Raw genomic sequence first — 56,396 nt, forward strand, 5'->3', positions numbered from 1 at the left:
GGGGCCGGCGTGCCCGCGGGGACAAAGAAACCGTACCAGCTCTCCACCGAGTAGCCCGGCACCGTGGCGGCCACGGTGGGGACCCCCTTGAACGCGGGCGACGGCTCGGGTGTCGTGACCGCCAGGGCCCGGAGCTTGCCCTGTTCCACCATGCTGGACACCGCGGCGGCGGTGCCGAAGAACAGGTCCACCTGACCCCCGAGCAGGTCGTTCATGGCCGGGCCCGCACCGCGGTAGGGGATGTGCAGCAGATCGGCCTTGGTGAGGTTGACGAACATTTCACCGGCCAGGTGGGCCGAGGTGCCGTTGCCCTGGGAGGCGTAGGTCAGCTTCTTGCCCGACTTCACGGCGTCCAGAACGTCCTTCACCGACTTGTACGGGCTTTCGGTGCGCACCACCAGCACGTTTGGCCCCCGGCCGACCAGGCTGACTGGCGCGAATGCGGTGTCGTTGTTATAGGGCAGCTTGGAGAGCAGGCTGGGGTTCACCGCGTGCGCCATCGTGGCGATCACCAGGGTGTAGCCGTCCGGCGCGCTCTTGGCCACCATATCGGTGCCGATCACCGTGCCGGCACCGGGCTTGTTCTCCACGATCACCGTCTGCCCCAGCGCCTGGGACATGCCCAGGCCCAGGGTGCGCGCGATCAGGTCGGTGCCACCGCCGGGGGCAAACGGCACGACGATGCGCACAGGCTTGTCGGGGTACTCGGCATGGGCCGCACCCGCGAACGCCGCCAGGCTCAGGCACAGGCCGCTGGCGATGCCCCGCAGGGAAATGGGAAAGAACTTCATGGGATGTCTCCTGGGTGGAAGGGGTCGAGGCCGCCTCTGGTTTGGCGCCGCATCGACCTGTTGGGTGAGTCCTGAGCTTATGGGCGCAAGGCCTGTTTGAGACCCACTCAATTCCACTCAATGGAATTTAGAATGCGCCAAGGCAACGCTGAAACCCGCACCGGAAACCGGTACAGACCTGCGAAGGACCCGCCATGAATCCACTCGAAGAACACCCTGGCCGATCGGCCGCAAACCGCTCCCTGCTGCGCGGCGCCGACATCCTGCGCGCCTTCCGGCCCGGGTCGGATCTGCTGGGCAACGGCGAGATCGCCGAGCGGACCGGCCTGTCCAACTCCACGGTGAGCCGCCTCACCCAGACCCTGGTGGCCGCCGGCCTGCTGCAGCAAGACCGCGCCCGCCGCGCCTACCGGCTCGCGCCGCTGGTGCTCAGCCTGGGGCATGCGATGCGGTCGGGCTCGCAGGTGCTGGCCATCGCCGCACCGCGCATGCGCGCCCTGGCCGAGCGCGAACGCATCAACGTCGGCCTGGCCTACCCCGACCGGGACGAGATGGTCTACCTGGAGTCGATCCGCTACAACCGCCGCGTTGCATTGCGCAATGTCGTGTCTGGTCAGCGCGTCCCGATGGAACTCACTTCGCTGGGCCAGGCGTATCTGGCCACGGTGCCGGTGGAACGCTACCGGGTGCTGGAGCCCATCTTCAAACGACGCAACGGCCGGCACTGGCCAGAGGTCAAACAGGCCATCGAGACGTCGATGGAAAACATGAAATCAAAGGGCTACTGCTGGGCCAGCTGGCAGCCCGAGGTGATTGCGCTTTCGACGGCCTTCCCGTCCGCAGAGGGAACTTGTGTCATCAACGTCAGCGTGTCCACGCAGGAGCATGCTGCCCACTGGATTGAGACCCTCGCACCCCACCTGCTGCGCCTCAAAAAGGACATCTGTCTGGAGCTGTCGAAGCTTCCCGAGCCTTAGGACCTATTTCAAGTCATTCACGTTGGCCGCGGTCATGCGTGCAAGCATGTCATTGGTTGGCCTTGCGCTTCAGGTAACGCATCAGTGTGCTCAACCCCGGCAGTTTTTCGTACAACTCTTCGGCCGCGTCCCAGTAGTCGCGGTGTTCGCGGATGCGGCCGTCGTTGTCCAGCGTCAGGTGGGAGCCGCCACGGATCCGTTGCACGGTGGTGGTGTCGAAGCGCTGGAAACGGAAGTGGAATTCCCAGACCAGAAACGCCTGCGCGCCGTCCACGAGCTGTTGCGTCACGGTGAAGCGCGGCTCGTGCAGGGCCTGGAACATGTGTTCGAAGATGCGGCCGATCGCGGGGACGCCCTGCACCTCGTTGAACGGGTCCTTGAAACGCGCCTGCGGCGCGTAGAAGCGGTCGATCTGCGCCACGCTCTGGGGCGTGAGGGTTTCGAAGTAGGCGGCGAGGCGGGCGACCGCGGCGCGGGAGTCGTCGGTGGGCAGCGTCATGGGAGGTTTATAGCCCGGTGAAGCGCCGCACGGCGGGGAAGTAGGCGCGGTAGGGCAACAGGCGCAACAGCTTCATCCAGCGCGTGAAACGTTTGGGGTAGTGGATGTCGAAGGCGCCTTGCGCCCAGCCGTCGAGCATGGCCTGCGCGGCGCGCTCGGGCGTGATCAGGGCCGGCATGCTGAAGTCGTTCTGCGCGGTCAGCGGCGTCTGCACGAAACCGGGGTGGACCACGCTCACGCCCAGACCCAGCGGCTCCAGATCGAGGTACAGGGTTTCGGCCAGGTGGGTGAGCGCGGCCTTGGTCGGGCCGTAGGCCAGGCCCTTGGGCAGGCCGCGAAACCCGGCCACGCTGCTGACCAGGCTGAGGTGGCCGGCGCCGCGCGCGATCAGCGCGGGCAGCACGGCGTCGAGCACGTTGAGCGCGCCGACGTAGTTGATGGCCAGGTGCTGCCGCAGTTCGGCCAGATCGAGCGCGGTGGCGCGCATCTCGCGGTAGTGGCCGGCGCAGTACAGCACCAGATCGAGCGGGCCCTGGGCCAGGATGGCGCGCGCGGTCCGCGCCACCGCCGGGGCGTCGGTCACGTCCAGCGGCCAGGCCTGAACCGGCGTGGCGCCGGGCAGTGTCGGATGCCGGGCCACCAGCCGCTCCAGCGCGGCCGCGTCGCGCGCCGAGACCTGCACCCGCGCGCCGCGCGCCACCAGCGCCTCGGCGGTGGCCAGGCCGATGCCGCTGGAGGCGCCGATCACCCAGACCCGCAGGCCGCGCCACCCGGTGATGGGTGGGTTGAAGGGCCGCAGCAGGCGCCAGCCGCGCCGCCGGGCGGGGCTTTCCGCACGCAGGGGGGTGTTGGGTTCGACGAAGTGGCTGGGGGCGGTCATGGCGAAAAGGGGTGTGTGGGGGAGCGGGCCGCTCACGCGGGGCGTTTGACGAAGCTCAGCGTGACCTCGCCCAGGCGGACGCCGAACTTGCTCATCGTGGCCTTGTTGAGCATCACGCGCGCGTCCATCAGGTACATCCAGTCGTCGAACGCGACGTGCCAGATCTGTCCGTCCACCGGCAGGGCCAGCGTGTAGTCCCAGCGGAACGCGTTGCCGCGGGTCTGGCCCAGCGCCGTGCCCACCACGTCGTCGGCGCTGCCGCTGTAGCGGCCTTCGCCCAGGTGCTTGAGGCGCCAGATGCGCTTTTGCGTGCTGCCGTCCGCGTACACAAAGTCTTCGTCGAGCACGCCGTCCTCGCCCGTCCAGCGGCAGCGCATCAGCACGGTGAAGCGTTTGACCACCTTGCCGGCACGGTCGGTGAAGACGCCGTAGGCGTCGAGCGTGCCGTTGAAATAGTCGCGCAGGTCCAGCGCGGGTTTCTCGCTCGCGTGGTCGCTGAGCCTCGGTCCGGCGCAGCCCGCCAGGCCGAGCATGGCGGCGATGCCGGTGGTGAGCACGAGGCGTCGTTTCATGGGTGGGCTTTCAGTGGTGGGAGGGCCGTGGGTCTGGTCAGGCGCTCGGGCCGGATCACCAGGGTGTGCAGCGCGGCGCCCGCGAGCAGCTTGAGCGTGCAGGGCAGCAGGCAGTAGGCGAGCGTGAGCACCTGCAGCGCGGCGGGGTCGCGCGTGCCGGGGCTGTAGCCGAACAGGGCGAGCAGCGGCAGGCTCAGGCCTGCGGCCAGCGCCAGGTTGAGCTTGGCCGCGAAGTTCCACCAGCCGAGGTAGGCGCCTTCGCGGCGGCCGCGTTCGCCCAGTTCGTCCATCAGGCCGGTGAGCAGGGCGCCGGGCAGGGCCAGATCGGTGCCCAGAGCCATGCCCGAGAGGGCGCACACCAACAGGAACGGCCAGACATCGCCCTCGCCCAGCGTGGCCGCCCAGACGAAGGCCGCCACGGCCAGCGCCATGCCGGCCAGCCAGCTGCGCGCCAGGCCCAGGCGCCCCACCAGCCGCACCCACAGCGGCAGCGACAGCGCGGCGAACAGGAAGTAGGTGGCGAGGAAGGCGGGCTCGATGGCGCGCGGCGCCTGCAGCCGGTCCTGCACGAAGAACAGCACCAGGGTGGCGGGCACCGCGCTGGCCGTGCCGTTGAGCACGAACACCGCCAGCAGTTTCAAGAAGCGCGGCTGGCGCAGCGGTGAGCGCCGCACCCCTGCCCCGGCCTGCGCGGGCGGAAGCGGGCCGCCCCGCAGCGGCACCACCGCCGCGCTCCAGGCCCACCAGCCCAGTGCCAGCAGCACGGCAAACGCGGTGACGGTGACGCCCAGTCCCAGCGTGCCGGGCAAGACCGCGGCGAGCAACACCCCCAGCAGCGCCAGGCCCTCGCGCCAGGCGACGATGCGGCTGCGCTGGGCCTCGTTGCCCGCCAGGCGCGCGCCCCAGGTCTGGTGCGCCACGCTGGCCACGCTGTAGGCGGTGCAGGTGAGGGCCATCAGGCCACCGGCCCAGGCCAGCAGCGCGGCCGGGTCGGTGCGCACCGCCTCGGGCGGGAACAGCAGCGCCCACAGGCCCAGGGCCAGTGCCACGGCCGCGCCGGCACCCGCGGCCAGCACGGCGCGGTGCGAGCGCGTGAACAGGCGGTCGCACCAGCGGCCGATCAGCGGGTCGAGCAGCGCGTCGAACAAGCGCGCCAGCAGCAGCACCAGGCCCAGCGCGGCCAGCGGCGCGCCGAAGCTGCGCGCGTAGTGGTTGGGCAGGATCACGTACAGCGGCAGCGCCACGAAGGCCAGCGGCAGGCCGAGCAGGCCATAGCGCAGGCCGTGGCGCCAGGCGCCGGTGCCCACGAAGTGTTCGGCCGGCGTGGGGATGCGGGTGGGGCGGGCCGGGCTCATCGCCGCACCTGCGCGATCAGCGCTTCGCGCAGGCGCGGTTGCGAGGTGGCGGGCGAGAGCCAGATGCCGAAGAAGCGGGCCGAAAACCCCTCGTCGGCGATCTCGCCGAGCAGCCGGCCGTTGAGGTAGAACCGCGCGCCGCTGCCGGGCACGTGCAGGCCCAGGATGCGGTCGCCCGGCGCCACGTCGGGGAACAGCGCGCCCATGGCCTGTTGCCAGCGCGTGGCCTGTTCGGGGGTGAGTGCGCCGATGCCGCGCATCTCGTCGATCGAGCGCTGCGCGATGTCGCGCCCGGCGAAGGCGCGCCGGTAGTGCAGCTCCAGCCCGAAGCGCTGCGCGGCGAAACGCTGCGCATCAAAGCCCGGCGCGGCCCAGAGGCTGGCGCCGTAGACCTCGAAGCCCCACACCCGCAGCAGGCCCTGGCCCACCGCCTGTTGGCCTTGCAGCGCGGCGCTGGCCGTGGGTTCGATGGGGCTGGTGGCCTGGGCGGGGGCGCACAGGGCCGCGCCCAGCGCGATCAGCGCCAGCGTGTGTCGCGGCAGGCGGTGGGTGTATGGCATGGCTCAGTCCGGGCGGCGCAAGCTGAACTGCACGACGCTGGTGTTGCCTTCGAGGAACGCGGCCTCGCAATAGGCCAGGTAGAACTCCCAGAGGCGCAGGAAACGCGGGTCGAAACCGAGCCGCTGCACCCGCTCGTGCTCGCGCAGGAACTGCTCGCGCCACAGCCGCAGCGTGCGCGCGTAGTCCTGGCCGAAGTCGAACTGGTCCACCACCTCCAGACCGGCGCGCTGCGCGGCGGCGCGGAATTCGCGCGGGCTGGGCAGGCAGCCGCCGGGGAAGATGTACTGCTGGATGAAGTCGGTGCCGGCGATGTAGCGCTCGAACAGGTCGTCGCGGATCACGATGCTCTGCACGCAGGCCCGCGCGCCCGGCTTGAGCAGGCGGTGCAGCGCGCCGAAGTAGCCCGGCCAGTATTCGCGGCCCACGGCCTCGACCATTTCGATGGAGCAGATCGCGTCGTAGGGGCCGTCGTCGATGTCGCGGTAGTCCTGCAGGCGCAGATCGGCAGAAGGGGCTCCCCCCACGCTCCGCCGCTGGCGCGGGTCGCTGCCCCCCGCGGGGGCTCGCCCGCCTTGGGGCGGCCCGGCGGCGGGCGTGTCGGTCATCAGCGGCACACCCAGCTTCTCCATGCGCCGTTGCGCGAACGCCAGCTGCTCGGTGGACAGCGTCACGCCGGTGAGCGAGGCGCCGAATTCGGTGGTGGCCATGTCGGCCAGTGCGCCCCAGCCGCAGCCGATCTCCAGCACGCGGTCGCCGGCCTGCACCCCGGCCATGCGCAGCGCGCGCCGCACCTTGGCGTGCTGCGCGTCCACCAGGGATTGCTCTGGCGTTTCGAACAGGGCCGACGAGTAGTTCATGGTCGGGTCCAGCCAGAGTTCGTAGAACGGATTGCCCAGGTCGTAGTGGGCGTGGATGTTCTTGCGGCTGTTGGCCCGGGAGTTGCGGTTGAGCTTGTGCTGGACCCAGTGGGCCAGCAGGCCGAGCCACGAGCCGTAGACCATGTCCTCGATCTCGCGCCGGTTGGCGATGAACAGGCGCAGCAGCTCGGTGAGGTTCGGTGTGTGCCAGTCGCCCGCGATGTAGCTCTCGGCGAAGCCGATGTCGCCCGATCTCAGCGCCGCCGCGCAGACCTTCCAGTTGGCCAGGCGCAGGCTGGCGTGCGGCCCGGTGGCGTCGCCGAAGCGTTGCATGGAGCCATCGGGCAGCTGCAGCGTGAGGCTGCCGTGGCGCAGGCGCTGCAGCAGTTTCAGCGCGCTGCGGGCGGTGGCGGGCGCGTTGCGCGGCAGGGCGAAACCGGCGGGGTGTCGGGGGGCGGTGGTGCTGTTCATGGGGGGCAGCCAGGGCGGGGTGGGAGGGAAGGGGTCAGCGGGACGGCTTGGCGGGCCCGCCCACGGTGACGGCGGTGCCCGGCGCGGCCGGTTGGCGGAAGAAGGGCGTGCGTTTGAGCCACAGGCGCAGCGCCTGCCAGTGGATGTGGGTGATCACGCCCAAGGTCATGGCGGGGTAGGCCCAGAGTGCGCGCCGCACGCTGCGGGCATTGAGCGCCTGCAGCGCGCCGCTCACGCTGGTCTGGATCAGCGCGGGCGCGTCGGCCCCGTCGTCGTGGTAGTCGATGCGCGCCACGGTGCGGGCCGGGCCGGCGCCGGGGTGGCCGGGGCTGCGCATGAAGACGAAGCGGTACTGGCCGCGCACCGGGCAGAACGGCGAGACGTGGAACACCTTGTCCGCCGTGCAGGGCTGGCCATAGCGAGGGTTGTCCAGCAGGTAGCAGTGGCGCTCGCCAAAGGTGTTGTTCACCTCGGCCAGCACCGCGCGCAGGCGGCCATCGGGCCGGTGGCAGTACCACAGGCTCACCGGTTTGAAGCTGTGGCCCAGCACGCGCGGGGGGGTGTGCAGCCAGACCTCGCCCAGCGCGTCGTGGATGCCGTGCTGCCGCAGCAGGCCGTCGATCCAGGCCAGGCAGTCGGGCCCGCCGTCGCCGTGGTCGGCGTCGTGAAAGCTCAGCGCCGCGCGCCGGTTGCGCGCGAGCTCGCCGTCGCCGTGGGCGCGCAGGCTGCGCAGCGGCAGCATGAGGAAATGGGTGGGGTAGGCGAAGGCGTGGCGGCGCGGGCGCAGGCGCGTGTGGCGCACCTGGCCGAAACCGATCTGCGCCACCGGCGGCGGCGTGCTCACCCGAACACCCCGGGCAGGGCCGCGTGGCGCGCGGCCGCGCCGCTGGTGGTGGGCATCAGGCCGTGGGCGTCGATCAGCGCACGCGCCGCGTGCAGGCCGGCTTTCAGGCCGTCTTCGTGGAAGCCATAACCCGTCCAGGCGCCAGCGTAATAGGTGTGCTGCCGGCCCTGCAGCTCGCCCAGGCGGGCCTGGGCCCGCAGGGCGGCGAGGTCGAACACCGGGTGTTCGTAGGCGTATTCGCCAATCACCCGCGCCGGGTCGATCGCGCGCCGCGGGTTGAGCGACACCAGCACCGGCTGCGCCACCGGCAGGGGCTGCAGCCGGTTGATGAGGTAGTGCAGGCAGACCTGGGCCGACGGCGCCTGTGGGTCGGGGCTTTCGCCGGCCTGGGTGGCCAAGCCTTCGCGCTCGTAGTTCCAGGCCGCCCAGGCGGTGGGGGCCTTGGGCAGCACCGAGGCGTCGGTGTGCAGCACCGCGCGGTTGGGCTGGTAGCGGATCGCGCCGAGCACGGCGCGCTCGTCCGGGCTGGCCGCTGGGCCTAGGATCGACAGCGCCTGGTCGCTGTGGCAGGCCATGACGATGGCGTCGAAACGCTCGACCCGGCCCTCGCTCACCACGCGCACGCCCTGCGCGTCGCGCAGCACCTGGTGCACCGGCGTGTGCAGGCGCCGGTCGGGGATGGCGGCCACGATCTTGTCCACGTAGCGCCGCGCGCCGCCGGCCACCGTGTGCCACCGCGGCCGGTGGGTGACCTGGAGCAGGCCGTGGTTGTGGCAGAAGCGCACCATGGTGGCCACCGGAAAGGCCAGCATCTGGTCGGTCGGGCAACTCCAGATGCAGCCCATCATGGGCAGGAAATACCAGTCGCGGAATTCGCGGGAGAAGCCCTGCGCCTGCAGGAACTCGCCCAGCGGCTGCAGCAGCGGGCTGTGCTCGCCCAGGTCCTGGCCCTGCTGCGCCAGCCGCGTGGTGATGCGGTTGAAACGCAGGATGTCGGCCAGCATGCGCCAGAAGCGGGGGTTGAGCAGGTTGCGGCGCTGGGCAAACACGCTGGACAGGCTGGCGCCGCTCCACTCCAGCGCGCCGCCGTCGGGCCCGGCGCCCGGGGCCTGCACCGAAAACGACATGTCGGAGTCCGCCAGCGGCACCTCCAGCGCGGCCAGCAGCGCCAGCAGGTTGGGGTAGGTGCGCTCGTTGAGCACCAGGAAACCGGTGTCCACGCCGAAGCGGATCGGATAGCCCTGCGCATCGGGCAGGGTCACATCCACCGTGTGGGTGTGGCCGCCGAAGTGGGCGCCGGCTTCAAAGAGGGTGATGTCGGCCAGTCCGGCCAGGGTGTGCGCGGCGGCCAGGCCCGAGATGCCCGAGCCGACGATGGCCACACGGCGAGGTGGGCGGGTGCCGCCCATGGGCTGAAAGCGGGGGTCTGAATGCATGGTTCAGACCCCCATGGCCCGGTGGGCCGGAAGACAAAAGACTGCGAAGCGCCCCGAAACGAATGAGGGAGGGAGGGAGGAGGAGGAAAGACGTTCCGGGATTGCAGCCAGACCGCTAGGGGCAGGAAGGCTTCGCAGTGCAAAAACAGTGGGCGGCACGGGTTCCAGCGCCGCCTTGTGTGTATGGAGCGGTGCCGATGCGAAAAAGTTCCTGGGCTGAGTTGGCATGGGCGGGTCCGGTGGTGGTGAGGTGGAGATTTCGGTCTGAAAATACACTGTATGGTCTTATTGTGACTGATTGGTATCTTTTTAGTCGATGCAATCTTCTTCGTATCCCTGAACCACGCAGGGTTATCCCCTGGCCGCGGGGGGCGGCCGGCGTGGACACGGCCTGGGCAGGGGCTCCGTCCCGGGTGCGGCCGATACCCATTCAAGGCCCGCTGCTTTGTCAAACAACGGCCATGTGCGGGCCGTAAACTGGTTTTTTGCCACCGAGGACGCGCATGCTTTACCCCGAACTCTTCAAGCAGCTGGAGTCCGTCCGCTGGGACATGGGCAAAGACATTCCCTGGGAAACCTTCCAGGCCGGCGCGCTCAGCGACGAGCAGGCCCAGACCATCAAGATGAACGCCATCACGGAGTGGGCGGCGCTGCCGGCCACCGAGATGTTCCTGCGCGATAACCGCGACGACTCCGACTTCTCGGCCTTCATGTCGATCTGGTTCTTCGAAGAGCAGAAACACGCCCTGGTGCTGATGGAATACCTGCGCCGTTTCCGGCCCGAGCTCGTGCCCACCGAGCAGGAGCTGCACGACATCCGCTTCGAGTTCGACCCGGCCCCGCCGCTGGAGACGCTGATGCTGCACTTCTGCGGCGAAATCCGCCTCAACCACTGGTACCGCCGCGCCAGCGAGTGGCACACCGAGCCCGTGATCAAGAAAATCTACGCCACCCTGAGCCAGGACGAAGCGCGCCACGGCGGCGCCTACCTGCGCTACATGAAGCGCGCCATCGGCAACTTCGGCGACGAGGCGCGCGCCGCGTTCGCCAAGGTGGGCGTGCTCATGGCCAGCGCGCGGCGCACCGCGCAGGCCCTGCACCCGACCAACCTGCACGTGAACAAGGCGCTGTTCCCCAAGGACACCATCCAGAGCCGCCTGCCCAACCCCGAGTGGCTCGAACACTGGCTGGACAAGCAGATCGATTTCGACGCGGTGTGGGAAAACCGCGTGGTCGAGCGCATCCTGCACAACATGAGCCTGCTGATGGAGCAGAGCTTCAAGACGGTGCAGGAGCTCAACCGGTTTCGAAAGTCGTTGGCTTGAGGTGAACACCCCCGCCGGGCTGCGCGCGACCCCCTCAAGGGGGCAACACCTGCGGCCCGGCGAAGCCGGTTCCGCGGTGTTCTGGGTTGAGGCTGGCGCGCCGGCGCCTCAGTGCGCGGGCAGTGAAGGCGCCGGGGCGATTGCCCTGTCGCGGGGCAGCCAGCCCAGCATCAGCCCCAGCACCAGGCCCCACAGCGTGCCCGCCAGGTGGGCCGCCTGCACCACCGACATCTCGTTGCCCGGGTCCCAGACCACCGGGTTCGACCAGCCCTGCTCCAGCGCCAGCTTCACCAGCAGACCCAGCGCCAGCAGACCGCCCCAGCGCCGTGCCATGGGCACGGGGATGCGCTTCTGGATCAGCTGCATGGCCAGCACCATGGCCCCGGCGTGCAGCAGGCCCGACAGGCCCACCGCGTAACCGATCTGCGGCCACAGCAGCAGCGACCCCTGCATCAGCGGCCAGGCCAGCAGCCAGGCCCAGGTGCAGGCCAGCGAGGGCCGGATCACCCAGGCAAAGGCGGCCAGCGCGCCCAGCGCGAGCTGGTTGCCGATCAGGTGTGGGGTGTTCATGTGCACCCAGGCGCTGGTCCACAGCGTCCAGGGCTGCTGCAGCCAGTCGTGGGCGTGCCAGGTCAGGGTGTCGATGGCGCCCGGGCGGGCCCACCACAGCAGCATGCTAGCCACACCGTGCACCGCGCAGAGCACCAGCCAGCTGCGCGAGGGCTTCATGCCGTGCGCGAGCCCAGCACGTGCTGCCACAGCGCGCGCACGGCCGCGGCCTGGGGCTCCACCAGCTCGGCATCGACCTGGGTCGGCGCTTCGTCCAGCCGTGCCCGGTGCTGGATCTGGCGCAGCTCGCGGTAGGCGCGAGAGGCGGCCTCGCCCATGCCGGGCGCCAGCAGGCCGGCGCGTTCGGCGCGCAACAGCAGGTCGATGTTGCCGGCGTTGGCGCGCAGCTCGGGGTGGGTGCGCGACTGCGACAGCACCAGGTACTGCACGGCGAACTCCACGTCCACCATGCCGCCCGGGCTGTGCTTGACGTCGAACCGCGTGCCGCGCACCGGGTGGGCGGCACGCACCTTCTCGCGCATGGCCACGATCTCCGCGGCCAACGCCTGGGGGTCGCGCTCCGACGTGATCACCGCTTCGCGCACGGCATCGAAGCGCTCGCGAAGGGAGGGGACGGGGCCCGCCCCCTCGGGGGGCAGCGAACCACGCGCAGCGGGGAGCGTGGGGGCTCCGGTCTCACTGCCGGACATGACAAACCGGGCCCGCGTCATCGCCTGGTGTTCCCAGGTCCAGGCGGTGTTGCTGCCGCGCTGCTGCTGGTAGTTGGCGTAGGCGTTGAAGCTGGTCACCAGCATGCCGGAGTTGCCGTTGGGCCGCAGCGCGGTGTCGATCTCGAACAGGTCGCCCTCGCCGGTCTTCACCGTCATCCAGTTGATCATCTTGCGCACGAAGGCGCCGTAGATCTCGGGGGCGCGCTCGTCCTCGTCTTCGTAGACGAACACGATGTCGAGGTCGCTGCCATAGCCCAGTTCCTTGCCGCCGAGCTTGCCGTAGCCAATGATGGCGAAACCGGGTTCTTCGCGGTGGCGGTTCTTCAGCCGCGCCCAGCACCAGCGCGCCGTCACGCGCAGCATGGTGTCGGCCAGGGCCGAGAGGTCGTCGGCCACCTGCTCCACGGTGAGCACTTTTTCCACGTCGCGCGCGAGGGTGCGGAACACCTCGGCGTGGTGCGCGCGGCGCAGCAGGTTGAGCAGGGCCTCTTCGTCGTCTTCGCCGGTGGAGTGCAGCGCGGCGCGCCGGGCTTCGAGTTCGGCCTCGAACTGCACGGCGTCGAAACGTTCGGCCAGCAGCTGCTGGCTGGCCAGTTCGTCGATCACGCCCGGGTGCTGGAGCAGGTAGCGCGCGGGCCATTTGGCCGCCCCCATGAGGCGCAGCAGGCGCTCGTGCACCGAGGGCCGCTCCTGCAGCAGCGCGAGGTAGCTCTCGCGGCGCAGCAGGGGTTCGATCCAGTCGGCCAGGCGCAGGGCGGCCTCTTCGCTCACCCGTCCTTGTTCGAGCCAGGCGCCGGTGCGTTGCACCAGCCGCACCAGGCGCGCGCGCGCATCCTCGCGCAGTGCGAGCACCCGCGGGTGGCCGTTCCATTGCGCCACCTTGGCCGCGAAGGCCTCGGGCAGCTGCGCCAGCACCGACTGCAGGTCGTCGCTCGTGCCGCCGACGTGGCCAGCCGCGCCATTCTTCCCGTTCCTGCCGTTGCAGCCCTTGCCATTGCAGCCCCCGTTGGTGGGGCCGCCGAGCAGGGTGTCGAACTCCTGCGCCACCAGCTCGCGGTGCGCGTCCAGGGTGTGCAGGAAGTCGCAGACGTTGGCGTGGCCCATGGTGGCGGCAAGCCAGTTCAGGTCGTCGTCGCGCGTGGGCATCACGTGGGTCTGCTGGTCGTCCAGGTACTGGATGCGGTGCTCGACCCGGCGCAGAAAGGTGTAGGCCTGCGCCAGCGCGTCGGCGTTGCCCTGGGGCATGAGGCCGGCGCGGCACAGGCGCTGCAGCGCGTCCAGCGTGGGGCGGGTGCGCAGTTCGGGAAACTGGCCGCCGCGCACCACCTGCAGCAGTTGCACGGTGAATTCGATCTCGCGGATGCCGCCGCGCGAGAGCTTCACGTCGTTGGCGCGCCCGGGGTTGCCGGCGGCGCGCTTGGCCGCGTGCTCGCGGATCTGGCGGTGCAGCGTGCGCAGCGAGTCGAAGACGTTGTAGTCCAGGTACTTGCGGAACACGAAGGGCAGCACCGCGCCACGCAGCGCGCTGGCGCTCTTGTCGGCGATGCAGGCGGCCGGGGCGATCACGCGGCTCTTGAGCCAGGCGAAGCGTTCCCACTCGCGGCCCTGCACCAGGAAATACTCCTCCAGCGCGCCCAGTGAGACCGCGCTCGGCCCCGAGTTGCCGTTGGGCCGCAGCGCCAGGTCGACGCGGAACACGCTGCCGTGTTCGGTGGCCTCGCCCACGGTGTTGTAGATGTGCTTGACCGCCTTGCCGAAGTACTCGTGGTTGCTGATGCGGTTGCGGCCCTGGGCGTTGCCGGCGGTCTCGCCGTCGTGGTCGTAGACGTAGATCAGGTCGATGTCGCTCGACACGTTGAGCTCGCGCGCGCCCAGCTTGCCCATGCCGATGACCCACATCCGGGCCCGCTGGGGCTGGCCGTCGGGGCCGGGGTACTGGGGAGCACCGAACAGCTCGTCGAGCTCGCTCCAGGCCAGCGTGCAGGCCGCGTCGAGCGCGAGTTCGGCCAGCTCGGTGACCGCGCGCGTGACCACGGCCAGCGGCGCGTCCTGTTCGCAGTCGAGCACCACCAGGCGCTCCAGCACCAGCTGGCGCAGCACCCGCAGCGCCGCGGGCACGGCCAGGCCACGGGTGCGCAGCTCGGCCAGGCAGGCCCGCATGCTGGCGTGCACCGGTGCGCCGGGTGGCAGGCAGGCGAGTTCGTCGGTGTAGCGGCGGCGCACGCGCTGCACGAAACGCGAGTGTTCGGCGATCCGGTCAGCGGATGTCAAAGGGGGGTGGTGGGGGGACGGGGGTATCACATTCATTGACAAAGCGGATTCCAGGACTGCGGAACCCTTGGTGTGGCTGGCCGTCATAATTTGCAGTGGACATGAACCATCAAAGCCCGGCAGATGCCGCCGAATCTCCTGTGCGTGCACCCTTCACGCGATCCCTCAAGACACTTTCCGTGGCAACGCGGCTGCTGCTCTGGCTGGTGCTGGCCGTCTGGGGCCTGTTCGCACTCACCCTGGGCGTGCTGCATTTGTGGATTGTGCCGCGAATCGGCGAGTGGCGTCCCGACCTGGAACGCTGGGCCAGCAGCACGGTAGGGGTACCCGTGCGCGTGGGGGCGATCCGGGCCGAGGCCGGATCGGCGGGCCACGACTGGCTGCCCGATTTCGTGCCCGCCCTGGTGCCCACCTTCGAGCTGAGCGACGTGCGGCTGTTCGACGCCGCCGGGCGCGAGGCCCTGCACCTGCCGAGCGTGCGCACCGCGCTGTCGGTCCGTTCGTTGTGGCGGCTGGGCTTCGAGCAGGTGGTGATCGCCTCGCCGGTGCTGGACGTGCGCCGCACCGCGCAGGGCCACATCGAGGTGGCCGGGCTGGACCTGACGGGGCCGGACAGCGGCGACCACGCGGCCTCCGACTGGTTTTTTTCCCAGCCCGAGTTCGTGATCCAGAACGGCACCGTGCGCTGGACCGACGACCTGCGCGGCCAGCCGCCGCTGCAACTGGGCGCGCTGGATTTCGTGGCGCGCAACCAGGCGCGCCACCACCGGTTCCGGCTCGACGCCACCCCGCCCCCCGAGTGGGGCGAGCGCCTGAGCCTGCGCGCCGACCTGCGCGAACCCCTGCTCGACCTGGGCCGCCGGGCCGCGGGAACCGCGCGCTGGCAACGCTGGGACGGCGAGCTGTTCGCCGATTTCACCCGCATGGACGTGTCGCGCCTGCGGGCCTATGTGGACCTGTCCGACTGGGGCGTCGAGGTGCGCGCGGGCCAGGGCGCGGTGCGCGCCTGGGCCGATGTGAAGCGGGGGCACGTGACCGGCGTCACCGCCGACCTGGCGCTGCGGGGCGTGGAAACGCGCCTGGGCCCGGAGCTGCCCTTGCTGGCGCTGGACGAGCTCGGCGGGCGCCTGGCCTCGCAATGGAGCGACGCGGGTTTTTCCTTCACCACCGACAACCTGCGCTTTCGCACCCGCGCGGGCGAGGTCTGGCCTGGCGGACGCCTGCGGCTGGAGCACACCGCGCGCCAGGGCCAGCGCGTGGCCCACACCGAACTCAGCGCCGACGGCATCGAGCTCGCGCCGCTGTCCGCCCTGGCCAGCCGGTTGCCGCTGCCCGGCGGTGCGCCCGGCCTGCTGGCCAGCCTGAAGCCGGCCGGTCGCGTCGACGGCCTGACGGCCCGCTGGCAGGGCCTGCCGCCGCCCGCCGCCAGCGCGCGGGCCGGGTCGGCGGACGCCGCCGCGGCACCCGGCGAAGGCATCGACTGGAGCGTCGATGCCTACCAGGCCAAGGGCCGTGTGGTGGGCCTGGCGCTGGCCGGCCAGCCCAGCGGCAAGACCTCGGCCTCGGGCCGCTACCCCCTGCCCGGGCGGCCCGGCATCGCGGGCGCCACGGTGGACTTCGACCTCAACCAGACCGGCGGGCGCGCCCACCTGGCGGTGGCCAATGGGGCGCTCGAATTGCCCGACGTGTTCGAGGACCCGGTGCTGCCGCTCACGCGCTTCGAGGCCGACGCGCTCTGGCGCCTGGATGGCGAGCGCATCGAGGCCCAGCTGGACAACGTGCGCCTGGCCAACGCCGATGCCGAAGGCACGGGCCAGGCCCGCTGGAACACCAGCGACCCCCAGCACAGCGCCTCGGGCTCCCGCTTCCCCGGCGTGCTCGACGTGAACGCCACCCTGACCCGCGCCAGCGCCGACCGGGTGCACCGCTACCTGCCGCTGACGGTGTCGGCCGAGGTGCGGCGCTATGTGCGCGAGGCGGTGCGCTCGGGCCGCTCCGACAAGGTGGACTTCCGCATCAAGGGCGACATGTACGACATGCCCTTCGACACGCCCGGCACCCGCGGCGACTTCCGCATCGCGGCCCACCTGCAGGCGGTGGACTTCGCCTACGTGCCCAGCTTTCTGCAGGAACCGGGCGATGCGCCCTGGCCCATGCTCAAGGGCCTCAACGGCGCCCTGTTGCTGGACCGTGCCTCGCTGCGCCTGAGCGGGCTGGAGGCGGGGCTGGACGGCGCGCCCCATGTGCGCCTGAGCCAGGCGAAGATCGAGGTGGCCAACCTGGTGGACCACGCCACCCTGGTGGTGAGCGCCGACGCGCGCGGACCCGCGACCGAGATGCTGGGCTTCGTGCGCAGCTCGCCGCTCAACCGCATGACCGGCGAAGCCCTGGCGCGGGCCCGCATGACCGGACCGGCCAGCGCGCAGTTCCGCCTGAGCCTGCCGTTCGAGCAGCTGGACGCCACCACCGTCGGGGGCACGGTGCGCTTTGACGGCAACGACGTGCACATCAGCCCCGAGGCCCCGCTGCTGGCCAGCACCAAGGGCAGCCTGAGCTTCAGCGAAAAGGGCTTTGGCGTGACCGACGCCCAGGCGCAGCTCTACGGCGGCGAACTGCGTTTCAGCGGCGGCATGCAGCCCGACGCCCAGGGCGTGGCGCGTATCCAGTTCCGGGGCCAGGGAACGGCGCGGGCCGAGGGCCTGCGCGACGCCGATCTGGGCTTCGTCTCGCGCCTCTTTGCCAACGCCAGCGGCAGCGCCGCCTACAACGCACAACTGGGTTTCCGCGCCGGGGTGCCCGAGCTGGTGGTGACCAGCGGCCTGCAGGGGCTGGCGCTGAACCTGCCGGCGCCGCTGGGCAAAGCCGCGACCGACAGCCTGCCGCTGCGCTACGAAAACACGGTGCTCTCGACGGCGGCCGACGCCAGTGGCGAAGTGGCCCGCAGCGACCGCCTGACGGTCCTGCTCGGCCCCGAGCAGGCCCCGCTGGCCGCGCTGCGCTACGAGCGCGACATCGTTGGCGCCGAGCCGCGGGTGCTGCGCGGCAGCGTGGCCCTGGGCCTGGGGGCTGGCGAGTCGGCGCCCCTGCCGGCCGACGGGGTGCTGGCCAACATCCAGGTCGGCCAGATCAACGTGGACGACTGGGAACGCGTGTTCACCAGCACCACCGGCACGGAGGTGCGCGCCAGCGTGCCCGGCGCGGGGACCGCCACCGCGCCTGCGTCCGCCTCGCCGGCTTCGGACGCCAGCCTGTCCTACCTGCCCACCACCCTGGCGGTGCGCGCCGATCGCATCACCGTCGACGGGCGCAGCTTCAACCGGGTGGTGGTCGGGGGCTCGCGCGAGGGCACCCGGTGGCGCGCCAACGTCGACGCCGAGGAACTCAATGGCTATGTCGAATACGGCCAGCCCAGCGGCCCGGCCGCCGGCAGCATCTACGCGCGGCTGGCGCGGCTGAACCTGGCGCCCTCGGCCGCCAAGGACGTGGAGCAGATCCTGCAGCAGCCCAGCAGCGTGCCCGCGCTGGACATTGCGGTCGAAGACCTGGTGCTGTCCAACCGGCGCCTGGGCCGGGTCGAGATCAACGCCGTCAACCGCGCCGGCCCCACCCGCGTGAGCGAGTGGCGGCTGAACCGGCTGGAGCTCAACGTGCCCGAGGCGCGCCTGAGCGCCACCGGCAACTGGGCGCCCGATGGCGCCAGCCCGGGCGGACAGCGGCGCACCGCCCTGAGTTTCACGCTCGACATCAACGACTCCGGCCTGCTGCTGGCCCGCTTCGGCCGTGAGGGCGTGGTGAGCAATGGCAAGGGCCGCATCGAAGGCAGCATCGGCTGGCGGGGTTCCCCGCTGGCCATGGACTACGCCAGCCTGGCCGGTCAGCTCAAGGTCGACATCGAGCGCGGTCAGTTCCTCAAGGTCGAGCCTGGGGCGGCCAAGCTGCTGGGCGTGCTCAGCCTGCAGGCCCTGCCGCGGCGCCTGGTGCTGGATTTCCGCGACGTGTTCTCCAACGGGTTCGCGTTCGATTTCGTGCGCGGCGACGCGCGCATCGAGCACGGCGTGGTGCACACCAACAACCTGCAGATGAAGGGCGTCAACGCCGCCGTGCTGATGGAAGGCAGCGCCGACATCGCGCGCGAACAGCAGGACCTCAAGGTGGTGGTGGTGCCCGAGATCAACGCCGGCACCGCCGCCCTGATCGCCACCGCCATCAACCCCGCCGTGGGACTGGGCACCTTCCTGGCCCAGTTCCTGCTGCGCCAGCCGCTGCAGAGCGCCACCACCCAGCAGTTCCACATCACCGGCAGCTGGGCCGACCCCCAGGTCGAAAAAATCGGGGTCGCCGCCGTGGCGCCCAAAAGCGAATAGGCTGTCCCGGTTGTTGCTCTGCGTTAAGCTGTGTTTCCACCCCGGGAGCGGCCTCTGGCCCACCCCACAGGAGCTGTCATGAAAGTCGCCGCCATCCAAATGGTCTCGGGCATCAGCCTGGACGCCAACCTCAGCGAAGCCCTGCGCCTGTTGCGCCAGGCCGCGCACGACGGGGCCGAGCTGGCCGTGTTGCCCGAGTACTTCTGCTTCATGGGCCACCAGGACGCGGACAAACTCCTGATCGCCGAGACCCCGGGGCTGGGCACGGTGCAGGACTTCCTGTCCGACGCCGCGCGCGACCTGAAGATGTGGGTCGTCGGCGGCACCCTGCCCATGGCCACCGACGACCCCGCGCACGCCGCCAACGCCTCGCTGGTCTACACCCCGCGCGGCGAAAACGTCAGCCGCTACGACAAGATCCACCTGTTCCGCTACGACAACGGCCGCGAGAGCTACGACGAGGCCACCGTGCTGGTCGCGGGCGACACGCCCACCGTGTTCGAGTGCAAAGCGCGCGACGGCCAGGGCTGGCGCGTCGGGCAGAGCGTCTGCTACGACCTGCGCTTCGGCGAGCTCTACCGCATGCTCGCGGCCGACCTGCTGCTGGTGCCCGCGGCCTTTACCCACACCACCGGCCAGGCCCACTGGGAGGTGCTGTTGCGCGCCCGCGCGATCGAGAACCAGGCCTATGTGATCGCCAGCGCGCAGGGCGGGTTGCACGAAAACGGCCGCCGCACCTGGGGCCACAGCATGGTGATCGACCCTTGGGGCGAGGTCATGGCCCTGCAGGCTGAGGGCCCGGGCGTGGTGCTCGCCGAGCTGGACATGGAGCGCCTGCGCAACGTGCGCCAGCAGTTGCCCGCGCTGCAGCACCGCAGACTATGAGACTGCGCCCCCTCGCTCCGCCGCTGCGCGGGTCGCTGCCCCCCACGGGGGTGCGGTTCAAGCTTGGGGCGGCCCGGCGCGTGAACCTCCCCCCGCGCCGCGCCCAACGGCGCGTCACCCCCCACTGGGGGGCGCCACCTGCGGCCCGGCGGAGCCGGTTCCGCGGTGGCCTGGGCTGCTCGCTCCACCGTTTCTGATGTCCGTGACGGCCTCTTCTCCGCTGCCGCGCACCCGCCACCTGTTGCCCTCGCGCCGCTGGAGGCTCTGGGGGGCCTTGCTGCTGCTGGTGCTGCTGCTGTTGGGCGTGCTGGTGTTCCTGGCGGCCGAGTACGAAGAGGGGCGCGACCAGGCCGCGCTGGAGGCCGATGCCGTCGCGGTGGCCAGCGACATGCGCAGCGCCCTTGTGCGCAACGTGCAGACCCTGCAATCGCTGCACAGCGTGGCGCCCACGCCCGACTCCTGGGTTGGCCCGGCGGCCGAGCTGCTGGGCCAGCACCGCGAAATCGTGCGCCTGGAGTGGCGCGACAGCGCCTACCGGCTCATCGCCCAACGCGACACCCCCTACCTGCCGGACCTGTTCGGCTACCTCCACCGGGAGCAGGCCCTGCCCGACCTGAGGCAGGCCTGCGACAACGCGCAGCGCGTGTCGGGGCCCTCGTTTTCGCCCAGCTACTTCTGGCCCATGAGCGGTGGCCAGGGCCAGGAGCTGATGGAGATGTGCCTGCCGGTGGTGCGCACCGGCGTGCCGGCCGGGTTCCTGGTGGCCACCTACTCGTTGCCGGGCCTGCTCGCCGAGCTCACCAACAAGGACCTGCTGCGCGGGCGCGGCCTGGCCTTCACCGAGGCCGACGGCACCCGCCTGGCCCTGCACAGCAGCGCCTCGGGCAGCCGGCGCACCCTGCTGGCCAGCAGCCTGCTTGACCTGCCCGGCCACACCCTCATGCTGCGGCTGGAGAGCCCGCGCCTGGGCGGCAAGGGGCCTTTCGGCCTGTTCCCCAACGTGCTCACCGCCGTCGTGGGCGTGCTCTCGCTGGCCCTGCTCGCGGTGCTCGCGCTGCTGGGGCGCGACATCCGGCGCCGCCAGCGCGCCGAGCTCGAGCTGGCGCAGGCCCTGGCCTTTCGCAAGGCGATGGAGAACTCGCTGGTCACGGGGCTGCGCGCGCGCGACATGCACGGCCGCATCACCTACGTCAACCCGGCGTTCTGCCAGATGGTGGGGTTCAGCGCCGAACAGCTCGTCGGCTCCGGCCTGCCCGCGCCCTGGTGGCCGCCCGAGCTGGTGGACGAATACCAGCAGCGCCAGGCGGTGCGGCTGGCCGGCCAGATCCTGCCGCGCGAAGGCTACGAGTCGGTGTTCCAGCGCAGCGACGGCACCCGCTTCCCGGTGCTCATCATCGAAGCGCCGCTGATCGACGCCCAGGGCCACCAGACCGGCTTCATGAGCGCCATCCTCGACCTGAGCGAACAGCGCCGCGTCGAAGAGCTCAACCGCGCCTCGCAAGAGCGCCTGCAGGCCACGGCCCGGCTGGCCACCGTGGGCGAGATGGCCTCGCTGCTGAGCCACGAACTCAACCAGCCGCTGGCGGCCATCGCCAGCTACGCCAGCGGCACGCTCAACCTGCTCGAAGAACCCGCGAGCCCGGGGCACCCCCTGCCCCAGGGCGACCTCAAACAGGCCATGCGGCGCATCAGCGAGCAGGCCGAGCGCGCCGGGCGCGTCATCAAGAGCGTGGCCGACTTCGTGCGCCGGCGCGAGCAGGTGCGCGAGGCCGTGGCGCCGGCCAGCCTGATCGAGGCCATCCTGCCGCTGCTGGGCCTGCAGGCCAAGAAACAGGGCATCCGCGTGCAGACCCTCGTGGCCCCCGGCTGCCCGCCGGTGCTGTGCGACCGCACCATGGTCGAACAGGTGCTGCTCAACCTGGCGCGCAACGGGGTGCAGGCCATGCCCATCGGCGACCCGGCCTCGGGCTCCGGTTTGCGCGTGCTCACCCTGGCGGTGAGCCAGTCGCGCCTGCACTCGGGCCAGAGCGAGGGTGGTCTGCCGCGCAAGGGCTGGGTCGAGTTCGCCGTGACCGACCACGGGCAGGGGCTGAGCGCGGAGGTGCGCGACAAGCTCTTCACCCCTTTCTTCACCACCAAGGCCGAGGGCATGGGCCTGGGCCTCTCCCTGTGCCGCACCGTGATCGAGCAGCACGGTGGCGCGCTGACTTACGAGCCGGCCCAGCCGCGGGGCACGGTGTTCCGGTTCACGCTGCCAGCGGCCTGAACGCGCAACGTCTCCACTATCATCCGCCCATGACCCAGTACCCCGACGCCAAGGTCTTTCTCGTCGACGACGATGCGGGCGTGCGCGAAGCGCTGGCCTGGCTGTTGCGGACGCGGCGGCTGCTCAGCGAGGGCTTCGACAGTGCCGACGCCTTCCTGGCCGAGATCGGTGGCTGGAGCGACGCGCCGAGCGATCCCAGCTGCGTGCTGCTCGACGTGCGCATGCCCGGCACCAGCGGGCTCGCGCTGTTCGAGCACCTGCTGACCCTGCCGTGGCAGGCCGCGCTGCCGGTGATCTTTCTCTCGGGCCATGCCGACGTGGCCACCGCGGTCGATGCGGTCAAGCGTGGCGCCTTCGATTTCTGCGAAAAACCGTTCTCCGACAACGCCCTGGTCGACCGTGTCGAGCAGGCGCTGCACCGTTCGGCCCAGGTGCTGGCCGAGCGCCGCGCCCGGCGCGAGCTGCAGCAGCGGCTCGCCGGCCTGACCGAGCGCGAGCGCGACGTGATGCACCTGGTGGTCGCGGGCCTGCCCAACAAGCTGGTGGCCGATCAGCTCCACATCAGCGTGCGCACGGTGGAGGTGCACCGCTCGCGCGTGTTCGACAAGATGGGTGTGAAATCGGCCGTGGAACTGGCCAATGCGCTGCGCCAGGTTTGAATGGCCTCGCGCGGGGCCGGCGCTCAGGATTTGGGCGTGCCGTCGTCGTCCGGCCCGCTGCGGGTCTGGTCGGGCAGCTCACCCTTCTCGCGCCCTGAAAACATGGTCCACCACACGATGAACACCAGCAACACCAGGGCGCCCAGGGCTTCCAGCAACAACAAGGTCATGACGGCGATCGGTGGTTCGTGGAGGGATTGCGCGCCAGCGGCGCAGCGGGGGCACCGTGCCCCGGCGCTGCGGGCACTGCAGATGCTGCGTGTGGGCGCATGGGCCCTGATTGTAGGAAGCCTAGGCGCCTGCGCCATCGACCCGTACCCCTACCCCGCACCCCCGCCGAGTGCACCCGCGCCCGTCACCGACAACGACCCGCTGCCCCCGCCGCAACAGCGGGGCAAGAGCCGCTGGACCCCGGTGCGCTGGGCCGAACTGCCCGGCTGGGGCCAGGACCGCCTGCACGAGGCCTGGAACGCCTGGGTGCGCGGCTGCGAGCGGCCGGTCAGCGGCCACACCGCGCTGTGTGGCGAAGTGCGCCAGCTCTCCATCGCCACGCCGGCCGAACAGCAGGCCTGGGTGGTGCGCCGCTTCCAGCCCTACCGCGTGAGCGAGCCCGACGGCAGCCTGCCCCAGGGCCTGCTCACCGGTTATTACGAACCCATCCTGCCCGCCAGCCGCGTGCCCACCGCCACCCACCGCACGCCCCTGTACGGTCCGCCCGACGGCCTGCGCCCGGGCCAGCCCTGGTACAGCCGGCAGGACATCGACACCCTGCCCGCGGCCCGGGCCGCGTTGCAGGGCAAGGCCATCGCCTGGCTGGCCGACCCGATCGACGCGCTGATCCTGCAGATCCAGGGCTCGGGCCGGCTCAACGTCAGCGAGCCCGACGGCAGCCAGCGCCAGGTGCGCGTGGCCTTTGCCGCGCACAACGGCCATCCCTACCAGAGCGTGGGGCGCTGGCTGCTCGACCAGCGTGCGATCAGCGAGGCCTCGTGGGAGGCGATCAAGGCCTGGGCGGCGCGCAACCCGCAGCGCCAGAGCGAGATGCTCTGGAGCAACCCGCGCACCGTGTTCTTCCGCGAGGAAAAGCTCTCGGAGCTGGACGCGCGCTTTGGCCCGCGCGGCGCGCAGGGGGTGCCGCTCACCCCGGGCCGCTCGATCGCGGTCGACCCGCAGAGCATCCCATACGGCACGCCGGTGTGGCTGGCCACGCAGGGCCCCACGCTCAGCCAGCAGAAACTGGTGCTGGCGCAGGACACGGGCGGCGCCATCGTGGGCGCGGTGCGCGCCGACCTGTTCACTGGCTGGGGCGGCTGGACCGACCCGGCCTACACCGTGGCCGCCGCGCTCAAGCAGCCGCTGCAGCTGTGGGTGTTGTGGCCGCGCTGACGCGCGCGCGGCCCACCGCGTGGCGGGCTCGGCCCCTCAAGGCGTCGGGTGCCGCTTTGACAGCCATCGGCTGATCATCGAAGGCCGATCCGTTTCCGGATCCGCTGGCGTGTGGGGCAACCCAAAGCCCTGCGGTGGCAGGTCTTTCAACACCGCCGTCGGCCGCTCGACCACCAGACGGCGGGCTTCCCCGTCGCCCACCAGGCGACGCGCCACCGCCAGCCCCTCGGCCAGTCGCGGCAGGCGCCGGCCGGTGGAGTGCGCGTCGGTGGCCAGCAGGTGGGTGTGGCCTTCGCCAACGAAGCGCTCGCCCCAGTACCGGGCGCGCTGGCCGAAGACGCCCGTCAGCGCCCCGGCCGTCACCTGCATCCAGGCGCCTTGCGCGATCAGCCGCAGGAACACCGGGTGGTGCCCCTCCACCCAGCTCAGCCGCTCCGGGTGCGTGATGATGGGCGTGTAGCCCGCCGCGATCAGTTGGAACACCGACGCTTCCAGCCGTGGCGGCGGCGTGCTGTGCGAAGGCTCCAGCAAAAAGTAGCGCGAGCCGTGCAGCGTCGGCACCCGCCCGCTCCTGAGCCCATCGACCAGGCCGGGCACCAGGTGCACGTCCGCCCCCACCACCAGCTTCAGCGCAATGCCACGGCGGTCCAGCTCCGTCTGCAGGCGACGGCAGGCCTGTGCGATGCCCGGGCCGTCGTTCATGTACATGCCGGGGTAGATGTGCGGCGTGCAGGCCATGGTGTGGATGCCGTCGGCCACGGCGATGCGCGCCATCGCCAGCGAATCGTCCAGCGTCTTTGCCCCGTCGTCGATGCCCGGCAGGATGTGGCTGTGCAGATCGATCATGGCCGCGGCGCCTCCCGCTGCGGTGGCTCGGGCGCCCCCGGGGTCGACGCCGGTCCGCCTTCCAGCGGCACGGGGGCCTGCGCCGGCAACGCACGGCGCACCGCCAAAGAACCCTCATGGCCCACCGGGCCGATGAGCAGGAACGCACCCGCCGCGAGCACCGCACCCGCGCCGGCCAGCGCCAGCCGGGCGCGCGCGGACAGCCAGCCCGCGCGCGTTGCGTCGCGGGCCAGTGCGGACCTGGGGAACGTGGGCCTGGGCAGTGCGGGCCGCAGGCGCATCGGCGCGCCGGCGGCCGGTGTGTGACGCGCAGCGGCGTGGGCCGCCCGCTTCTCGGGCGACGAGAGCAGGTCGTGGGCCAGGTTGACCCGCGTGGCCGCGTCGGCGGGCCAGCCTTCGCCCGTGGTGGCGAAGTCCGGGTGCGTCAGGCGGATCATCAGCCGGTAGTGCTCGCGCAATTGCGTCGGCCCGAAGCCCGGGCCCAGGCCCAGCAGGGTGAAGGCGTCCGAGCCCGGGCGCAGCATCACCGTGCGCACGAAAAAGCGCGCCGCGCGGCGCAGCTCGGGCGTGCTCGCCGCTGCAACGGGCAGGCCCGGCACCGGGCGACCGGCGGCGAGCAGCATCACGCTGCCGATGTGCTCAAACAGCGGGCGCGGCTCGCGCAGCACCACCCGGTAGCGCCCGGGCGAGCGCTCAAAGTCCAGCAGCGCGGGCAGCAGGCGGCTGCGGCCGTGTTTCATGTCTGTTGCTCCATCGCGCTGCGCGCGACCCACGACGCATGAAACAACGCCACCCGGAGGCACCGCCGGGCCGGCTTTGCCAGACGGCCAGTGACGGGGGTGACGCGAAGCGGCGCGGGGGGTGTTTCATCCTAGGCGCCGGACGGGTCCAGTGTGGGCTCGATGCGGGTGCCGGCCGGCAGCGGAACCGGCGGTTTGTTCGGGCTTGGCGCCGGGCCCGGCCGGGCGGCGCTGGGTGGGGTGTAGCCGTCGCCGTAGCCATAGCCGTAGTAGGCCGCGTAGGCGTAGTCGCTGGTGTGCTCGTTGCGCGCGTGCGTGAGCGCCATGCCCATGGGGGCCAGGCCCGCGTTGCGCAGGCGGCGCAGGGCGTCCCGGATGCTGTCCTTGCGCGTGCCGCCCGCCTTCACGGCGAACACGATGTGCTGGATCTGGTTGCCCAGCACGATCGCATCCGCGATGCCCAGCAGCGGCGGCCCGTCGATCACGATCTGCTGGTAGCCCATGGCCTGTGCCTTCTCCAGCAGCTGGCCCAGCTTGGGGCCCATCAGGAGTTCCACCGGGTCGGGCGGCACCGGGCCCGCCGTGATCACGCTCAGGTTGGCCACCGTGGTGTCCTGCATCAGCCCGTCGCTGCTGCGGTCCCCGCTCAGCAGGTTGGACAGGCCGCGCTCGTTGGACACCTTGAGCATCTGGTGCACCCAGCCCTTGCGCATGTCGGCATCGATCAGCAACACCTTCTGGCCCAGCTGGGCGAAGTTGATGGCCAGCGCGAGCGCCGTGGTGGTCTTGCCCTCGCCCTTGCCGCAGCTCGTCACCATGAAGCGCTGGGGTGCGCCATCGGCGGTGCTGAACTGCAGCGCCGTGCGCATGGAGCGGTAGGCCTCGGCAAAGGTGCTGCGCGGATCGCGGTGGGTCAGCAGGGCCACGGGTTCGTTGCGGCCCAATTTGGGCCTGGTGAACGGAATCAGGCCCAGCAGGGGCAGGTGGAACAGGGTCTCGATCTCGTTGGCGTGCTTCACGGAATCGTCCATCTGCTCGCGCAGCAGCGCCGCCAGCATGCCCAGGAACAGGCCCAGCATCACGCCCAGGCCGATGTTGACCTTCAGGTTGGGCTTGGCCGGGAACAGCGGCACCGAGGCCTCGTCCACGATGCTCACGTTGTTGGTGGTGATGCCCGCGGTCACGCTCACCTCTTTCAGGCGCTGCAGCAGGCTGTCATACACCTGCCGGTTGGTGTCCAGCTCGCGGCTCAGCAGGTTCATGTCCACGCTGCGGTCCTGCACCGTGAGCACCTCGCTGCGGCTGCTGGCCACCTTGGCCTTGAGCTGTTCTTCGGCCCTGCTGGCGGCGATGTACTGGCCCTGGATGCTGGCCAGGATGTTGTTCACCTCGGTCTTGATGCGCCCTTCCAGTTCGGCGATCTGGGCCCGCGCCTGCACCATGGCGGGGTAGTCGGGTTTGTAGACGGCCAGGTCCCTGGCGTATTCCGCTTCCAGCCGGGCGCGCTGCTCCTTGTAGGCGCGGATGGCCTCGTTGGTCACCGCCTGGGGCGCGCTTTCGGGGTTGAGCTTCACCTGGTTGTACAGCGTCTCGGCCTTGATGCGGTCTTGCTCGGCCTTGGCCAGCGCGGCGGAAAAGTCCACGAAGGTCTGGGTGGCCGCGCTGCCTTTCTCGCCCAGGTTCAGGATCTCGTTTTTCTTCGCGTAGGTGTTGATGACGCGCTCGCTCTCTTCCAGCTTGGCCTTGGTCTGGCGGATCTGATCCTCCAGAAACTGCCGCGCGTAGATCGACGAGTCCATCCGGCGCTCGATGTTGCTGGCGATGAAGGCCTTGGCCATGGTGTTGGCGATGCGCGCGGCCAGCTCCGGGTCGGGGTTGAGCACCCGGAGTTCGACCAAGCGCGAATTGCGGATGGGCTCCACGGAGATCGCGTTTTCGAACTGCGCCACGGTGCCCGTCCGGCTGAGCGCGCGCTGGTCCGCCTGCGATGGGGTGAAGAGCGTGCGCAGGTTGCGCAGCAGTTTGGCGGCCAGACTCCGGGCCTGGTCGATCGGTTCGCTGCCGGTCGGCGCCGCGGCACCGTCCGCGTCGGCCTCGCTGGGCGGGGGGGAGGGTGCGTCGGGCTTGTACAGCCCCATTTCGTCGATCACCCGCTCGGCCAGGCTGCGGCTCTTGAGCAACTCGATCTGGGTGCGCAGCTGCAGCTGATCGGATGCGGGGCCTTCGTCCACCTCGACGTCGGTGTTGAAGCCCACCACCTTTTGCGCCGCGCGGTCGATCTGCAGCAGGGCCACGCTCTGGTACTGCGGCGTGATGCGCAGCGTGTACATCATGGCCCCCAAGGTGCACAGGGCGGTGATGCTCCCAATGGCCCATTTGTGTTTGAACAGCGTGCGCCAGATGGTCTTGAGGTCAATGCGGTCTTCGGCCAGGGCCCCGGGTTCGCCCCGGGCCATCGTCTGTGCGGACAGGGCGCTCTCGCGGCGCAGGGCCAGCGAGCCCGAGGGGCCGGGAACGGCGGGCAATGGGTGTTGGTCGGTGGATGCCATGGGTATTGAAGCCGCGTCAGCGGAAAGGGTTGAGCGTGTCCAGGATGTCGCGGAAGAGCGAATCTCTCAGGGCGGCGCGGCTGGCGTTGCGCTGGACCACGATCACGTCGTCCGAGCGGATGTCCGGGTCCTTCTCCTGACCGGCGCGCACCTTGTCGAGGTCGTAGGTGAATTGCTCGCGCGCCCCGCCTGTGCCGCTGCGGTAGACCACGATCTGGTTGATGTTGGCGTAGGGCGCGAAGCCGCCCGACAGGGCCAGGGCGCGCAGCAGCGTGAGCTGCCCCGACACCGGGTAGATGCCCGGCTTGGTCACCGCACCTTCGATGGCGACACGCTGGGTGGTGAACTCCTTGATGAAGAGCGAGACCTGCGGGTCGCGCAGGTATTTCTCCCGGTACTTGGTGGCGATCAGTTGTTCCGCGTCCTGCGAGGTGAGCCCCGCCACCTGCACCGGGCCAATGAGCGGCAGCGACACCTGGCCCGAGGCGTTCACGCGCACGTCGCGCTTCATGTCGGGCACGCCGAACACGTTGAACTCCATCAGGTCGTTGGGCGAGATGCGGTAGTCCGCGCCCACCGCGCTCAGCGAGTTCAGGGGGGCCACAGTGCCCCCCGCGCCCTCTGAGCCCATCGAAGCGCTGGCCGGCACGAGCTGGTTGGCCGTGGCGTTCACCGGGGCCTGCGTTGGCGCCGACCGCACGGCTTCCATCTGCATCGCCGCGCCCGCGGGCTGGCCCGCCGTGCCGGGGGTGGCCATCTGCGCATGCAGCGGCCAGGCCGCGACCGCCGCCACCACCCCGATGCCCCAAGGGGCCCATGGCCTGCTTTTCATGAATTCCTTCCGGCGCATAACGCATCCCCTTTCTGGCCCTGAAGGGGCCAAAAAATTACCTTTGATTACGGGCGATCCCACGGCGCCAGGCGCCGTTCGTGGGTTCCGACGCCGTGGGCTCGTGCCGCCCAACACCTCGCCACAACGAGGACCGCATCGCGTGGGCCGGTGTGCGAAGCAAGCGGTCCACCCAGCGTGCGGCCGCGTGGCCAGCCGGCCCGGCCCGCGGGCCGCCGCCTGGCGGTCGGCGTTGCTCCTGCGGCTGCGCGCCGCACCGCCGTTGCACGACCCTGGGACCCGGCGAGGTCGGGGCCGTGGCCACGGCGGCCAGCCCGAGCGGTCCAGTTTCCATGAAAAACCGGCCGTTGGTCACGTTGGGCCAGGTCGATCATGTAACGCCTCACTTCAGTTGTTCCACCGCCCTGCGCAGCTCGCCGGACGTTGGCTCTCCCTGCACCAGGGCCAGCAACTGCGCCTCGAAGCGGCGCAGGATCACGTCCTGGCTCAGCTCGGCCTCGGCGTGGCGGCGGCCGTTGGCGCCCAGTTCGGCGCGGCGCGCCGGGTCCGCCGCCAGCGCCCGCAGCGCGTCGGCCATGGCCGACGGGTTCTCCGGTGGCACCACCAGGCCGCAGGCGGCGTCCTGGGTCACCACGCGGCACAGCTCGGTGTCGGGCATCGCGGTGGCCAGCACCGCGCGGCCGCTGGCCAGCATGCCGGTGAGTTTGGAGGGCATCACCAGGTCGGCCGCATCGGCCCGCTGGGGCAGCAGGTGCACGTCGGCCAGGCCCAGCCAGTCGTTGAGCCGCTCCAGCGGCTGCAGGTCCAGAAAGCGCACGTTGCCCAGGCCCGCGCAGCGCGCCTGCAGATCGGCCCGCCCCGAGCCGTTGCCACCCAGCACCAGCTGGATGCGCGGGTCGTCCTGCACCAGGCGGGCCACTTCCGCGAGGATCTCCAGCCCCTGCTTGTTGCCCATGTTGCCGGAATACAGGGCCACCACGGCGTCCGGCGCCAGGCCCAGCTCGGCCCGGTAGGCGCTGGGCGCGGCCAGCGGGCTGATGCCGCCGATGTCCACCCAGTTGGGAAAGTGCAGCACCCGCTCGGCGGCCACGCCCTTGGCCAGTGCACGGTCCGCCATGCGGCCGGAAATGGTGGAGACGCGGTCAAACCGGCGCATCAGCCAGCGCTCGGCCCGCTGGACCCAGCGGCGCAGCGTGTGGCCCTTGATCAGGCCCAGGTCAAACGCGGCGTCGACCTCGTAGTCCTGGATGTGCAGCCAGCTCCTGGCGCCCCGCAGGGTGGCAAACGCCACCGCCGCGGGCGCGCACATCAAGGGCGGCTCCACCACCCACACCACGTCGGGCTTCCAGCGCCACTGGGCCCACAGCACCGGCAGGCTGCCCAGTGCGAAGCTCGCCAGGTGCAGCAAGCGCTTGAGGCCGCCCGGCTGGTGCGGCACCCACAGCGGCGTGCGCATCACCCGCACGCCCTGCCACGACTCGCTGCGGTACTGGCGCGCGCTGTAGCCGGCCCCCACCTTCCAGGCCGGGTAATAGGGCGGCGCGGTGATGACGCGCACCTCGTGCCCGGCCTGGGCCAGCCATTGCGCCATCTCGCCGGTGTACTTGCCGATGCCGGTGAGCTCGGGGGCGAAGTTGATGCCGTAGAAGAGCAGCTTCATCGTGCACCTTTGGCTTGGGATGCACCAGCGGGACTGGCCGCTCGGGCGCTTTTCTGCGCAGCATCGCCCACGTAGGCGCGAACGCCCATGAACTTCATCTGGTAGTCGCTGATGTTGCGATGGCTTTGCGCGGAGACGATCAGGTAGAAGTTCTGCCGGCGCGCGATCTCGGGCACGTAGGGGGGGCCCGCTTCCAGCACCTGCGTGCCGTTCAGCCACCACCGGACGGTCAGGGTGGCGGGGTCGTACGACACCCCGAAGACGTTGGGCTGGGTGCGGTCCAGCGGAACCTTCGAGGTCGCATTGGGGTTCTGGAGCTTCTGGTAGTTGGGCCAGATGCCGGACCACGAAATGGCGGTGTTGTGTCCACCGGGCCCGAAACCGCCTTCGTCGATGTCCAGTTCGAGCCAGCGCTCGAATCCTTTGGGGTCGGGCGGGTACACGTCCTCCAGCCGGAGGTTGTGCTCGATCGGCATGAGCCAGACGGCCGGAAAGTTGTCGGGGTCGTTGGACGAGGTCGAGGCCTGGGCTTCGATGTAGAACGGCCGGGACCCGCTCAGCAAGGGGTAATAGCCGGGGTAGGAGTTCATCTTCACGGTGGCCAGCACGCCGCCCTTCTTGAGGATCACGCCATCGCCGGCTTGCTCATAGAGGCTGCTGGGCCGGGGCTTGGTGAACCAGAGCCCGCTGTAGTACTTGCGGCCGTCGGCCTTTCCCGTGAAGTCCACATCGGTGAGCTTCGGGCAGTCCTGGATGACGAGCTGAAGCGCGCCCACCTGTGCAGCGCCCGCGGGCACCGTGGCGTCGGTGCAAATCAACTGCCCACTGGCTTGAGGCGCACTGCTGCCACCACCACCACAGGCTGGCGCGGCCAGGCACATGGCCGCCAGGGCCAGCCAATGGTTCGGGACCTTGGTTCGGGGGTTGATTGGGGTTTGCATGAAAGTCCTCCTTGAAAAACGGGATCAAACCCGGGGTGCCAGTCGGTCTTCGTCGACTTCAGGGGGCGCCAAAACCTCGCTCTGCGCCACCAGCTTGTGCCCGGTCAGCCGGCTCAGCTCGGCGCAGATGTCGGCCTTGTCGCTGAGATGGGCCACGGCCCGCTCCAGCTCCATGAGCCTGGCGCCCACCAGAAAGCGGTACCAGCAGCCCTGCAGGAAGTGGTAGACCAGCCCGCTGCGGCCATCCAGGAAACCGAGCTGGAAGACGTAGCGCCACAGGAAATACAGCGGGGCGCTGACGGTGAAGGGAATGCGGTTGTAGAGGCGCTCCTTCACCCAGCGCTTGAACGAGGCCTGGGGCGAGGCGCTGCGGGCGTTGAGCGCTTCGTCGCGGGCGAACAGGCCCAGCCGCTGGTTCAGCACCTCGATGGCTTCGCGCGTGGCGTACTTGTTGTGCTTGTCGGTGAAGTAGCCCAGGTCGTGCAGGTTGTGGTCGGCAAAACCACCGTTGAACGTGACCGTGCGCCCGCCCCAGACCACCACGTGTTCGTCCATCCAGCGGTCCTCGACGCGGCCCTGCCCACGGCGCCAGAGCCGCAGCATCACCAGCGGGTAACGCCCGCCGTGGCGCACCCAGCGGTCCATGAAGATGTGCTTGCGCTTGAGGTTGACGCCCACCACGTCGGCCGGCAGCCGGGGCAGCTGCTCGGCGATCTCGCGGGCGAGGTCGGGTTCGATGATTTCGTCGGCGTCCAGACGGAGCACCCACGCGCCGCGGACGTCGAGCGTGTCCAGGGCCCATTGGAACTGCTTGGCCTGGTTGACGAAGGGGTGCGTGTGGACCTCGGCCCCCAGCTGTTTGGCGATGTCGGTGGTGCCGTCGGTGGAGCCGGAGTCCACCACGCAGATCTGGTCGGTGAAGGCCTGGATGGACCGGATGGCCCGCCCGATGTGGCGGGACTCGTTGTAGGTCAGGATGATCGCGGTGATGCTCATCGGGATCTCCTCATCCATGCAGGGTGGCGATTTCCGCCGCCGGCCTGCGCGGCGAGAAAGCCACCCGGGTTTCCGGTGCGACGGGCTCGCCGAAGGCGATCATCATGATCAGCCGTTCGCCCGCCGGTATGCCGCCAGCGCGGCGGATCGCGGACTCGGTCTTGTGGTCGATGGCCAGGTTGAGCGGGCAGGCGCCCCAGCCCATCGAGCGGCAGGCAAACATCAGGCACATGGCGAACAGCGCGCCGTCCACATAGGCCTGGTTGCGCTGCCCGGGCCCCCCCCAGGCGCAGATCTCCGAGCTCACCACGAACAGGTTGCCCACCGAGTCCGCAAAACCACGGGAGCCGCCCTGCAAGGCGAGCAGTTCCTGGATGCGGGCCGGGTCCTGGTAGGCATGGACCCGTGAGGACTGGCGGTTGCATTGCGAGGGCGCGAGCTGCGCGATCGCGATCGCCTCCAGGATCTGCTCGGGATCGAGCGGCGTGGGCCGCAGCGTGCGGATGCTCGACCGGCTGGCCATCAGGTGCTGCAGGTTGCTCGGTGGCTGGCCATTGAACGAGTAGTCCCGCGTGCCGCCCTTCCAGGGTTTGGGCAGCCTGGTTTCCCACGCCTTCAGGTAGCCGGCGATCTCGTCGAGCAAGGGGTCGGACGCGCCCGCCTTCGCATGGAAGTTCACATAGGCTTCCAGGGCGCCGAGCGACATGTGGGCGGGCACCGGCGAGTGTCCGATGTCGTAGCGCGACAGCGCGCCCATGACGAAACGGATCTTGTCCTTGCCGAACAGCAGTTTCGGATTCGGCAGGGACAGCCCCTTCTCGATCGTGTGGGCCTCGATGATGATTTTGTAGAACGCGCGCCTGGACTTGTCCACGAAGGGCGAGTACGAGTTGAACCGCAGGAACAGCACGGCGTCGCGCAGGGCCTCGCTGAAGATGCCTGCGACTTTGGCAAGCTTGTCAAACATGGTGTTCCTTCAGCACACGGGCCTTGATCCTTCGACAGGGATTGCCGGCGCAGATGGACCAGGCCGGCATGTCCTTGAGCACCACCGAGCGCGCGCCGATGACGGCGCCTTCCCGGATCACCACGTTCGGATGGACAAAGCTCTCCGCCGCGATCCACACGTGGTCCTGAATCACGATGGAGCCGGTGACCAGGGGCCTGGACAAGGAACCGATGTCGTGCGAGCCGGCGCACAGGAAGCTGCGCTGACTGACGGTGACTTTCGAGCCGATGGTGATGCGGCCCATGCTGTAGCAGTCCACGCCATCGCCGAGCGCTGAGAACGTGCCCATGACCAGATGCCAGGGCGCCCAGACGCGGCACGAAGGCGCGATCCGGCAACCGTCGCCGACCTCGGCGCCGAACCACCGCAGCAATTGGCGCCGCCACCCATGCAGCGCCCAGCGCGGGGTGGTCCGGAAGGCCAGCAGCCAGACCACTTCCCACGCGAAGCGCCGCAGCTTGGCCGAAGCGGTGAAGTCGTTGCGGTAGCGCAGCGCGCGGAAATCGCGCAGGGATTCGTTCAAGGTATCGCTCACTGGACGGTTGCCCTCAGTTGTGTGCTCAGAAAGTCGTTGCCGGCCTGTCGCAGCGCCGCCAGCCGCTGGTCCACCTCGGCCCAGTCGATCTCGCGGGCCATCAGCGTCTGGACGTTCTGCGCCGTGAAACCCGGCGTGAAGCGGCTTTCCAGACCGACGGCCCGCAACAGGTTGATGGCGCGGGCATTGGCGGTGGCTTTGTCACCTGTCAGCCCGGCCACGATGAAGGGCTTCTTGAACAACAGGGCGAAGACGGTGCCGTGGAAAGAGTTGGTCACGACAAAGCTGGCGTTCTTCACCAGGGAGACCCACTCGCCCGGATCGGGATGGACCGTGTTGCCGATCTCGACCCACCGCCGGTGGGGGTTGTGCGGCGAGAGGATGGGGCAGTTCAGCCGCTTCGAGACCAGATCGGCCGTCTGCCGGATGTTGTCCGGCGAGCGCAGCCCGTAGCAGAAGACGTAGGGGTCCTCATGCCCGGACGGCGCGCGCTCGGTCAGTTCCGCGTAGTTGCTGTGCAGCAAGGTCGGGTCGGGCACGTTGGCCGGCTTCTGCCCGGTGGCCCGCTCCACCAGCGTGACGCCCGAGGCCTCCCGCACCGAAATGGCGTCGAAGTGGCGCAGCAAGCGGGGCAGCTGCGCGGCCTCGGCCGCGGACACCCGGTCCCGGCCGAAGCTGGCGGCGTACGAGATCTTTCGGGCCGGGAACGACTGGGCGAAGTCCAGAAAGTAGTTCGGATCAAAACCGTAGTGCTGGGAAGGGCTCCAGATCTGGTCGCTGCCCGCCACGATCAGGTCGAACGACTGCGCCGCGGCGAGCGATGCGTCGTTGTCGGGCGGTGCGGAGCCGCCGGGGAGGTCCAGGAAGTGCTCCCTGAAACGGACGAACTTCTCCTTCTGGCCCTGGTGGCCAAAGTGCTGGTGGACGAACGAAGACGCCGCCAGGTAGACGACCTTCAGATTGGCCTTGAGCTTGGCGGGCGAGGTGGGCACGCTGAGCCGCCCACCGTGTTCGATGTGCGCGGGCCGGTAGTCGATGAAGCGGGCGTGGTGGCCTTGCTCCGTCAACCAGCGGCGCAAGGCATAGGCCTGCAGCGCGGCACCGTAGTTGTCGCTGAAATGGAAAGTGAGAATGCCGATGTTCATCTCTTGGGGTTCCTGGAGATGCTCAGGCACCGGTGGTCCGTGCCAGGGGTCTGCGGCCGAGGGGTTTGATCATGGATGTCATCTGTTGGTGGTTGGGAATGCGCCCGCCCATGAGGAGGGAGAGGCCGCTGGGGGCGACCCGGCGGATGGCCCAGACCGCAGCGACGCAGACCACCAGCGCCAGCAAGGGCGAGAGGGCGAAATAGCCCAGAAAAACCGGGGTGAGGTCGGCGTAGCCCAGGTGGTCGATGGCCATCCACCACAGGCCGATCGCCATGCCGTGGGCACAAAAGATGAAGAACGCCATCGGCTCGAATTTCAGGAGCACATCGCCTGCCCTGCTGTGCAGCAGCCTCGAAGCGACGGACCAGAAGACCACGCAGCCGGCCGCACGAAGGGTGATGTCGACAGCGGCGTAAGAGACGCTTGCCGGGTCGGACACGCCCCAGGCCGGTGGCAGGAAAAAGGGCGCGGCCGAGAGCAACACCAGGGCCAGGCCCGCGGCCCACACGGGCTCGCGAGGGATCGAAACGGTGGGAATCGGAATCTTGCGAACCAACAACACACAGCCCGCGAAATAGAAGAGCGGAATGGCGCTGTTGATGAACAGCACACCGTCCAGGTTCAGCAAGGCGTTGAGCAACAAGGCGGCCGCCGCGGTGCCGGGCAGCTTGCGCGCCAACACCATGAGCGCGGGCGAGATCAGGAAGCAGACAAAGGCGTCCCGCAGGAAGTAGAGCGGTGTCATGGCCGGGTGCGCGGTGATGGCCAGCACCGCGTTCGGCCATTCGTGCAGGGCGGGCGCGGTCGTGAGGCCCGACTCCAGGTACTCCTTGGCGATGTAGATCAGGTTCCACAGCACCAGCGGCACGATCAGGGAAAGGCATTTGTTGCCCAGCTCTTCCACGTAGGGCCGGGCACTCAGCGTGCGGGCCAGCAGATAACCCGAAATCAGACTCAGCAGGGGCACGCTGGTGTGGCCCAGCAGCTGCCGTGTGGTGTGGATCAGGCCCATGGGTGAGAACAAGGACTCGGGCACCCCGGGCTGGTAGGGCTGGGCGTGCGCATACACCAGCAGCAGGATGCACAGAATGCGCGCCAGGCGGATGGTGTCCGAGACCGTGGGGTTCATGGCTGTTGCTCCCTGCGATGGGACGCGCCGTCCATGGACACGGTGGGCCGCCTGGTGGCCGGGCTCGGCGCCAGCAGTCGCAGGACGCTCTGCTGAAAGCGCGCGGCCACCGCGGGCCCGCCCAGGCGGGTGGACTCCGCGCTCGCCAGCGCCGCCCGGTCTCCGCGGAAGTCGTGGCAGACGCGGTGCAGGCACTCCAGCAGCGCGTGGGCGTTGCCGGCCTCGAACACGTGGCCGTTGCACCCGTTCTCGATCACGTCGCTGGCGCCGCAGCGGTCGCTGCAGATCACCGGGGTGCCCACCATCAGGGCTTCGTTGACCACCGCGCCCCAGCCGTCAAAGCGGCTGGGCAGCACCAGCACGTCGGCCGCGGCCATGGCCGCGACGATCTCGGCGTTGGGCATGCCCGGCGAGAAACCCACCCGCTCGGCGATGCCGAGCCGGTGGGCGAGCTGCTGCAGGTGCGGTTCTTCTTCGCCTTTGCCGATGATGCGCAGGCGGGCCGTGGGCAGGTCGAGCTGGCTGAAGGCCCGCAGCAGCAGGTCGACCCGCTTGCGCGGGATCAGCTGGCCCACATAGAGGATTTCCTTGTGCCCGCGCTGCAGCGGCGCGTGCCGCACCGGCGTGCCGCCCACCACGTGCACGAAAGGCACGATGCGCTCCCGGGGGTAGCCGCAGGCCGCAAAGAACCGTGCGCCGCCGTAACGGCCCGAATGGCCGATGCAGAACACACCGCTCAGGTGGCGCCGGTAGCGCAGCGCGTCCCAGGTGTAGACCAGCCAGCGGGGCAGCAACCGGGCGCCCGGCTCGTAGCGGTTTTCCGTCATCAGGAAGCGGTGCACCGGGGCGCCCAGGCTGGCTTGGAAGGCGGTCAGCGGCAGCGCGAAACCGCGCAGGCCAAAAAACACCTGCACCGACCCGGGCAGCCGGGCCAGTTCGGCGGTCCGTGCGGGCGTGGGCGCGATGTGCACCAGCACCTGGCCGGTGTCGGGCACCGGGTAGCCGCGGTCGCGGTAGTAGGCGGGCAGGTCCTGCGCCACACACCAGTGCACGGTGTTGCCGGGCAGCTCCGCCAGGGCGCGGATGTACGCGGCCTGGTGAAACATCAGATAGGAATGCCAGAAGACGTAGGTCATGGTTGCGAGGCGGCGTTGTGGCCGGCGACGGGGGTGAACGGGGGGCGGTCTCGCGCGGGCGACGTGGGAGCCCGGGCCGAAGGGACCCTGGAAGGGCCCAGGTTGAGCCGCAACAGCAACAGCAGGATCCACAGCGAATAGGGGTTGCCGACCGCGATCAGGTAGCGGTTGAAGATCGACTGCATCAGGACGAACACCAGCATCAGGCCGCTGACGAAAAGGGCCGGGTTCATCACCCCCATCTCGAAGCTGCGGCCGAAGGTGCGCCATGCGGTGACCAGAAACGTCAAGGCGATCAGCAGGCCGAACACCACGCCATGTTCGAGCGCGAGGTTGATGTAGGAGCTCTCCACCGGAAAGCCGATCACCTCGGGGCCGGCGGCGCGAACGCCCCTGCCGGTGAAGAACAGCACGGGGTCGGAGAACACCAACGCCACCCCTTCCTGCCAGATGACTTCCCGGCCCGTGGCGCCCGAATCCACCCCGCGCGTGGGCGAGTCCAGGTCCAGGATGATGGTCAGGTAGTCGGCGATGGCGGCCGCTTTGAAAACGCCGATGGCCAGCAACGCGATGGCCGACAGGGTCAAGGCGGTCCGGGCCCGGCGCGAGCCGCGCCATGCGATGAGGATCACGGCGACCACCCCCGTCAGGCCCAGGGCGAGCAGGCTGGCCCGGGCGGATGCGGCGAGGACCATGCTCAGGCACAGCCCGGACAGCAGGAGCGCGAACAGCTTCTGATGGAGGCGAGGGGTGGCCAGAAAGTGCTGGAAGAACAGCAGGCTGCCACCGCCATACACGAGGCCGCTGAGGTTGGGGTGCATGCCCAGCGGCGCGAAGCGCACCAGGCCGACGCTGCGCTCGACGGTGCCCACCACCGACATCAGGAACTCGCTGGGCTGGACCACCAGCACGGAGGCGATCAGCGCGATGTAGGCGCAGCGGAACACCCCGTCGATGCTGGCGACCCAGGGCTGTCGCGCCAGAACGGCGGCCGAGGCCAGCACCAGCAGGAACATGGCGCCGAACTCGGTGGACAGCGCGTTCCCGCGCACGAAGGCCACCAGCATCGCGAACACGAACGCGCTGCCCAGGAGGGTCTCGGCGGCACACAGGCCCATGCGGCGTGTGCCGCCCGCCATCAAGGCCAGCAGGCCGGCGGCGATGAACAGGGCGACCGCGCCCAGTTGCACGGCCTGGAAGATCGAGCCCCCCACGTACCAACCGCCCATGAAGATGGCCAGGCCGAGCATGCATTGCGAGACGAGCCGGATGAGCGGGTTCATGGCACGGGCGCCGGCTCGAACGCGGCGTGAAGGGCCGACATGGCAGGCTGCCACTCGGTCGAGGCCGTGATGTGCCGGACCTGTTCGAGGGTGGTGGTCAGGCGTTGCGGCTGGTGGGTGGAGATGAGCACCCGGCCCTCGAACCGGGCCAGGGCATAGGCCAGGGCCAGCGACCCGGTCGCGTTGGCCGGGTCCGTGCCGGTGGGCAGCAGGCTGGCCAGCTGGGCCTTGAGTTGAGGGTCGCGCGCCATCGCCGGCCCGAGGGTCGGCGCGATGAAGCGCATGACGCCGTGCACGACGTCGCTGGGGCCGACCGGTGCGTCTTCGGCACCCGGCGCCGGGCAGCGGTACTGCGACACCGGGCCGAAGCGCACCAGCTGGCTCAGCGGCTCGCCGGTGGAGCTGCCATAGGTGCCCAGCAGGCCATGGGCGACATACCGCTCGAGCAGGACCTGCAGGGGCGCCAGCGGGTCGTGGGGCCGTGCTTCGTGCAGCAGCAGGCAGTCCACCCGTTCGGTTCGCAGCTGCCGCAGGCTGGTCTCGAACGACTGGGCAATGAATCCGACGTCGAAGTTGCCGGCGGGTGCGTGCTGCGCCATGCCCTTGAGAACGGCATGGCGCAGCCCGGGGACCCAATGGGCCAGCGGCTTGACGATCGCCCTGGCCGTCTGCTTGAAGCGGGGGGACGCGGGGCGGGCCAGACCGGCCTTGGTGGCGATGGCCACCACTTCCGGTCGGCCCTTGAGCGCATCGCCCAGCACGGACTCGGACGCGCCCAGCCCATACGGCGGCGCGGTGTCGAAGTAGCGGATGCCCAGGTCCAGCGCGGTGTGGATCAGGCGCACGGACATGGCCCGGTCGCCGCCCCCGTTGAGGCGGCCGCAGCCCAGGCCCAGCCGGCGGGTCAGCAGATCGGTGCCGGGCCGGTTCATGGGGCGGCCTCCCGGCCGAGCTGGTCGGCCAGCCGCGCCGTCAGCGCCATGGCGGTGAACGTGGGGTTGGCGTAGCTGGAGGTGCGGAACACGGCGGCGCCGGCCACGTACAGGTTGGTGGTGCCGAACACGCGCAGTTCGCTGTCGACCACGCCGTCGCGCGGGTGGTGGCCCATGCGGGCGCCGCCACACTGGTGGTAGGTGTCGGTGGCCTGCTCCAGCACGCGGGCGTCCTCGGCGTCGAGCAGCGCGTCGATCTCCACCCGGGCCAGCCCGGCGGCCTGCAGGCTTTCACCGGCCCGGCGCACAAAGGCGGCCATGGCCTGTACCTCGGGCTGGCCGCCGATGCGCCAGTCCAGCGCGGCCAGCGGCATGCCGAAGCGGTCCCTGCGCTGGGAGTCGAGCGTGATGCGGCTGTCGTCGCGGGGCAGCTGTTCGGCGTGCATCACGAGCCAGACACCGCGGTCGGCCGGGTTGTAGATGCGGTGGTGCCGCAGGTACTGCACGATCATCGGCACCCAGGCGCTGCCCATGCCCCGGACGTGGCGCAGCATGTCACCCAGCCCCTGTTGCGGCAGCCCGCCGCGCAGCAGCGACCTGACCAGCACCTTGAGGTGCTGCAGGTGTTCGGCGATGCTGGACTCGAACGCGAAGTAGCCGGTGACGTTGAGCGCCGGGTCGGCGCCGGCGCTGCCCATGCCGGTGTTCAGGCGCAGCTTGGGCTGGTATTTGTGGCCACCGAGCACGATGTTCTGGAAGGTGCGCAGGAAGCGCGGCTTGTCCAGCAGGTGCACCCGACCACCGCGCATTTCCAGGTGGTCCTGAAAGCCCGCGCCCACCCACGGGTTGCCCGCCCAGGGGGCAAAAGGCTTCTCTGCCGCGCAGGCGAGCAGCAGGCGGGCGATTTCGATGGTGCCGTTGGCCAGCACGAAACGCTGGCCGCGGATCGCGGTGGCGGTGCCGTCGGGCCGCGCCACGCGGACCGAGGCGATGCGCTCGCCATCGGCCACCAGCTCCAGCCCGGTGGCGTGGGCATGCAGCAGCACGGTGAGGCCGGGCGCGTTGCGCAGGCGTTCGTGGAAGTACCGGGCCATGGCGGGCTCCTTGAGCCAGCGCGTGAGGAACAGGGTGAAGCCGGGAATGTCGGGGTAGCGGTCGCCGAAGAGCTTGTGCGCCTGGGGCGTGCTCTCGTCGAGCACGTCGGCCAGCCGCAGCTCCTGGGCCACGGCCTCGTACCAGGGCAGCAGCTCCTGGTAGGTGATGGGCCAGGGCGCGTCGGACACGCCCGCGCGGGCCTCGAAGTCGGAGGGCACGAAGCCGGTGAGCTGGCCGCCCCAGAGGTTGGAGGTGCCCCCCAGCGCGCGCCCCCGGGCCACGGCAATGCCGGTGTGGGCCCGGCCGGTGACGGAGGCTTCGTTGAGTTCCTGTGCCGGCGCTTCGAAGCTGCCGCCACCGGTCTCCAGCACCAGCACGCGCTGGCCCTGGCGCTCCAGCAGCACGGCCAGCAACAGGGCCACCGTGCCACCGCCGACGATGACGACGTCGTGCGGTGTGTCGGGTGGCGGGGCATGGTTCAGGTCGACGATCATGAGGCGGTTTTCGTTGAGCGCAGACGGCGCACGGCGCGCGTGGCGGTGAGCCAGACCAGGGCCTCGCCCAGCAACATGGCGCCGACCACACCCGCCATGCCGGCGCTGCCCCAGACCAGCCACGCCACCACCAGCGAGACCACGGCGGCCAGCAGGCTCTGCGCGGCCAGACCGGCGTGGCGGTTGATGGACATGAGCACGACGCGCGGGACCTGGGTGGCCGAACACACGGCCGCGTACAACAGGAACAGTGCCATGCTGGTGGCGGTGAAGGGAATCTGGCCGTGGGTCCAGAAGTCCAGCAGCCAGGGCGAGACCCCGTACACCAGCAGCGCACCGGCCGCGGCGATGGCCAGGCCCAGGCGGTTGGCCCGGCGGTAGAGCTTCCAGAAGGCGCCGTCGTCCCGCTGGCCCTTGAGCGCGGTGAGTTCGGGCCAGAGCGGATTGCTCAGGGCGTTGGTGACCTGCACCACGATCCGCGCGACGGTGCGGTAGGTGTTGAACACGGCGGTGGCGGCCGGGCCCAGGGTGGCCGCCACCAGCAGGGTGAAGCCCTGCAGGCTCAGCGCGTTGGTCAGCGAGAGCGAGAGGAACAGCGCGCCTGGCGCCGCGGCCTGTTTGATGTCGGCCAGGCTGGCGCGCCGCACGCCCCAGCGCAGAAAGTCGGTGCGCCGCTGGCTCAGCCAGAGGCAGAGCAGCGTGTAGCCCAGACGCGCCAGCAGCGCCGAGGCGGCGACCCCGATGAAACTCTGCGTGAGCACCAGACCGGTCAGGCCACCGGCCCACTCGACCAGGCGACCGGTGGTGACCAGGTAGGTGCCCGCTGCGTAGCCGCCGGTGGCCTTGTAGATCACTTCGGCCAGGCTGCAGAACAGGCCGAGCACCACGCTGATGGACAGCAGCATGAGCACCGCCTTCCACTGCGGGACTTCCAGCGCGGTGGCGGGCAGCAGCAGCAGGGTGGCGCCGACGATGAGCAGGATCAGCAGCGAGACGGAGGCCAGAAAGGCCACGGCGCTCTGAAACACCTCGGCCGCCCGCGCCTTCTGGCCCTGTGTGATCAGGCCGATCATCTGGTTGCTCGACGCGGTGGAGATGCCGGCGTCGGCCAGCGACAGGTAGAAGGGCAGTGCCGTGAGGGCCAGCCAGGTGCCGTAGGTGGCCATGTCCCAGTGGTGCAGGAACAGCGGCAGCGACACCAGCTGGGTACCGATGCTGACCGCCTGCGCATAGCCATACGCGCCCGCGCCCGAGGCGATGCGCCGGGCGATGGACGAGAGACCGACGGTGGGCGTGCGCAAGGGGTGTGGGACAGACATCGGGGTCGAGGGGCGGTGGTTCAGTGTTCGGCGGCCATGGCGGTGGCGTAGCCATGGGTCTTGAGCAGGGCGTGGCGCTGGGCGTCGGCCAGATCGGCGGCCACCATCTCCGTCACCATCTCCCGCAGTGCGATCTGCGGCACCCAGCCCAGCTCGGTCTTGGCTTTGGACGGGTCACCCAGCAGGGTTTCCACTTCGGTGGGGCGGAAGTAGCGCGGGTCCACCTTCACGAGCACGTCGCCGGGCTTGAGCGCCGGGGCCTTGTCGCCTTCCACCTTCTGCACGATGGCCTGTTCGTTGACGCCTTCGCCTTCAAAGCGCAGGGTGACGCCGAGTTCCCGGGCGGCCATGTCGATGAACTGGCGCACGCTGTACTGCACGCCGGTGGCGATGACGAAGTCCTGCGGCCGCTCCTGCTGCAGCATCATCCATTGCATGCGCACGTAGTCTTTGGCGTGGCCCCAGTCGCGCAGCGAATCGAGGTTGCCCATGTACAGGCAGTCCTCCAGACCCTGGGCGATGTGGGCCAGGCCGCGCGTGATCTTGCGGGTGACGAAGGTTTCGCCGCGGCGCGGGCTTTCGTGGTTGAACAGGATGCCGTTGCAGGCGTACAGGCCGTAGGCCTCGCGGTAGTTCACCACGATCCAGTACGCGTAGAGCTTGGCCACGGCGTAGGGGCTGCGGGGGTAGAAGGGGGTGGTTTCCGTCTGCGGGATCTCCTGCACCAGGCCATACAACTCGGAGGTGCTGGCCTGGTAGAAGCGGGTCTTTTTCTCCAGCCCGAGGATGCGGATGGCTTCGAGCAGGCGCAGCGTGCCCAGGGCGTCCACGTCGGCGGTGTATTCGGGGCTGTCGAAGCTCACGGCCACATGGCTTTGCGCGCCCAGGTTGTAGATCTCGTCGGGCTGGGTTTCCTGCACGATGCGGATCAGGTTGCTGCTGTCGCTCAGGTCGCCGTGGTGCAGGTGGAAGCGCGCGTTGTCGATGTGCGGGTCCTGGTAGATGTGGTCCACGCGCTGGGTGTTGAACTGGCTGCTGCGGCGCTTGATGCCGTGCACGGTGTAGCCCTTTTCGAGCAGCAGCTCGGCCAGGTAGGAGCCGTCCTGCCCGGTCACGCCGGTGATGAGGGCGACTTTGGGCGTGTGGGGGGTGGTTGGGTTCTTGGTCATGCGGCAACGGCGACGGCAACGTGGCGTTTCTGGAAGTCGGCGTAGGCGCGGGCCAGGCCTTTGCGCAGGTCCACGCGCGGTGTCCAGCCCATGCCGAGCAGCTTGTCGCTGTCCAGCAGCTTGCGCGGCGTGCCGTCGGGCTTGCTGGTGTCGAACACGATCTCGCCTTCGTAGCCCACGGCTTCGCCCACGCGGCGGGCCAGCTCGGCGATGGTCACGTCCTCACCGAAGCCGACGTTGATGTGGCTTTGCATGGGGGAGGTGCAGGCGTCGTACGCGCTCTTGGGCAGCTCCATCACATGCACGCAGGCGGCGGCCATGTCGTCCACGTACAGGAACTCGCGCCGCGGCGTGCCGGTGCCCCAGATGCGGACCTGGGGCGCGCCCTCTTCCTTGGCTTCGTGGAAGCGGCGGATCAGCGCGGGGATCACGTGGCTGTTTTCGGGGTGGTAGTTGTCGCCCGGGCCGTACAGGTTGGTCGGCATGACGCTGCGGTAGTCCACGCCGTGACTGGCGCCGTATTGGCGGTTGTAGCTCTCGCAGAGCTTGATGCCGGCGATCTTGGCCATGGCGTAGGGCTCGTTGGTGGGCTCCAGCGGGCCTTGCATCAGCGCGCCCTCGGCCATGGGCTGCGGCGCGAGCTTGGGGTAGATGCAGCTGGAGCCCAGGAACAGCAGCTTGCGCACCCCATTGAGGAACGCGGCGTCCACCACGTTGGCCTGCACCATGAGGTTGTCGTAGATGAACTCGGCCGGGTAGGTGTTGTTGGCGTAGATGCCGCCGACCTTGGCCGCCGCGAGATAGACCTGGTCGGGCTTCTCGCGGGCAAAGAAGGCGCGCACGGCCGCCTGGTCCGTCAGGTTGAGCTCGTCGCGGGTGCGGCCGACGATGCGGTCCAGCGGATGGCCGTTGGCCACGAGTTGGCGCACGATGGCGGAGCCCACCAGGCCGCGGTGCCCGGCGATGTAGATTTTGGGATAAGCGCTCATGACGAACCTTTCAGAGTGGGAGGGAGAGAGGGGGTCACTGGGTGGCCGGCACACGGCCGTAGGTGTCTTCGAGGCGGACGATGTCGTCTTCCCCGAGGTAGCTGCCGGACTGCACTTCGATCATTTCCAGCTCCAGCTTGCCGGGGTTGCGCAGGCGGTGCAGCTCGCCGATGGGGATGTAGGTGGACTGGTTTTCCGACAGCAGGAAGGTCTCGCGGCCGCGGGTGACTTCGGCCGTGCCCTTGACGACGATCCAGTGTTCGGCGCGGTGGTGGTGCTTTTGCAGGCTGAGCGCGGCGCCGGGCTTGACGCCGATGCGCTTGACCTGGAAGCGCTCGCCGATGTCGATGCTGTCGTACCAGCCCCAGGGGCGGGCCACCTTGCGGTGGATCACGGCCTGCGCGCACTCCAGGCTCTCCAGCTGGGCCACCACGTCCTTCACCTGTTCGGCGCAGTCGCGGTGGGCCACCAGCAGGGCATCGGGCGTGTCGATGATGAACAGGTTCTGGGTGCCGAGCGCGACCACCGGGCGGTGGGGCGCGTGGATGTAGGTGTCGCGCGAGAGCGGGACGAAGCCCTGGCCCTGGACGCGGTTGCCTTCGGCGTCGGCGGGCGTGAGTTCGGCCACGGCGTTCCAGCTGCCGACATCGCTCCAGGCGCCGGTGTAGGGCACCACCGCCACATGGGCATGGTGTTCCATGACGGCGTAGTCGATGCTCTGCGAGCGGCAGGCGGCGAAGGCGCCGGGCAGCGGTGCCACCCAGTGCGTGCCGGGTTCGGCGGTGGCCGGATCGACCGGCGCGGGCAGGGCTTCGCGGCAACTGGCCAGGATGTCCGGCGCGTGTTGCTGCAGGGCTTGCAGAAGGGCGCTGGCGCGGCACAGAAAGATGCCCGCGTTCCACAGGACCTGGCCGCTCAGCAGCAGCTGCAGGGCCTTGTCGGCGTTGGGCTTTTCGATGAAGCGCTCGACCGCCAGGGTCTGGCCGGCCCGGGAGGCACCGTGCTCGATGTAGCCATAGGCGGTGCTCGGGGAGCTCGGCACGATGCCGAAGGTGACGATGGCGCCGCTTTCGGCCGCGGGCACGCCTTGCTCGACGGTGCTGACGAAGGCCACGGCGTCGGGGATGTGGTGGTCGGACGGGCAGAAGAGCAGCAGGGCCTCGGGCTCGCCGTTCTGCGCCGACAGCAGGGCCGCGAGCGCCATGGCGGCGGCGGTGTTGCGCGCCACGGGCTCCAGGATCACCTGGGCCGCACCAGGCGATCTTTGCAGCGCGTCGGCCACCATGAAGCGGTGGCCTTCGGCGGTGACGACCATGAGGTTGGGGCCGAGCGGGCGCACGCGCTCCAGCGTGAGCTGCAGCAGGCTCTTGCCGCCGATCAGGGGCACGAACTGCTTGGGCAGGCTCTTGCGGCTCAGCGGCCAGAGCCGGGTGCCGGCGCCGCCGCAGAGGATGACAGGGGTGATGATGGTGCGGTGCAGCATGGATAGGGGATGGGTGGGCCGCCCGCGTTGTCTGTGGAGGGCATGCGGGCGGCGCGGTGGGACAACAAGCTCAGGTGGGAGTCAGCAGGCGCCTTCTTGCCTGAGCACCACGCGCACGGTGCGCAGCATGATCACGAGGTCGTACCAGAGCGACCAGTTGCGCACGTACCAGAGGTCCATGTTGATGCGGTGCTGGAAGGTGCTGGCGCTGCGCCCGCTGATCTGCCACAGGCCGGTGATGCCGGGGCGGGCCTTGCCGTAGGCGGCGATGCTCTTGCCGTACTCGCCCAGCTCGCGGGCCAGCAGCGGGCGCGGGCCGACCAGGCTCATGTCGCCCTTGAGCACGTTGATGAGCTGGGGCAGCTCGTCGATGCTGGTGCGGCGGATGAGGTGGCCGATGGGGGTGATGCGCGGGTCGTTGGCGAGCTTGAAGTTGCTGGCCAGGTACTGCACGTAGAGCTTTTCGTTTTCGGTTTTCCAGCGCTCCAGGGCGCCGTCGGCGTCCATCACCATGCTGCGGAACTTGATGAAGTCGAACAGCTGGCCGTCCACCCCCACGCGCTTTTGCACGAAGAACACGGGGCCGGCGTCGTCGCGCTTGATGCGCCACGCGACCCAGGCAAACAGCGGCGCGAGCAGCACCAGCAGGGCGGCGGCGCCCACGATGTCGAGCGCGCGTTTGAGCACTTGCGGGCCGCGGCGGTTGAGGTTGTTGCGGGCGCGCAGCAGCAGCACTTCGTGGCTGAAGAAGTGCGAGACCTCCATGCCGTAGATGGGCAGGCCGCCGAGCGCGGGCACCATGACCAGGTCGTCGCGGGTGAGCATGAGCTCCTGCGCCAGTTCGCGCAGCCAGTTGTTGTCGCGGATGCCGAGCACGCCCACCAGCTGGTGGGGCCCGGGCCGGGCGAGGAACGCGCGCACGCCCGGGGTGAGCGCGGTGGGCGCGGCCATCTGGCCTCCCCCGAGGTTGACCAGGCGCGCGCCGGGATCGGGGCAGACCACGGCCACGGGCCGGTAGCCCAGCAGCGGCTCGCTGGCCAGGGCGGCGGCGGCTTTTTCAACGTCGTCGGGGTGGCCGATGAGCACGTAGGGCTGGGTCAGCAGGCCGGCGCGCAGCAAGCCGGTGCGCACGGCCAGGCGCGCCAGTGGCAGGCAGACGAGCACGAGGCCCCAGGTGGCGCCGGTCCACAGGCGAGAGAGCGGCCACTTGGCGAGGTACATGACCATGGCGTCGAGCAGCGCCGCGAGCACGATGACCTGGATCATCTGGCGCGCTTCGTCCCACCAGGGCTTTCGGCGGTGGGCCGTGTAGTGGCCCTGCACGGTCCACATCCAGCTGACCATGGTCAGGGCAACGGCGGCGAACAGCGTGATGCGCAGGTGGCCATTGGCGGCCCACCAGACGTTCATGGCCTGCGAGAGGCTCATTTCGTCGCGAAGCCACGCGGGCAGCCGCCCGGCGATGAAGCAGAACGCGAGCACGGCCAGGTCGGTGAACACCAGCCAGACTTTCACCTCCTGCTGGCGCCGGGCGAGGTTGGCCCAGGGGGCCAGGCTGCGGGCCAGGTCGTGTTCGTTGTAGAGAGGGACGACGGTGCCCGGGCCGCCTTCGGCCGGCGCGTGCCTCTCTAGCGTCTCTTGTGGATGGGTGCGTGCGCGGGCCATGTCAACGCTCGCTGCGGATGGGGTTGGCCAATGGGCGGGCCCCATGCGGGTGCATGGTATGCACTCGCATGGCGCGCTGGGGCGTCAGGTGGCAAAAGCACGGCATACATGGACATCCTGGGTTCGTTGGGTTCTGCGCAGGCATGCAACCCTGCGCTCGTCTTTTTCATTGTTAGGGCACGCACAAAAGCCGCATGTAACGAGCTTTGAGTTCCTTCAACAAGGATTGCGATGTATCGAAATCTGGTTTCATGTGCTGCCGGGGGAGCGCTGGTGCGGTGCGCCGTAATTGAATGAACTTATGGTCTCTGGCAGACTTCAGCGCTTCAGGAGGTTGACGCGATGCGAGTGGCCGAGGCGATTGAGCTGGATGCGCAGACCGAGCGTGGGTTGCGCACGCTGTCCAAGGGACGGCGGGTCGAGGCGCGCGTGCAGCAACGCGCCAGCATCGTCTTGCTGGCGGCGCAAGGCTGGCAGAACAAGGACATCGCCAACGAGGTCAAGCTCGACCGGCGGCAAGTGGCGTTGTGGCGGAGGCGCTTCATGGAAGGCGGCCTCCAGGCCTTGCTGCAGGACGCCTCGCGCCCGGGACGCACACCGAGCGTGACGCCCGAGGTGGAGTCGCACATCCTGAACACGACGCTGCACAAGCCACGGGCGCAGACCACGCACTGGAGCACACGCACCTTGGCGGCCCATCTGGGCCTGAGCGCCACGACCATCCGCCGGGTGTGGCAGCGCAATGGAATCCAGCCGCACCTGCAGGACACCAAGGTCTCACGCACGCCGCCTCGCTTCGAGGACGAACTGGTCGATGTCGTGGGGCTCTACATGAACCCGCGCGAGCATGCGCTGGTGCTCAGCTGTGGCGAAAAGAGCCAGCTCCAGATGCTGCACCGCAGCGAGCCCGGACGCGCCGGCACCATGACCCACGACCACAAGCGCAATGGCACGACAACGCTGTTTGCCGCGCTCAACACGCTGGACGGAACGGTGATCTCGATGTGCCAGGACCGGCATCGCCACGAGGAGTGGCTCAGGTTCCTGCGCCTGATCGATCGCAAGACGCCCAAGCACCTGAAGTTGCACCTGATCGTCGACAACGACGCCAGCCCCGAGTACCCCGAGGTCCAGGCCTGGCTGGCCGAACACCCGCGCGTGGTCGTGCACTCAACCCCCGCCAACACCTCGTGGTTGAACATGGTCAAGCGTTTTCTCCGCGATATCTTCGAGCACCGCATCAGACGCGACAGCTTCACCCGCGTGGCCGAACTTCGGCAGGCCATTGCGCTGTACATCGAACATCACGATCAAAGACCCAAACCGTTCATCTGGACGGCCAGCGCGTCGGTTGTCACCAGCGCCACCCCCGCCAAGGTCGCGTTGGCGCGCGTCGGGCGATAAGTACAGAACAAATTGGCGCACCACCCCCCTGGGCCCATGTAACGGGGGCACGGTTGCGGATGTGGGGTTTACATCCCGAAACCCGTTTTCGTGGACGAGCGGCCACGAAGCGGGGGCTCAGATGGCCGAGATATCGGTCTGTACGGGCCAGCTCAGCGCGGTGGCGCTGGCGTTGTTGCTAGCAAATCGGTGTTGCAACAGCACGGTGTAACGCCCCGGACGGGTGCCACAGAGGCGGTAGCCGTCGGCCGTCGGGCTGAGCTGGATGCCGCTTTGTGGGGCGGTCTGCAGCTCCCATGTGCCGAGTTGGGGCGTGGAGCGCCGCAGCAAGACGCAGAAACCCCGCTTCATGGTGGACAGCACCACCAGGCGTTGCTCGGCGCTGGCCTCGCCGCTGGCGGAGGTGTCGAGCTGCTGCGGATGGTTGTTTTCCAGCACGCGGATCACCGGCGGGACGACGATGCGGATGTCCAGCGTGGCGCTGGCGCTCAGGGCGCCCGATGTGCTCGCGCTCTCGCCCATGCTGGCGGCCGGACTGAACAGCAGGCCGAGCGCGGCCAGCAACGGCGGCAGCAAGGGGCGAAGGGGCGCGGACATGCCCCCTGTATCGGCGGCTGGTGGCCCAACTTGATGGTGATCGGCGGCCGGGCGGGCGTGAGTGAAAGACGCTCAGCCGCTCAGTTGTCGTTGCGCTGCACCGGCAGGCTGAGCCGGGTGGTTTCGCGCAGCCGCACGTCCACCTTGGCCTGGCCCTCGTCGACCACGCCCCAGGGCAGGGGCAGGCTGTCGTTGCGCACGGTCACGGTACGCGGGCCGCTGGCGACGAAGGGAAATTCGAAGCGGCCCTGGGTGTCGGTGCGCACGGCGTAGCGGTTGTCCAGGTAGACCGTGGCGCCGGGCACCCCGGTCTCGCTGGCTTCCTGGGTGCCGCTGCGGTTGGCGTCGAAATACACCGTGCCTTCGATGCGCCCGCCCCCGTCCGAGGGTTTGCCGCCCATGGGCACGCTGCGGCTGCCAGCCTGCAGCTCGTAGCGCAGCACGGCGTGGAACGAGCGGTAGGCGCTGGTGTTGACCGCGGTCTGCGGCGGCGCCAGCGGGTCGATCGAGTTGCGCGTGCGGCTGCGCCCGGTGGAGCGGATGGCGTTGCCTTCCAGGCTCCAGCGGGTGTCGATGCGCCAGCTGGCGCCCAGGTTCAGGCTGTTGCGGCTCGCGCTGGCGCTGGCGTGTTCGGTGTTGAGGCTGCCGTGCAGGCTGGCGCGCGAGGTCACGGGGGCCGAGAAGCTGACCGCGCTGGACCACAGGCTTTCGGCGGGCTGGCCGGTGCTGGCATCGGCGCCGGCGTGGCCCACGCCCAGACTGGTGGAGACCGTCCAGCCCTGGGGCACCGCCCAGTCCTGGTCATAGCTCAGCAGCCGGGACGAGCCCTGGTTGGCGCCGCCTTCGAGCTCCAGGCGCAGGCCGCTGGTGCCCCAGCCGTTCTGCCAGCGGTAGTCGCCGTAGCTGCTCCAGGCCCGGCCGGCGTAGTCGCGCAGGGCCATGCCGACGCCCAGGTTGCTGTCGCGGCTCAGGCGCCAGCGGGCGCTGGAGGTGGCGTAGTAGCCGGCGGAACTGCGGCCGCTGACCGAGCGCAGCCAGTCGACCGAGCCCTCGGCCGACCACTGGCGGGTGCGCCAGTGGGTGCTCAGGTGGGCGCCGGTGACGTCGTTGGCCATGGGCAGGTTGGCCCAGTTCAGCCCGGGATCGAGCCGGTACAGGCCCGCGCCGTAACGCCGGGGGCCGTCGTCCCACTCGCCGTCGAGCCAGTAGCCGGCGAGCGTGCCGCGCGCATCGTTGACGCCGCTGCTCATGGCCTTGGCCTGCAGGCGGTGTCGCTCGCCCTCGTGGCGGGCTGCGACCAGGGTGGCATGGGCGTCGAGCCGGGGGGCGGTCGGGCTGGACGAGCCCACGGGGGTCACGCCCTGCGCACTCTCGTGCTGCAAGGCCAGCGTCCAGCCGTCGCGCGATTCGCCGAGCGGGTCGCTGGCGCCGTCCGCGCCGGGCCGCCACTGGGCGCCCAGGGCGGTGCGCCGCCCCGCCAGCCGCTCGAACCCGGAGGCCGGCTGGATCTGCAGCTGCCCGGGCACCCCGGTGGCGGCCTGCAGCTGCAGGCCCTGGCCCGGGTTTTCCCACTCGCCGCCCGCACCTTGCAGGATCGAGGTGGGCACGAACACGCGCGAGGGCAGCCGGGTGATGGCGGGCGCGGGCGTGCTGATGATGCCAAGCTCGTGGTTGGCCAGCCAGCCGCCGGTGAGCGGCATGCCGCGCTGGCGCAGGGTGAGGGTGCCCTGGCGGTCGCTGGGCGTGAAGCTGCCGTCCAGCGACAGGGTGCCGTGGTTGGGGGTCTCCAGCAGGCCGTAAATGCTGTAGCCGAGCCGGGTGCGCTGGCTTTCGTCAAAGGGCTGGGTGCCCAGCCGGGTTTCCAGCTTGAGGAAGCGCGGCCATCCGGCGCGGTCGTAGTCGTAGCCGGCGTCCTCGTCCAGCGTCTCGGGCTGCAGGCCTTCGATGACGCGGTCGACATAGGCCGGGGCCGGCGAAGCGGCGGCCGGGGCCGCGGCGGGCGCTGCCGCGGCCGGGGGCGTCTGCGCCTGTGCCGGGCCCAGTGCACCCATCAGGGTCGCCAGCAGCAAGCCGCCTGGCCGGGGCGCCAGGCTCATGGAGCAAAACTCGCGTCCAGCGGAAGACGGTTCTTGCCCCATTCCAGGCTGCCCTTGACGGCCAGCGGGAAGCGGATCTCGGGCACGGGCTGGCCCTCGTCGATCACCGGCCCGAGCGCCACGCCACGCGTTTCGCCGGGCAGGATGGGCATGTCGGTGGGGGTCATTTCCAGGCGGCGGCCGGTGGCGTCCGTGGCGTTGACGAAGCCCTCCAGACGGCCGTGGGCGTTGCCGCGGTTGCGGATGTCCAGCATCGCGACCGGTTTGCCGCCGACCATGGCCACGCGGGTGGCGGCAAGCTCAAGCACGGGCTCGGCGCCGCCAATGGCGGCATAGACGATGACGCCGATGCGCCCGCCCACGTCCACGCTGCTCTTGGCCGGGTCCACGCCCTCGACCATGATGGCGAACCGGCATTCGCGCGCCGGCGTGCCCGGCGGGGGGGTGATTTCGAACCGGAAGCGGTAGCGCGCGCCGGGCTCCAGCGTGAGCTCACGCCGTTCGACCGCGACCCAGGGGCGGCAGCTGTCGGGCGCGAGCTCGTCGCTGAAGATGACGGTGTTGTCCGGCTGGTAGGTCCAGTCGTTGGTGTAGAGGCGGTAGCCCCCTTTGAGCTGGCCCACGTGCTGGATCTCGAACACCTGGCGCAGGCTCTGGCCGGGCGCGATCTTGACGTCGAACCGGGGCGGCGTGATGTACGCGGCAAAGCCCTGGGCGGTGGCAAAGGAGGGGGCGGCGGCCCACAGCAGGCAGCCCAGCAGCAGGGCCTCAAAGCGTTGAAAGCGGAACATCAGGGAATGCATGGGGACACAAGGCTCAGTCGGCATCGAACTCGAAGTGGAAATTCAGGCGCCGGGTGTTGCTCTGCCAGTCCGCGCCCGAGCGCAGGCGCACCTGGAACTGGTCCTGCAGCGTGGCGCCGGGGATCTGGCCCGCGTACACCAGCGCGCGCTCGCCCGACACCAGGCGCCCACCCAGCAGGCGCCCCCGCGTGGTCCACACCGCCTCGATGGTGGAGGTCTCGTCGCGCGGCAACACCATGTAGACACGGCCGCTGCGCCCGATCCAGTCGTGCGTGTCGATGCGCACGTTCACCATCAGCCAGGCCTCCATGCCACCCACGTCGGACCGGCTCTTGGCCACCGGCCGCCACTGCATCTGCACGTTGGGCGGCACGGTGTGGCTCTGCGAGTCGTCCAGCCGGTGCGGGTTGGCCAGCGCCGGGCCGGCCAGCAGCCCGCCCAGCAGCGCGAGCAGCAGAGGGCGCGCCAGCGTCATGGGCTGCTCAGGGTGTAGGTCACCCTGCCGTTGTAGGTGCCCGCCGCGCGCACCGCGCTGTTGGCGTAGCTGAAGGTGTGGCAGTTCTCGATGTAGCGGTTGGCGGGCACGGTCGCCAGGGTCTGGGTGCCGCCGTTGAAGGTGCCGGCGGGGATCACGTTGGGCACGCCGCTGCCCGGGGCGGACACGGTCCAGCTGACCTGCGAGATGGGGATGGTGTCACCGCCGGTGGTGGTCAGGCTGGCCGGGGAGGTCACGCTCAGCGTGGCGCTCGCGGGGCCGTTGCCCGCATTGCTGCGCCGGTACGAGGCGCCCACCATCACCTGGCTGGCGGGCGTGGGGCAGGTGGCGTAGTTGTCGCCGTACAGGCTGGTGGCCTGGGTGCTGTTGCTGGTCATGGCCAGCGCGGTGCCGTTGCCCAGCTGCGCCGTGGGCACCGTGACCTGCACCAGGTTGATGGTGCCGTTGGTGTTGTCGTAGGTGCCGTTGCCCACATGCAGGAACACGCGGCGCGAGGCCGCCGCGAGGGTCAGCGACCAGGCGTGCGCCGCCGCCATGTGCGCGCCACACAGCAGCGCCAGGCAGGCGGCGGCGAGCCGTCTGGGGGTGTGCGGGCGCAAGAGCTGGTTCATGGTGTCGTTGTGATCGCCGGCCGCCCGGGCGGTTCCGGGGGGCGGACCGGTGGCGGCCCAAAAGACAACGGAGGGCTGCGGTGTGCAGGCCCTCCGTGGTTTGACCGGTGGCGCGGGCGCTCACCGGTGTCGGCGACGCAGGACCTGCGTCCTCAAGGCATCGTGGCGGTGTAGGTCACTCGGCCCGTGTAGGTACCAAACGCCGGCGTGGTGGCGTTGGCGTAGCTGTATGCCCAGTTGGCGGTCTGGTTGGTGACACGGCCGGCCAGCGTGGGCAGGCTGGTGCCACCATTGAAACCGGGCGCAGGCAGGGCCGCATTCGTGGTGGACACCGACAGCTCGGTGAAGGGAATGGTGTCGGCGCCGCTGGTCAGGTTGGCCGGGTTGGTGGCGGTGATGGTGATCTGGCCATCGTTGCCGAACACGCGCACCGGGACGGCATTGCCGCCGGGCAGGGGGCCGTCGTTCGAGATGGACGCGGCCGCCGCGCCGGTACCGACGTCCAGCGGGTTGGTGGAGTAGTCGAACGTCAGGGTGTTGATGCTGCCGTTGCTGGCCAGCGGGGTGGCGGCGCCGGCGCCCACACCCAGGAACAGCACGCGCGGAATCACGACGCGCAGGTCCAGGCGGGCGGTGGCGGTGCCGGCACCGGTCACCAGTTGGGATTCGGCCGAAGCCATGAGAGGCGCCGCCATGGCCAGCGCCAGGGCGGACTTGAGGAGCAGGGAGTTTTTCACGACGTTACCTTCAAGGATGGGAAACCGGTGTGGCCGCAGCACTTTGAATACTTTGGTCACTTTTATAGTGGGGCCGATGGTACGGAAGGACACATATGGTTGCAAGCCCGTTTCCGGGCAAAAGTCACAATTTCCAAGCACTTACGGCCATTTATTCCCCCGGCGGTCGAAGTTTGCGGACGGGTGGTCGCAAAAAGGGCTCAAGTTTTCGGGGGACGTGCCGTGCCAGAACTTTTGGGTAACAGGTGTGACAACGGAAGTGCACCGGCGGATTTGACCTCGCCGAGCGAGAAGCTGGTGTGCAGGTCTTTCACGTTGGGCAGGTTGATCAACACCTCGCGCGCGAAGCGGCTGAAGTGGTTGAGGTCGGGGCAGACCACCTGCAGCTCGAAGGTGCCCGAGCCGCTGATGTAGTGGCAGGACACGATTTCGGGGATGCCCTGGATGGCCGACTCCATCTGGCGCAGCACGTCGCCGCTGTTGCGCTCGGCATCGAGCCGCACGAAGGCGAGCACGCCCAGCCCCATTTTTTCGCGGTCGAGTTCGGCCCGGTAGCCGCGGATGAAGCCCTGCTCTTCGAGCGCGCGCACGCGCCGCCAGCAGGGTGCTGCCGACAGACCCACGCGGTTGGCGAGTTCGGCGTTGGTCAGGCGACCATCGGTTTGCAGTTCGCTCAGGATGGCGAGATCAAACTTGTCGAGTGTTTCCATCGGCCGCATTATTCAGGAAGAATCTTTCCTTTTGGTGGTAAATCTGGGCATGAAAAGCAAACACCTGTCAGCGCCCGGGTCATACACTGTGCGGCACACTGGATGCGGCCGACCCGGCCGTTTCTCCAGTCAGATGCCGCCCACAAGGTGGCTTTCCACCCACGCAGGAGACAACAAGATGAACGCCCCACTGCCCGAGCACATCCGCCGCGCGCTCGAAACCGTCACGCTCGACGACAAATATTCCCTGGACCACGGCCGCGCCTTCATGAGTGGCGTGCAGGCGCTGGTCAAGCTGCCCATGCTGCAGCGCCAGCGCGACGCGCTGCAGGGCAAGAACACAGCGGGTTTCATCAGCGGTTACCGCGGTTCGCCGCTCGGCGGTTACGACCAGGCCTTGCAGAAGGCCGCGCCCTACCTGAAGGCACAGAACATCGTGTTCCAGCCGGGCGTGAACGAAGAGCTGGCGGCCACCGCGCTCTGGGGCACGCAGCAGCTGGGCTTTGCGCCGCCCGGCAGCAACAAGTTTGATGGTGTGTTCGGCATCTGGTACGGCAAGGGCCCGGGGGTGGACCGCTGCTCCGACGTGTTCAAGCACGCCAACATGGCCGGCACCACACCTTGGGGCGGCGTGATCGCGGTGGCTGGCGACGACCACGTGGCCAAGAGCTCGACCGCCGCGCACCAGAGCGACCACATCTTCAAGGCCTGTGGCCTGCCGGTGTTCTTCCCGACCAGCGTGCAGGACATCCTGGACCTGGGGCAACACGCCATCGCCATGAGCCGTTTCAGCGGCGTCTGGGCCGGCATGAAGACGATCCAGGAGATCGTCGAATCCAGCGCCACGGCGATGATCGACCCCGAGCGGGTCGAGATCGTGATCCCCGAGTTCGACATGCCGCCCGGCGGCGTGCACATCCGCTGGCCCGACGCCGCGCTGGAGCAGGAAGCGCGCCTGTTTGACTACAAGTGGTACGCCGCGCTGGCCTACATCCGCGCCAACAAGCTGAACCACAACGTGATCGCCGGCCCGAACGACCGCTTCGGCATCATCGCCAGCGGCAAGGCCTTCAACGACACGCGCCAGGCGCTGCTGGACCTGGGCCTGGACGACGCCACCTGCCGCCGCATCGGTCTGCGCCTGCACAAGGTCAACGTGGTCTGGCCGCTGGAAGCGCAGACCACGCGCGAGTTCGCCACCGGCCTGCGCGAGATCCTGGTGGTGGAAGAGAAACGCCAGGTCATCGAATACCAGCTCAAGGAAGAGCTCTACAACTGGCGCGGCGACGTGCGGC

48 protein-coding genes (2 of these 48 only partly in view) are annotated in these 56,396 nt (G+C 69.7%); 9 read left to right on the plus strand and 39 right to left on the minus strand.

Going from position 1 to position 56,396, the window contains the following annotated elements:
- On the minus strand, positions 1-791 hold the 5' portion of the coding sequence (locus tag AC07YZ_RS20395; protein WP_494796099.1) for a tripartite tricarboxylate transporter substrate binding protein. It extends 184 nt beyond the left edge of the window; the window shows 791 of its 975 coding nt (coding positions 1-791); the start codon lies at positions 789-791; its stop codon lies beyond the left edge, outside the window.
- Positions 792-985: 194 nt separating this feature from the next.
- Between AC07YZ_RS20395 and AC07YZ_RS20400 the strand changes: the two genes are divergently transcribed.
- A complete protein-coding gene (locus AC07YZ_RS20400) occupies positions 986-1,768 on the plus strand; it encodes an IclR family transcriptional regulator (RefSeq protein ID WP_494796100.1) in 783 nt (260 codons plus the stop codon).
- Between the two features lie 49 nt (positions 1,769-1,817).
- Here AC07YZ_RS20400 and AC07YZ_RS20405 read toward each other — a convergent pair whose 3' ends face one another.
- From AC07YZ_RS20405 to AC07YZ_RS20440, 8 genes are read right to left on the minus strand one after another with little or no spacing between them, the layout of a single operon-like run.
- Entirely contained in the window at positions 1,818-2,267 is a 450-nt protein-coding gene (locus AC07YZ_RS20405; protein WP_494796101.1) for a nuclear transport factor 2 family protein, read from the minus strand.
- Positions 2,268-2,274: 7 nt separating this feature from the next.
- The gene (locus AC07YZ_RS20410) at positions 2,275-3,147 is read right to left on the minus strand and encodes an SDR family NAD(P)-dependent oxidoreductase (protein ID WP_494796102.1); all 873 of its coding nucleotides are present in this window, start codon (positions 3,145-3,147) and stop codon (positions 2,275-2,277) included.
- 32 nt (positions 3,148-3,179) lie between these two features.
- Positions 3,180-3,719, minus strand: a complete 540-nt coding sequence (locus AC07YZ_RS20415) for a DUF3833 domain-containing protein (RefSeq protein WP_494796103.1) — start codon at positions 3,717-3,719, stop codon at positions 3,180-3,182.
- Positions 3,716-5,074: an MFS transporter gene (locus AC07YZ_RS20420; RefSeq protein WP_494796104.1), complete on the minus strand. Its 1,359-nt coding sequence runs from the start codon at positions 5,072-5,074 to the stop codon at positions 3,716-3,718. The genes AC07YZ_RS20415 and AC07YZ_RS20420 overlap by 4 nt, the downstream gene beginning before the upstream one ends.
- Positions 5,071-5,634, minus strand: coding sequence for a chalcone isomerase family protein (locus AC07YZ_RS20425; protein ID WP_494796105.1), 564 nt, complete (start codon positions 5,632-5,634; stop codon positions 5,071-5,073). Before AC07YZ_RS20425 ends, AC07YZ_RS20420 begins: the two co-directional genes overlap by 4 nt.
- A 3-nt stretch (positions 5,635-5,637) precedes the next feature.
- Complete coding sequence (locus AC07YZ_RS20430) at positions 5,638-6,963, minus strand: class I SAM-dependent methyltransferase (protein ID WP_494796106.1); 1,326 nt, start codon at positions 6,961-6,963, stop codon at positions 5,638-5,640.
- Between the two features lie 34 nt (positions 6,964-6,997).
- Entirely contained in the window at positions 6,998-7,807 is an 810-nt protein-coding gene (locus tag AC07YZ_RS20435) for a DUF1365 domain-containing protein (RefSeq protein ID WP_226490455.1), read from the minus strand.
- The gene (locus AC07YZ_RS20440; protein ID WP_494796107.1) at positions 7,804-9,243 is read right to left on the minus strand and encodes an NAD(P)/FAD-dependent oxidoreductase; all 1,440 of its coding nucleotides are present in this window, start codon (positions 9,241-9,243) and stop codon (positions 7,804-7,806) included. The genes AC07YZ_RS20435 and AC07YZ_RS20440 overlap by 4 nt, the downstream gene beginning before the upstream one ends.
- Positions 9,244-9,746: 503 nt before the next feature.
- Here AC07YZ_RS20440 and AC07YZ_RS20445 point away from each other — a divergent pair.
- A complete protein-coding gene (locus AC07YZ_RS20445; protein ID WP_226490453.1) occupies positions 9,747-10,568 on the plus strand; it encodes a ferritin family protein in 822 nt (273 codons plus the stop codon).
- Between the two features lie 108 nt (positions 10,569-10,676).
- Here AC07YZ_RS20445 and AC07YZ_RS20450 read toward each other — a convergent pair whose 3' ends face one another.
- Entirely contained in the window at positions 10,677-11,297 is a 621-nt protein-coding gene (locus AC07YZ_RS20450) for a rhomboid family intramembrane serine protease (RefSeq protein ID WP_226490452.1), read from the minus strand.
- The gene (glnE, locus tag AC07YZ_RS20455; RefSeq protein ID WP_494796108.1) at positions 11,294-14,155 is read right to left on the minus strand and encodes a bifunctional [glutamate--ammonia ligase]-adenylyl-L-tyrosine phosphorylase/[glutamate--ammonia-ligase] adenylyltransferase; all 2,862 of its coding nucleotides are present in this window, start codon (positions 14,153-14,155) and stop codon (positions 11,294-11,296) included. Before glnE ends, AC07YZ_RS20450 begins: the two co-directional genes overlap by 4 nt.
- A gap of 143 nt (positions 14,156-14,298) precedes the next feature.
- Between glnE and AC07YZ_RS20460 the strand changes: the two genes are divergently transcribed.
- From AC07YZ_RS20460 to AC07YZ_RS20475, 4 genes are all read left to right on the plus strand, one after another.
- Positions 14,299-18,483, plus strand: a complete 4,185-nt coding sequence (locus AC07YZ_RS20460) for a YhdP family protein (RefSeq protein ID WP_494796109.1) — start codon at positions 14,299-14,301, stop codon at positions 18,481-18,483.
- 78 nt (positions 18,484-18,561) lie between these two features.
- Entirely contained in the window at positions 18,562-19,368 is an 807-nt protein-coding gene (locus tag AC07YZ_RS20465) for a carbon-nitrogen hydrolase family protein (RefSeq protein WP_226490449.1), read from the plus strand.
- Between the two features lie 196 nt (positions 19,369-19,564).
- Positions 19,565-21,634, plus strand: a complete 2,070-nt coding sequence (locus tag AC07YZ_RS20470) for a two-component system sensor histidine kinase NtrB (RefSeq protein WP_494796110.1) — start codon at positions 19,565-19,567, stop codon at positions 21,632-21,634.
- 29 nt (positions 21,635-21,663) lie between these two features.
- Positions 21,664-22,293: a response regulator transcription factor gene (locus AC07YZ_RS20475; protein ID WP_226490447.1), complete on the plus strand. Its 630-nt coding sequence runs from the start codon at positions 21,664-21,666 to the stop codon at positions 22,291-22,293.
- 23 nt (positions 22,294-22,316) lie between these two features.
- On the opposite strand, the gene AC07YZ_RS20480 is transcribed toward AC07YZ_RS20475, so the two are convergent.
- Positions 22,317-22,463 (minus strand): hypothetical protein, encoded by a 147-nt coding sequence (locus AC07YZ_RS20480; protein WP_494796111.1) that lies wholly within the window; start codon positions 22,461-22,463, stop codon positions 22,317-22,319.
- Between AC07YZ_RS20480 and mltA the strand changes: the two genes are divergently transcribed.
- Complete coding sequence (mltA, locus tag AC07YZ_RS20485) at positions 22,396-23,679, plus strand: murein transglycosylase A (protein WP_494796112.1); 1,284 nt, start codon at positions 22,396-22,398, stop codon at positions 23,677-23,679. The genes AC07YZ_RS20480 and mltA overlap by 68 nt on opposite strands.
- A 36-nt stretch (positions 23,680-23,715) precedes the next feature.
- Here the strand turns inward: mltA and AC07YZ_RS20490 are convergent, their stop codons facing one another.
- From AC07YZ_RS20490 to wbaP, 20 genes are all read right to left on the minus strand, one after another.
- Positions 23,716-24,525, minus strand: coding sequence for a tyrosine-protein phosphatase (locus AC07YZ_RS20490; protein ID WP_494796113.1), 810 nt, complete (start codon positions 24,523-24,525; stop codon positions 23,716-23,718).
- Positions 24,522-25,265, minus strand: a complete 744-nt coding sequence (locus AC07YZ_RS20495) for a hypothetical protein (RefSeq protein ID WP_494796114.1) — start codon at positions 25,263-25,265, stop codon at positions 24,522-24,524. The genes AC07YZ_RS20490 and AC07YZ_RS20495 overlap by 4 nt, the downstream gene beginning before the upstream one ends.
- A gap of 131 nt (positions 25,266-25,396) precedes the next feature.
- Complete coding sequence (locus AC07YZ_RS20500) at positions 25,397-27,814, minus strand: GumC family protein (RefSeq protein ID WP_494796115.1); 2,418 nt, start codon at positions 27,812-27,814, stop codon at positions 25,397-25,399.
- A gap of 16 nt (positions 27,815-27,830) precedes the next feature.
- Entirely contained in the window at positions 27,831-28,646 is an 816-nt protein-coding gene (locus tag AC07YZ_RS20505) for a polysaccharide biosynthesis/export family protein (RefSeq protein ID WP_494796116.1), read from the minus strand.
- A 400-nt stretch (positions 28,647-29,046) separates the two neighbouring features.
- On the minus strand, positions 29,047-30,324 hold the full coding sequence (locus AC07YZ_RS20510) for a glycosyltransferase WbuB (RefSeq protein WP_494796117.1): 1,278 nt from the start codon (positions 30,322-30,324) through the stop codon (positions 29,047-29,049).
- Positions 30,321-31,265, minus strand: coding sequence for a LamG domain-containing protein (locus AC07YZ_RS20515; RefSeq protein ID WP_494796118.1), 945 nt, complete (start codon positions 31,263-31,265; stop codon positions 30,321-30,323). The genes AC07YZ_RS20510 and AC07YZ_RS20515 overlap by 4 nt, the downstream gene beginning before the upstream one ends.
- 24 nt (positions 31,266-31,289) lie before the next feature.
- Positions 31,290-32,261 carry a glycosyltransferase family 2 protein gene (locus AC07YZ_RS20520; RefSeq protein ID WP_494796119.1) on the minus strand — a complete coding sequence of 324 codons (972 nt, stop codon included), beginning with the start codon at positions 32,259-32,261 and terminating at the stop codon, positions 31,290-31,292.
- Between the two features lie 10 nt (positions 32,262-32,271).
- Complete coding sequence (locus AC07YZ_RS20525) at positions 32,272-33,228, minus strand: nitroreductase family protein (protein WP_226490437.1); 957 nt, start codon at positions 33,226-33,228, stop codon at positions 32,272-32,274.
- On the minus strand, positions 33,221-33,793 hold the full coding sequence (locus AC07YZ_RS20530; protein ID WP_494796120.1) for an LbetaH domain-containing protein: 573 nt from the start codon (positions 33,791-33,793) through the stop codon (positions 33,221-33,223). Before AC07YZ_RS20530 ends, AC07YZ_RS20525 begins: the two co-directional genes overlap by 8 nt.
- 8 nt (positions 33,794-33,801) lie before the next feature.
- Complete coding sequence (locus tag AC07YZ_RS20535) at positions 33,802-34,950, minus strand: polysaccharide pyruvyl transferase family protein (protein ID WP_494796121.1); 1,149 nt, start codon at positions 34,948-34,950, stop codon at positions 33,802-33,804.
- Between the two features lie 22 nt (positions 34,951-34,972).
- On the minus strand, positions 34,973-36,082 hold the full coding sequence (locus tag AC07YZ_RS20540) for an acyltransferase family protein (protein ID WP_494796122.1): 1,110 nt from the start codon (positions 36,080-36,082) through the stop codon (positions 34,973-34,975).
- Positions 36,079-37,218 (minus strand): glycosyltransferase, encoded by a 1,140-nt coding sequence (locus AC07YZ_RS20545; protein WP_494796123.1) that lies wholly within the window; start codon positions 37,216-37,218, stop codon positions 36,079-36,081. Before AC07YZ_RS20545 ends, AC07YZ_RS20540 begins: the two co-directional genes overlap by 4 nt.
- Positions 37,215-38,501: an O-antigen ligase family protein gene (locus AC07YZ_RS20550; RefSeq protein ID WP_494796124.1), complete on the minus strand. Its 1,287-nt coding sequence runs from the start codon at positions 38,499-38,501 to the stop codon at positions 37,215-37,217. The genes AC07YZ_RS20545 and AC07YZ_RS20550 overlap by 4 nt, the downstream gene beginning before the upstream one ends.
- Positions 38,498-39,433 carry an aldo/keto reductase gene (locus tag AC07YZ_RS20555; RefSeq protein WP_494796125.1) on the minus strand — a complete coding sequence of 312 codons (936 nt, stop codon included), beginning with the start codon at positions 39,431-39,433 and terminating at the stop codon, positions 38,498-38,500. Before AC07YZ_RS20555 ends, AC07YZ_RS20550 begins: the two co-directional genes overlap by 4 nt.
- The gene (locus tag AC07YZ_RS20560; RefSeq protein ID WP_494796126.1) at positions 39,430-41,022 is read right to left on the minus strand and encodes a GMC oxidoreductase; all 1,593 of its coding nucleotides are present in this window, start codon (positions 41,020-41,022) and stop codon (positions 39,430-39,432) included. The genes AC07YZ_RS20555 and AC07YZ_RS20560 overlap by 4 nt, the downstream gene beginning before the upstream one ends.
- Positions 41,019-42,341 carry a lipopolysaccharide biosynthesis protein gene (locus AC07YZ_RS20565; protein ID WP_494796127.1) on the minus strand — a complete coding sequence of 441 codons (1,323 nt, stop codon included), beginning with the start codon at positions 42,339-42,341 and terminating at the stop codon, positions 41,019-41,021. The genes AC07YZ_RS20560 and AC07YZ_RS20565 overlap by 4 nt, the downstream gene beginning before the upstream one ends.
- A gap of 20 nt (positions 42,342-42,361) precedes the next feature.
- Positions 42,362-43,510, minus strand: coding sequence for a GDP-mannose 4,6-dehydratase (gene gmd, locus AC07YZ_RS20570; protein WP_494796128.1), 1,149 nt, complete (start codon positions 43,508-43,510; stop codon positions 42,362-42,364).
- Positions 43,507-44,499, minus strand: a complete 993-nt coding sequence (gene fcl / locus AC07YZ_RS20575; RefSeq protein ID WP_494796129.1) for a GDP-L-fucose synthase — start codon at positions 44,497-44,499, stop codon at positions 43,507-43,509. Before fcl ends, gmd begins: the two co-directional genes overlap by 4 nt.
- Before the next feature lie 34 nt (positions 44,500-44,533).
- A complete protein-coding gene (locus AC07YZ_RS20580; protein WP_494796130.1) occupies positions 44,534-45,982 on the minus strand; it encodes a mannose-1-phosphate guanylyltransferase/mannose-6-phosphate isomerase in 1,449 nt (482 codons plus the stop codon).
- Between the two features lie 81 nt (positions 45,983-46,063).
- Positions 46,064-47,647, minus strand: coding sequence for an undecaprenyl-phosphate galactose phosphotransferase WbaP (gene wbaP / locus AC07YZ_RS20585; RefSeq protein ID WP_494796131.1), 1,584 nt, complete (start codon positions 47,645-47,647; stop codon positions 46,064-46,066).
- 342 nt (positions 47,648-47,989) lie between these two features.
- Between wbaP and AC07YZ_RS20590 the strand changes: the two genes are divergently transcribed.
- The gene (locus tag AC07YZ_RS20590) at positions 47,990-49,051 is read left to right on the plus strand and encodes an IS630 family transposase (RefSeq protein WP_494796132.1); all 1,062 of its coding nucleotides are present in this window, start codon (positions 47,990-47,992) and stop codon (positions 49,049-49,051) included.
- A gap of 117 nt (positions 49,052-49,168) precedes the next feature.
- Here the strand turns inward: AC07YZ_RS20590 and AC07YZ_RS20595 are convergent, their stop codons facing one another.
- The 7 genes from AC07YZ_RS20595 to AC07YZ_RS20625 all read right to left on the minus strand — a co-directional run bounded on the left by AC07YZ_RS20595 (position 49,169) and on the right by AC07YZ_RS20625 (position 55,101).
- Positions 49,169-49,648 carry a hypothetical protein gene (locus AC07YZ_RS20595; protein ID WP_226490423.1) on the minus strand — a complete coding sequence of 160 codons (480 nt, stop codon included), beginning with the start codon at positions 49,646-49,648 and terminating at the stop codon, positions 49,169-49,171.
- Positions 49,649-49,728: 80 nt separating this feature from the next.
- Entirely contained in the window at positions 49,729-51,744 is a 2,016-nt protein-coding gene (locus AC07YZ_RS20600; protein ID WP_494796133.1) for a carboxypeptidase-like regulatory domain-containing protein, read from the minus strand.
- Positions 51,741-52,535 carry a COG1470 family protein gene (locus AC07YZ_RS20605; RefSeq protein WP_494796134.1) on the minus strand — a complete coding sequence of 265 codons (795 nt, stop codon included), beginning with the start codon at positions 52,533-52,535 and terminating at the stop codon, positions 51,741-51,743. Before AC07YZ_RS20605 ends, AC07YZ_RS20600 begins: the two co-directional genes overlap by 4 nt.
- 25 nt (positions 52,536-52,560) lie before the next feature.
- On the minus strand, positions 52,561-53,022 hold the full coding sequence (locus AC07YZ_RS20610; protein ID WP_494796135.1) for a hypothetical protein: 462 nt from the start codon (positions 53,020-53,022) through the stop codon (positions 52,561-52,563).
- Positions 53,019-53,654 (minus strand): hypothetical protein, encoded by a 636-nt coding sequence (locus tag AC07YZ_RS20615; RefSeq protein WP_226490419.1) that lies wholly within the window; start codon positions 53,652-53,654, stop codon positions 53,019-53,021. Before AC07YZ_RS20615 ends, AC07YZ_RS20610 begins: the two co-directional genes overlap by 4 nt.
- A 152-nt stretch (positions 53,655-53,806) precedes the next feature.
- Positions 53,807-54,391 (minus strand): hypothetical protein, encoded by a 585-nt coding sequence (locus AC07YZ_RS20620; protein ID WP_226490418.1) that lies wholly within the window; start codon positions 54,389-54,391, stop codon positions 53,807-53,809.
- A gap of 200 nt (positions 54,392-54,591) precedes the next feature.
- Positions 54,592-55,101, minus strand: coding sequence for an Lrp/AsnC family transcriptional regulator (locus AC07YZ_RS20625; RefSeq protein ID WP_226490417.1), 510 nt, complete (start codon positions 55,099-55,101; stop codon positions 54,592-54,594).
- A 178-nt stretch (positions 55,102-55,279) separates the two neighbouring features.
- Between AC07YZ_RS20625 and AC07YZ_RS20630 the strand changes: the two genes are divergently transcribed.
- A protein-coding gene (locus AC07YZ_RS20630; protein ID WP_494796136.1) for an indolepyruvate ferredoxin oxidoreductase family protein crosses the window boundary here: on the plus strand, positions 55,280-56,396 show its start. Its footprint extends 2,480 nt past the window's final position; only the first 1,117 of its 3,597 coding nucleotides appear in the window; it begins with the start codon at positions 55,280-55,282; its stop codon lies beyond the right edge, outside the window.

The organism is Hydrogenophaga sp. GW101-3F08 (assembly GCF_059424585.1).

What these genes read in the sequence shown, in the direction of transcription:
- AC07YZ_RS20445 (WP_226490453.1), top strand. Translation starts at nt 9,747, where the DNA reads ATGCTTTACCCCGAACTCTTCAAGCAGCTGGAGTCCGTCCGCTGGGAC.
- AC07YZ_RS20440 (WP_494796107.1), bottom strand. Translation starts at nt 9,243, where the DNA reads ATGCATTCAGACCCCCGCTTTCAGCCCATGGGCGGCACCCGCCCACCT.
- AC07YZ_RS20590 (WP_494796132.1), top strand. Translation starts at nt 47,990, where the DNA reads ATGCGAGTGGCCGAGGCGATTGAGCTGGATGCGCAGACCGAGCGTGGG.
- AC07YZ_RS20595 (WP_226490423.1), bottom strand. Translation starts at nt 49,648, where the DNA reads ATGTCCGCGCCCCTTCGCCCCTTGCTGCCGCCGTTGCTGGCCGCGCTC.
- AC07YZ_RS20610 (WP_494796135.1), bottom strand. Translation starts at nt 53,022, where the DNA reads ATGACGCTGGCGCGCCCTCTGCTGCTCGCGCTGCTGGGCGGGCTGCTG.
- AC07YZ_RS20515 (WP_494796118.1), bottom strand. Translation starts at nt 31,265, where the DNA reads ATGCAAACCCCAATCAACCCCCGAACCAAGGTCCCGAACCATTGGCTG.
- AC07YZ_RS20615 (WP_226490419.1), bottom strand. Translation starts at nt 53,654, where the DNA reads ATGAACCAGCTCTTGCGCCCGCACACCCCCAGACGGCTCGCCGCCGCC.
- AC07YZ_RS20470 (WP_494796110.1), top strand. Translation starts at nt 19,565, where the DNA reads ATGTCCGTGACGGCCTCTTCTCCGCTGCCGCGCACCCGCCACCTGTTG.
- AC07YZ_RS20605 (WP_494796134.1), bottom strand. Translation starts at nt 52,535, where the DNA reads ATGTTCCGCTTTCAACGCTTTGAGGCCCTGCTGCTGGGCTGCCTGCTG.
- mltA (WP_494796112.1), top strand. Translation starts at nt 22,396, where the DNA reads ATGGTCCACCACACGATGAACACCAGCAACACCAGGGCGCCCAGGGCT.
- AC07YZ_RS20490 (WP_494796113.1), bottom strand. Translation starts at nt 24,525, where the DNA reads ATGATCGATCTGCACAGCCACATCCTGCCGGGCATCGACGACGGGGCA.
- AC07YZ_RS20510 (WP_494796117.1), bottom strand. Translation starts at nt 30,324, where the DNA reads ATGAAGCTGCTCTTCTACGGCATCAACTTCGCCCCCGAGCTCACCGGC.
- gmd (WP_494796128.1), bottom strand. Translation starts at nt 43,510, where the DNA reads ATGACCAAGAACCCAACCACCCCCCACACGCCCAAAGTCGCCCTCATC.
- AC07YZ_RS20545 (WP_494796123.1), bottom strand. Translation starts at nt 37,218, where the DNA reads ATGACCTACGTCTTCTGGCATTCCTATCTGATGTTTCACCAGGCCGCG.
- AC07YZ_RS20420 (WP_494796104.1), bottom strand. Translation starts at nt 5,074, where the DNA reads ATGAGCCCGGCCCGCCCCACCCGCATCCCCACGCCGGCCGAACACTTC.
- fcl (WP_494796129.1), bottom strand. Translation starts at nt 44,499, where the DNA reads ATGAGCGCTTATCCCAAAATCTACATCGCCGGGCACCGCGGCCTGGTG.
- AC07YZ_RS20495 (WP_494796114.1), bottom strand. Translation starts at nt 25,265, where the DNA reads ATGAAACACGGCCGCAGCCGCCTGCTGCCCGCGCTGCTGGACTTTGAG.
- AC07YZ_RS20475 (WP_226490447.1), top strand. Translation starts at nt 21,664, where the DNA reads ATGACCCAGTACCCCGACGCCAAGGTCTTTCTCGTCGACGACGATGCG.
- AC07YZ_RS20560 (WP_494796126.1), bottom strand. Translation starts at nt 41,022, where the DNA reads ATGATCGTCGACCTGAACCATGCCCCGCCACCCGACACACCGCACGAC.
- AC07YZ_RS20405 (WP_494796101.1), bottom strand. Translation starts at nt 2,267, where the DNA reads ATGACGCTGCCCACCGACGACTCCCGCGCCGCGGTCGCCCGCCTCGCC.
- AC07YZ_RS20480 (WP_494796111.1), bottom strand. Translation starts at nt 22,463, where the DNA reads ATGACCTTGTTGTTGCTGGAAGCCCTGGGCGCCCTGGTGTTGCTGGTG.
- AC07YZ_RS20600 (WP_494796133.1), bottom strand. Translation starts at nt 51,744, where the DNA reads ATGAGCCTGGCGCCCCGGCCAGGCGGCTTGCTGCTGGCGACCCTGATG.
- AC07YZ_RS20415 (WP_494796103.1), bottom strand. Translation starts at nt 3,719, where the DNA reads ATGAAACGACGCCTCGTGCTCACCACCGGCATCGCCGCCATGCTCGGC.
- AC07YZ_RS20550 (WP_494796124.1), bottom strand. Translation starts at nt 38,501, where the DNA reads ATGAACCCGCTCATCCGGCTCGTCTCGCAATGCATGCTCGGCCTGGCC.
- AC07YZ_RS20505 (WP_494796116.1), bottom strand. Translation starts at nt 28,646, where the DNA reads ATGAAAAGCAGGCCATGGGCCCCTTGGGGCATCGGGGTGGTGGCGGCG.
- AC07YZ_RS20525 (WP_226490437.1), bottom strand. Translation starts at nt 33,228, where the DNA reads ATGTTTGACAAGCTTGCCAAAGTCGCAGGCATCTTCAGCGAGGCCCTG.
- AC07YZ_RS20580 (WP_494796130.1), bottom strand. Translation starts at nt 45,982, where the DNA reads ATGCTGCACCGCACCATCATCACCCCTGTCATCCTCTGCGGCGGCGCC.
- AC07YZ_RS20450 (WP_226490452.1), bottom strand. Translation starts at nt 11,297, where the DNA reads ATGAAGCCCTCGCGCAGCTGGCTGGTGCTCTGCGCGGTGCACGGTGTG.
- wbaP (WP_494796131.1), bottom strand. Translation starts at nt 47,647, where the DNA reads ATGGCCCGCGCACGCACCCATCCACAAGAGACGCTAGAGAGGCACGCG.
- AC07YZ_RS20425 (WP_494796105.1), bottom strand. Translation starts at nt 5,634, where the DNA reads ATGCCATACACCCACCGCCTGCCGCGACACACGCTGGCGCTGATCGCG.
- AC07YZ_RS20565 (WP_494796127.1), bottom strand. Translation starts at nt 42,341, where the DNA reads ATGTCTGTCCCACACCCCTTGCGCACGCCCACCGTCGGTCTCTCGTCC.
- AC07YZ_RS20520 (WP_494796119.1), bottom strand. Translation starts at nt 32,261, where the DNA reads ATGAGCATCACCGCGATCATCCTGACCTACAACGAGTCCCGCCACATC.
- AC07YZ_RS20500 (WP_494796115.1), bottom strand. Translation starts at nt 27,814, where the DNA reads ATGGCATCCACCGACCAACACCCATTGCCCGCCGTTCCCGGCCCCTCG.
- AC07YZ_RS20430 (WP_494796106.1), bottom strand. Translation starts at nt 6,963, where the DNA reads ATGAACAGCACCACCGCCCCCCGACACCCCGCCGGTTTCGCCCTGCCG.
- glnE (WP_494796108.1), bottom strand. Translation starts at nt 14,155, where the DNA reads ATGAATGTGATACCCCCGTCCCCCCACCACCCCCCTTTGACATCCGCT.
- AC07YZ_RS20465 (WP_226490449.1), top strand. Translation starts at nt 18,562, where the DNA reads ATGAAAGTCGCCGCCATCCAAATGGTCTCGGGCATCAGCCTGGACGCC.
- AC07YZ_RS20535 (WP_494796121.1), bottom strand. Translation starts at nt 34,950, where the DNA reads ATGAACATCGGCATTCTCACTTTCCATTTCAGCGACAACTACGGTGCC.
- AC07YZ_RS20625 (WP_226490417.1), bottom strand. Translation starts at nt 55,101, where the DNA reads ATGGAAACACTCGACAAGTTTGATCTCGCCATCCTGAGCGAACTGCAA.
- AC07YZ_RS20400 (WP_494796100.1), top strand. Translation starts at nt 986, where the DNA reads ATGAATCCACTCGAAGAACACCCTGGCCGATCGGCCGCAAACCGCTCC.
- AC07YZ_RS20540 (WP_494796122.1), bottom strand. Translation starts at nt 36,082, where the DNA reads ATGAACCCCACGGTCTCGGACACCATCCGCCTGGCGCGCATTCTGTGC.
- AC07YZ_RS20555 (WP_494796125.1), bottom strand. Translation starts at nt 39,433, where the DNA reads ATGAACCGGCCCGGCACCGATCTGCTGACCCGCCGGCTGGGCCTGGGC.
- AC07YZ_RS20410 (WP_494796102.1), bottom strand. Translation starts at nt 3,147, where the DNA reads ATGACCGCCCCCAGCCACTTCGTCGAACCCAACACCCCCCTGCGTGCG.